The sequence below is a fragment of the Mesorhizobium carmichaelinearum genome, from assembly GCF_900199455.1.
GTDB classification, from domain to species: domain Bacteria; phylum Pseudomonadota; class Alphaproteobacteria; order Rhizobiales; family Rhizobiaceae; genus Mesorhizobium; species Mesorhizobium carmichaelinearum.
The window spans coordinates 112,925-168,011 of record NZ_FZQR01000004.1 but is presented as its reverse complement, the minus strand read 5'-3'; the positions used below and the strand labels follow the sequence as shown (position 1 = coordinate 168,011).

The window sequence follows — 55,087 nt, the reverse complement described above, 5'->3', positions numbered from 1 at the left end:
GTCGCTTCCGTCTGCGCCATTATGCCGTCGATTGCGTCGATGAGAGCCTTTGCCGCCGCTTCCTTGCCAAAGCGGCAGGCGTTGGAGGCAATACTGTGAACCGTTTCGAAGCTGGGCAGGATGCACGAGTCAGCAGCGTGGACAAAATGCGCGTAGCCCTCGAATCGGCTGGCGTCGAGTTCATTCCCGAAAATGGCGGCGGCGCTGGGGTGAGGCTTAGGAAGGCTTAGGCTCAGGAGATGGCACCTTCGGGTGTGTGCAATCAGGGTTTCCAGCACACGGAGAGGGCCGATCGCCCAAACCGCCATAACGTTCCACGAGTTTTGCGAATCCGTAAGCGAAGGCGAAAATAAGTGCCAGGACAACCGCCATTCGAACGGCCATGGGGGATTGTAGCAGGATCCCGCGTCCTTAGATGCTTGGAAACAACAAGACGTAGGCGGGTTTCGGAGTTATATCGATTTACGCAATCCTCAGTTGCTAGACTCGCGCGACACCCCGGCAGTTAATTTTACCTCAGGCGGAGAGGGAAAAGGTCGCGAACTGGGAGGAATTCAATCTATGGATTACGATTTCGACGCCGGCAATCAACCAGAAAATCAGCCTTACGAAGTCGCCTCATTCGCCAGAAAGCATGGTTTGACAATACCAGCCGCGGACGCAGTCCTTTTCGCAAAGGGGCCATCACGGGAGGCATGCGATGCCGCCGCATTGGCCTTCCTCTGCGCTATCGCCGCACAGGCCAAGAAACAGTCGGCGCGCTAGCCTTTCCGCAACGTACGCAAGGCCCGATGACTGCTGGCCCTGTCCTTGGTGGTGAGGATGGTGCGCCAATGCGGTTTCTCGAACACGCTTACGACGTAGGTTGTGGCCGGCTTGTCGGTCATCTGCTGACCTTTGCCTTTGGTTCCTTCATTCGCATGCTTCTTATATATTAGCATTGGCACATATATTCGCCAGCCGGCGCCCGCCCCTCGAAGCCTCGCCGGTTAGGCCCGGTGCGCTACTGCCCAACAAGTGCGCGCCGGGCCGCTGCAATCGCGCGTCCCTGTTGCCTTCATCACAATGAACGGCGACACGCATGACCCTCCGTGGGACATCTTCTCGCATGGAAAGAGCAGTAGGCCTTTACCGATGCCCAGGAAGTCCGCCCTTTGCCTGCATCCTGGAGAGCGGCAAATGCAGCTATATCGGCCAGGACGCCTACCGGTCCGGCAACCACAAGCCGGACTTTGACGCATTGCCGTGGGAAGCCGAATACAGGGCCACAAAACAAAAGGCCTAAGAGAAAACCCGCCGGGCGAAGACCCCAACCACCTCAAGCCCGGCGAGCCTACTACCTGATCAGGTACGCGATCAGGGCCGGGATTAGCCGGCACCTTCTCCTAAGCAAGAGCGATGCCAGCACCCTAGTCCCTGAAATGGGACAGGAGGCAAAATGACCCACCCCTCCATTCACTGCAGGATCTAGCGATTCTTGGGCTTGATCTCCTCGATCTTAGCGCCCTCGCCGACCCCGTAGACTGACACCCCGACTAGGCGCATAGTTCCCTCATGTCGCTGCCTCAACGCACCGATCTAGCGAACGACAATGGCAAACCTGAAGACCATCTGGCGGCGGCTACTGCTGCCCTTCACGCCGCCGTCAAGGGGCTAGACGCGTCCTTTGAATTGCTGGCCAGCAAAATCAAGCGCCTGGAGAAAGGAGCGTCGCAGCTGTGGCCTACACGGTGACATGGTACGGGAAAAAAGGGCATCGTGGAGAAGACGCCCTTCGATACCGAGAAAGCGGCACGGGACCACGCGCTATTGACCTTTCCAGATCGAAAGTCCGGTATCGTGGCGGTGGAAGTTCGCAAAGACGATGGCACGGTTGTATTCAGTCGAGCTGGAGGCAGTTAAGTCGTTGGGCATTTTGCGTTTTGAGGGATGCCGGCGATCACCTGAATGCGTCGGGTCCGCTGCCGGGGAGACAGCGGACTCAAACTAGGGCCAAGAGGGGGCAAGGCCCTTTATGATCCCTATGCGGGGACCATGGTGATAACACCGGGGCGGCTACAAACGTTCCGCCGGCTGAAAGATATATCCGGCTGCCTGCGTTGGCTACCCAGCCGTAGAGGGCCGCACCGGCCCCGTGGTGTTCCACTGAATGAACTCGACTTCCTTCCCGGTCAGTTCCCGCACGGCCTTCAACAGCACCTCATGCAGGGTCCGCGTTGCCCGGTAGTGGTCGCAATGTGGCGATATAAACGGCTTGATAATGCTCGTGTGCAGCGCCAAATGGCCAGATCAAAACCGTCAAAGCAGTTATCGCCGGCAGAAATCGAGAGCTTTCTGGTGGCAGCGGAAGTGACTCCGTTTTGAGGGGTTCGCCGCAACGGGAGGATTATATTCCTCGCCTCGATCTAGATGGCAAGGCCTATTCGGGCAGACCGGGGTCGTAATGCACAATCGCGTCGAGGATCGTTCGATAGAGGCTGTCCACCTCCTCGTCGATTTCGCCGCGCTTGATCCAGCAGCGAAGCGTGGCGTGGGTCTTCATCGTTGACACATCTCGACGGCGGGAATGCGATTAATCGGAATAATTCGGGCGGAGGCTTCGTTAATTCCTCAGACGGTGCCGGGTTAAGGCAAAGTAGGAACATACTTCATTGAAGCCGCCAGACAGGCTGCGGCTTGCTCTGGCTCAACTCGAAGGACCCCAGAGATGAAAACGGCTGTTTCGACCTCTTTCACAAGACGAAGTGTCGTCGCAGGGCTGGCGGTAGCCGCCGCGTCGACGGCCGTATTGGCTACAGACAACGCGCAAGCGCAGGCCAAGCAAACCACGCCTGAGAAAAGTCTTTACGAGCGGCTGGGAGGCGTGTTCGCCATCGCAGCGGTGGTGGACCACTTTAGCGATGCAGTCGTGAAAAACCCCATAGTCGGCCAGAAGTCCAAGAACCCACAGCTGCGGAAATGGCACACCAAGAACCTTCGCAGGCTGCCCGGCCTCAAGTTCATGCGTACACTGTGGGTCTGCGACGTTTCTGGTGGCCCCTTCAAGTTCGTCGCCACCAAGCCCGGCACGACGCCGCTCGGTCTTGAAGAGGCCCACCGGGACTTGCGGATCTCTCCCGCCGAGTTCGATGAGGTCGCAGCGGAACTCGGGCGGACGCTGGACCACTTCAAGGTTCCGAAGCCCGAGAAGGCAGAGGTCCTGGCAGCCTTCGCCGCCCACAAGGATGAGGTTACCGCCGGCTACAAACGGGGCTGAAGCCGCCGGTGCATGCGGCGATCCCGAGTCATGCCGGCTCGCGATCTGTGGCGCGGTAGGTTCCGTAGCAAACCTTGATGAGCAGCCCCTCACCACACATGCGGGCCAGATAGCAGCGGGGAATTCCGATCTCAGTCAAGTCGCGCGTCCGCACTTCACCCTTTTCGCGGGCAAATGCGACAGCGCGCTCGGCCCGCCGGCCAATCGGACGCGCTCAGCTCGCTCGCGGTCGCGTTTGCGAATCTCGATGGAAGGTTCTGGCGTAGTATCGAGGGGGATCGGCAGCTCGTAGTTCGCGGTTTCATTCGACCCGGGAGCCAATATTTCCAACGGTTTCAGAATTTTCGTGATCGGTCGCAAAACGGCTGATCGACAGCATATCTACACAACTCGACTTCGCTAGGCGCTGATCTACACGCGAAGGAGAGAATGACCATGGACCACGTTTTTGATGATCTGATCAGGCTGCAGCGAGCCCGACCAAGGGGGAATTGGCGCGCTTTTGCTGCAGCATCGGCGATTCGCTTAGCCGCAAACCTGACGACCGGTTTGGCTATCGGCATAGGGATAGCAATTGGCCGCACCCTCGCAGGCTGATTGCGGCACTATGCCTTTCCTGCGACTATCGGCTGGTCCATGCATGCGATTATGGACATGGGGAGAGAGCTTGTGGGGAAAAGTCGATGGTCGGCCCTGGCGCTGTTGATTGCGTCGGTAATTCCGGCGCAGGCCGGCTTCTTCAGCGGTAACCAACTGCACGACTTATGCACTTCCTCGCCTCGGTTTGCGCAGGGCTACGTCATCGGCTGACTTAACCGATCTGAATGTGGGTGTGATTGATCAAGCGACGGGACAGCCTGTCGTGCCGAAGAAATTCATTTGCATCCCCGATGGCGTGGTAGCTCAACAAGCCACGGACATCGCTTGTAAGTACCTTGAGGATCACCCTGAAACGAGGCAGTCGCCAGCACCGATTCTCGTCTATCAAGCCTGCTCGCAGCATGGCGGTACCCCCAGCCGTAAGAAGCCCGCCACCGAAGCAGCGGGCGCACAGCTAGTACGGTTAGGGTGCCGATGTTAGGGTCGCGGCCATTCGCAGGACGTGTAAAATGCACGGGGACGAGCGACGGCAACTTGTTCGCAATTTTCTGGCTAGGCATAAACTCGGGGCTATCAGCACCGTAAATCCGGATGGGTCTCCAGAGGCAGCCGTCATACAGGTGACGTTGGGCGAGGATCTCAACATCGTGTTCGACAGTTTTCCTGGAAGTCGGAAGCTGGCAAATATCGAACGAGACAGCCGGATCGCCATGGTGATCGGTTGGGACGAAAACGTCACCGTTCAAATTGAAGGCCGGGCCCGGCCTGCCAAGGCTGACGAAGAACAGCGGTTGAGGGATGTTCACATAGCTAACTGTCCGCTTGAAGCGGAGTTTCTGAAGCAAGGGGCACAACTATTCACGATTCTGCCCCGTTGGATTCGCTACTCTGATTTCCGGGGCGAACCAATCGTGTTTGAGCTTACCGGCGGCGACTTGCAGGTTTGGGGAATGATCCGGCTACAGTCAGAAAGCCCGCCACCGTGAGGCAGCAGCCTAGCGGTCACGTCTTGTCGCCGTTAGGATTTGGTACCGGCGCCTCTCGCACGTCTCGCGGTGGCGGATCGATATGCTTAGGCTCCGGGGCTGCTTCGTCATCGACAGGCGTCTTGTTCGGGTCGGGCGCCGGCCGTGGCTCTTTGGCTTGATTTGGCATCGGTTCCTCCGTCACCTGAAACCAAATAGCCGTTCTCTTTGTTCCGATGTCCCCAACTTAAAGGCCCGCCACCGAAGCAGCAGGGCCCCCGGAAGCGATTCTCGGGATGAATGGTGGTCCGAAAAGCGTTTGTACTTCATGCCGGGTGCTCGCAAATCCGAGCGCCCTCCTGAAACGCATGCTCTAGGAGAAAACCATGAAACGTCTTCTCGCGCTGATGGCGGCTACCTTGTTCGCAGCATCCGCCGGCACGGCCTTGGCCGGCAATGTCCACACCGTAACAGGCGCGCCGGGTCAGCCCAGCCAAACGATCGGAACCGCTGACACAGGAAACGCCACGCCTGGCCATGCCAGCTCTGCTCCAGGCTCAGCCTTCAACCCGGGTGGAGTTGCTGACGGAAAATACGCAGGCACCCAGCCGCAGAATTCAAACAATCCAAAGAGCGTTTCTCAATACGACGTGGCCGGATTCCAGCAGTCCCACAACCATTAGAAGTGACGGCCCGCCACCGTGAGGCGGCGGGCCATATTCGTCACGGGTGACGAATTTCAGATGCCAGATATCACAAGCACTTCCTGCGATGCCATGTCGTCGAGCCACATGACGCGTTCGCCGTAGATATCCGGGCACGGCTCGGCATCCCCGCCGTCCTCGTCATCGCAGTTATCGAGCTCCAGATCGCACGAGTCGCCGGGCGGGAGGTTGGGAGCGGTGGCGGACAGGAATGACTGCCCGCCGCGGTGTCCCCAGCCCAGCGAAGGCTCATCGTCGGCCGGATCCTCGAGATCGCACCGACCTCCATCATGTCCAGCGCCGTGATGAGCGACATGGCGCGGTCCAGAAGGTCGTTCAGGCGCTTCTCGACCGACTGGCGCCACTCGCGCGGATTCATCCCCTTCGGCATCCCGAGCGGCTTCAGCTTCCTGACTGGGCCGTCATAGGCGCACCCCTTTCGGCTCACAGCGACCATGAACCGTTGCGGGTTGTCCCCCACGCCATTGCCAATCCAGCAATCCGTTGCTAGCGGGTCGAGGTCGCGAGCGGCGCGGGCGAATTCGCGAGCCTGAAAGTCCAGCCGTTCGCGCGGGCTGCCGATGTTCTCAAACTCTATCGGGTGAGGTCTGGAGCCGGCGGCATAGATGTGCGCTTTCCATGCGTCGCCGATATCTGCATTCCATTCGTTCATGGCAGCGGAAAGCTCCCTGGCAAGGCGCCTGACACGTAGCGGTGCGTGTTCCGGCGGTTCAGTAGCGGGAAGGATCGAAACTGCTCCCGCCGCCCCGGTTGCGGCTCCTATGGCCGGCAGAGAGGCGAAGGCGCCAGTGCGGTTTCTCGAACACGCTGACGATGTAGCTCGTGGCCGGTTTGTCAGTCATCAGCGATGCCATTCGTTCGCATGTTTCGCCTATATTAGCAGTAGCTCATATCTTTGCACGCGGCGCCTAGAGCGGAGTCCCAAATGGGCGGCTATAAGGCCTGGCATGATGCTATTCACGACCATGAGGTCGAATGTTTTGCTTCGGAGAACGGTTTGACAGCGGACCTGGTCTGGGAGTTGATCCTGAAACACGGCAACAGCCGCAAGGCAGTGATCAAAGCTGCGCAGGGTTTAAAACGTGATGGCAGGCAACACGGCCGATCAGCACCCTACCCCCCCTGTGGAGCCGACGCCGCCTGTGACGATGAGCGTGGGCCGACGAAAGCAATAGCCGGCTTGCCCCGAAGGAACCCCCAAGTCGACTAGGCCCGGCGTCCTATTCACATCCCAATCTGTAGGTGCCGGGCCGCTCTCACTGCTGAGAATGGAAACCCGCCGGGCGAAGACCCCAACCACCTCAAGCCCGGCGAGCCTACTACCTGATCAGGTACGCGATCAGGACCGGGATCAACCGGCACACTGTCCGACGCAAGAGCAATGCCAGAATGCCCGTCCCAAAATGGGACGATACCGGGGGAAAACGCCCGCGCGGGGTTATGATGCAGACCTGCTAATATTACGGTCGCGCTGGTCGGCTCGCCGCGGATGAGTCGGCCAGGCCCGGCGGCCAGTCAATACAACACCCCAACGACGACTGCCGGGCCGCTTCGTTATCTGTAGTCGACGAAATATCGCCTTTGCGCTAAATTGGTTGCAACCAGGGGTGGGGTCATGACCAAGAAGCAGCCAAGGCGTGAAGTTGTCGATGTTCATGAGGCGCCGGTATTTGCATTTGAAAACGGCATCACACTCGACCAGTTGAGGGATCTGATCAGAACACTTGGCAATGATCGCGAGACATTGGTCAGCGCGGTCAGGGTACTTGGGTCTCAGCGCTAGCCGAGAGCTTCAACTAGGAACGCACGGGAAACGATTGCGCGCTGGGGAAAATGTTGGGGGAGGATCTTCAAAAGATGAAACGGCTCGACTTTCGCAATGCGACTGTGTTTGTGGGTGCTGCTCTTTTTTTTCCTCTTTTGGTGGGCAGACCGTTCTTCCCTGCTTGGTTCAAACCCTATGCGCTCCCCTTAGCCTTCCTCATCGCCATAGGAATGTTTGGGATAGTAGCAATTTGGAACAAAGTCTTCACCGGCCAAGCACTTCCTGGGCCGAAAAATGTGACTATAAAGAGATCTCACATTGTCGTGCTAATACTGATATTTGTCATTCCCGCATCAAATTTCCTGCTTCATTTCATTCATGGATAGACCGACGTAGAGCCCCGCCAGCGCGCTTGCCGGCTCACTACAGCGCGCTGGCGCTGCGCCTTGCAACTTGGCTCGCTGCTTCGTGACAGCGCGGCCATTGCGGAGTTGCATCCCAGGATGCGAATCTGCCGATCCGATGTTTCGCGAGGATGCCGCCATGCCTATACGCAAGATTGCGCTCTGCGCTGCAGCGATGACGATTGCTGCTACCAGCTTCGCCAGCGCTCGGCCGGACACGCGCAAGATGACCTGCGCGCAGACCCAGGCGCTGATCCAGAGCCAGCATGCAGCGGTGATGAGCACCGGGCCGAATACCTATGATCGCTACGTCCGCCAATTCGGCAATGAGTGCGACGCGCCTTCCGTGCCGATGGTTGCCTATGTTCCAACCAGTGGCGGTCAATGCATGGTCTATCGATGCGATGAGCCCTCACCCCAAGTTCCGAACTGATCGGCGGATTCGCGACGGGACCTCGCACAGAGCGTCCGCCAGCCTTCAGCAGAGAGACTGAAAGTATCTGCCAGCACCTCTTGGAGTGCTTGCGCGCGCACCGCCGTCGCGCGATAGATGCGTCCGTTCAGGGAGGAATCATGCGCAAAATCCTGGTATCAGCGCTGCTGGCCGCGGCTGCACTTTATGCAAACTGCGCTCTGGCACTCGACAGCAGCAGCACGCCTGTCGTCGTCACCCCGCTGGCATCGCGCACGACCACCGCGTCCGGCCAGCCGATCACGCTGCCACAGAAGAACGTGCAGGTGCTGGTGTCGACCTACGACATCGCGGTGGGCGCGACCTTGCCGGTGCACCGCCACCCCTTCCCGCGCTACGCCTATGTCGAGGCCGGAACGCTGAAGGTCACCAATGTCGAGACCGGCAACAGCAACATCTACAAGACAGGCGATTTCATCATCGAAATGATCGGGCAATGGCATCAGGCCACCAATACCGGCGATGGCCCGGTCAAGCTCCTGGTCATCGACCAGGTCGAGGAAGGCGCCAAGAACACCGAATTGCGCCAGTAGCCAATTGGGCGACACTCGCGCCTAGGAGGCGGGAGGCCGTGTGTCGCCCCCGCCTTCGCGTTCGAGCAATCGCCCTGCCCCAAAACGCAAAACCCAGCGCTCAGCCCCAGGCGCCGACCATCTGCCGCGTCGTCGCGTTCAGCCGGTTGAAGGCGTTGATCACGGCGATCTGGATGACCAAAGCGGCAAGCGCCTTTTCGTCATAGTGCCGGGCGGCTTCGTCCCAGACATCGTCCGGCACGGCGTCGGGACGGTCGGCGAGCCTGGTGCCGGCCTCGGCCAAAGCCAGGGCAGCCCGCTCGGCATCGGTGAAGTACGGCGTCTCGCGCCATGCGGCGAGAGCGACGATGCGCTCGTCCTTCTCGCCGGCCTTCTTCAGTTCGCGCGCGTGCATGTCGACGCAGAGGCTGCAGGCATTGATCTGGCTCGCCCGCAGATGGATCAGCTTGCGCGTCACATAGGGCACATCAGCCGCCTCCGTCGACTTGTCCAGCGCCAGCAGCGCCTGCAGGGCGCCTGGGATGAGCATCACCGGGTTCTTGATTCTAGCTTGCATGATCTTTTCTCCTTTTGAGACGTGTTTAGCCGAGCCCGGACGCAGCGCATCCAGGTTTGGTTCGATGGAATTTTCGGCTGCCGTCGCGTCGCCAACGGCCAATATATAACCAATAGGCTATGGGTTAACTCATAACTCTGTGGTTATAAGACTGTCAAGCCGGGAAATGTCGTCTGGTCCAAATGGCGGTGCGCCGTTCACGCTTTCGCGCCAGCCGCCCCGGTGCTAGGGCTTTGCGCAACATCATGGACTGGATGACCCCTTGACCACACAAACCCGCCCGCCGCTGATCGAAATCTGTGTCGAAGGCATCGATGGCCTGCTCGCCGCGCAGGCCGCCGGCGCCGACCGGGTCGAACTATGCGCCAGCCTGGTCGAAGGCGGCATCACGCCGAGCCTCGGCACAGTGCGCGCTGCGCTCGACCAGGCGACCGTGCCGTTTCATGTCATGGTGCGGCCGCGCGGCGGCGATTTTCTCTACAGCGAGACCGAGTACCGCTCGATGCTTGCCGATGTCGCAGCACTCCGCGAGTTCGGCGTGCCCGGCGTCGTGTTCGGCTGCCTGAGCGCCGACGGCACGATCGACGAAAAGCGCATGGGCGAACTGACTGAGGCCGCCGGCCCCCTGAATGTCACCTGCCACCGCGCCTTCGACATGACGCGCGATCCGGCCGAGGCGCTGGAAGCGCTGATCCGCTGCAAGGTCGGCCGCGTGCTGACCAGCGGCCAGCGCGACACCGCGGTCGAAGGCCTGCCATTGCTGGAGGATCTGGTGCGGCAGGCCGGCGACCGCATCGTCATCCTCGGTTGCGGCGGGCTCGATCTCGGCAACATCGCCGAGGTGCGCCAAAAGACCGGGCTGGCCGAAATGCATTTCGCAGCGCTGAAGGACGTGCCGAGCGCCATGCGCTATCGCAATCCCAAGGTCGGCATGGGCGGCTCCGACCTCGACCGCGAATACCGCAACACATTGACCGACACACCGCTTGTGGCGGCAACGATCGCGGCGGCCAAGACATGACCTCTGAGATAGACCGCATAGCGCAGACCGACGAAGCGGACATACTGGCGCTCAACAACGAACATGCCGCCGAACTGTCCTGGCTTGAAGCCGAGCGGCTGTCGTTCCTGCTCGGTGAGGCTTTTTACGCGCGGCGCATTGGCGATCTCGAAGCCTTCATCATGACCTTCGACCAGGAGGCCAACTACGACAGCCCGAATTTCCTTTGGTTTTGCGAACGCTACGAACGCTTCATCTATGTCGACCGCGTCGTCGTGGCAGCGCACGCAAGGGGCCGCGGCCATGCGCGCCGGCTCTATCAGGACCTGTTCGAACATGCAGAGCGCGCCGGCCACACGCTGGTCACCTGCGAGGTCAACGCCGATCCGCCCAACCTCGCCTCGGATGCCTTCCACGCCGCGCTGGGCTTCACTGAGGTCGGCGACGCGGTGATCCACGGCGGCAAGAAAGCGGTGCGCTATTACGTCAAGCAGATCGTCGCCTGATTGCTGGCCACACAAAGAAGACACTCCTAATATAAGCGTTCCACCAAATGGAGGAACCGCGATGCCAAGCAACGTCTTCCGCTTCGACGAAAGCTGGGACATTCCCGAGGGCACGCCTCGGCAAGTGTGGGATGTGCTCTCCGATGCCGAATTGCTGCCGCTGTGGTGGGGTGATGTCTACAAGGAAGTGGTGCCGATCAATGGCAAGGGCAAGCGATCGGTCGGCTCACGGGCAAGGGCACGGGCGCGCGGCGCCCTGCCCTATGAACTGAACTTCATCATCGAGGCCGCCGAACTCGAGCCTGGCCGGCTGGTCGTCGTGAAAACCTTTGGCGACTTCGACGGGCTGTGGCGGGCCGAACTGTCGCCGTCGGGCAGCGGCACCCATGTCCAACTGACCTGGCAGGTCACGGTCGAGCGGCCGATCCTCAAATTCCTGGCACCACTGCTGCGGCCGGCCTTCGCCTGGAACCATCGCTGGACAACGCCGCGCGGCGAAGCCGGCCTGCGGCGCTATCTCAGGCTCGCAACAACAGTGTCTCGGCGCGATGAGGCCTGAATCACCAGTTGCGGTTCAACCATTCACGCGCCGGCCGCTCGATGAGGTAGTAGCTGCACAGCGCGCAGGCAAACACCGCGGCCAGCATCGGCCATGGGCTGATGCCTTGCTCATAGACGAATTTGTAGAACGGCTGCTGCCACAGATAGAGCGAGTATGACCACAGGCCCAACGTCGCCATTGGCCAGGACGACAGCAGATTGGAAAAGATTGGCATGCTGAAATCGAGCGCGTTGACGGCCAGCGCCAGCAGCGGCACTGCCAGAAGATAGTGGATCGGCGTCGGCACCGGGTCGATGAACAACAGAACCGCAACCGCGGCCGCCGCCAGGGCGACATAGGGGCCCTTCAACACCGCCGGCAGCCGGCCTTCGGCCTTGAGCAGACAGATCGAGGCTGACAGCAGGATCGAGGCGATGTGCACATCGGTGCGCCAATAGGTGGCCTCGTAGTCCAGCTTGAACACCCAGTATGAGATCGCGCCATTGGCCATGGCGAGCAAGGCCAGCGTTAGCAGCAAAGGGATGACGCGGTTGCGGCTGGAGACGAGCGCGCTGATCAACGCCAGGATGATGTAGGCATGCTCCTCGACGCAGAGCGACCAGATATGGTCGAGCGCACCGGCGCGGGTGACGAGAATTCCGGCATAGTTGTAGGTGAATGTCAGTGCCGTGAGCGCCGCCTTCCATTTGAAGGCGATGAACGTGCCGGAGAGCGCAATCATGGCAATGACGACGAACACCAGAAGCGCCGGATAGATGCGCGAGAAGCGGCGTTTGAAGAACTTCTTCAGCGGATAGCGTTCGATGAACAGGATTTCGCCCATCAGCCGGCCGCTGAGCACGAAGAAGAATTCGACGCCGAGCACGCCGAGATTGATTCCGGGCACCGGGAAAAAATGGCCGATCAGCACCAGGGCGATTGACAGGCCGCGCCAGCCGTCGAGATAGGCCAACCTTGTCCGGGCCGATCTGTCGACGACGGATCGGGACGGAACCATCTGGGTCGCGGAAATTTCGGACATGCCGATCCCTTCGCATTGGCATGCGAACGGGCACGGCGGTACGCAGTCCGAACCCGGCTCGCATTCCCGCCCCAACCCATACTGCAGTGCAATATAGGTTTGTGCAAGTGCGAGATTGCCACTGATGCAGTTCCCGAGTGAGTACGGGCCGGAATTGCTTCAGGCAAACGGGATGGTGCGCTGCGCCGATTCCATAGGGAATTGGGCGGCTACCGGCCGCCACAGACGAAAAAGGGCCCGCGAAGGCCCCTTTCCTTGTCCACAACTGCTAACAGGCGTCAGGCGTTGGCTGCCGCCACCGCGCGCTTGGCCATCACCGCGATCAGATTGGCGCGGTAGTCGGCGGAAGCGTGGATGTCGCTCATCAGGTTCTTCGCCGGCACTTTCACGCCATTGAGCGAGCCAGCGTCGAAATTCTTGGCAAGCGCTGCCTCGATCTCCTTCGAGCGGAAGACACCGTCATCGCCGGCGCCGGTGACGGCGACGCTGACGCCATCCTTGCCCTTGGCCACGAACACGCCGACGATCGCGTAGCGCGAGGCCGGGTTGCGGAATTTTTCGTAGGCCGCCTTTGCCGGCGCCGTGAAGGTAATCGCCGTGATGATCTCGCCATCCTTCAATGCCGTTTCGAACAGCCCCTTGAAAAACTTGTCGGCCGATATCTCGCGCTTGTTGGTGACGATGGTGGCGCCCAGTGCCAGAAGTGCGGCCGGATAGTCCGCCGCCGGATCGTTGTTGGCGATCGAGCCGCCGATCGTGCCCTTGTGGCGCACCGCCGGATCACCGATCAGCGACGCCAGATGGGCAAGCGCCGGACAGGCTTTGCGCAGCTTCTCGTCATTGGAGACGTCGAAATGGGTGGTGGCCGCGCCGATGGTGACAGTCTTTCCCGACACCTTGATGCCCTGCAGATCCTTGATGCGTGACAAATCGACGAGATCGGAAGGGGCCGCCAGGCGCGTCTTCATGGCGGGGATGAGCGTCATGCCGCCGGAGAGCAGCTTGGCGTCGCCGCTCTTCACGAGTTTGGCGGCGTCAGCGACCGAGGCGGCACGGTGGTAGTTGACTGCGTACATGGGATCCTCCCCTGAAGTGGTTAGGCAGTAGTCAGTAGTGAGTAGTGAATGGGCGTTGGCCGGAAGTGACACTGTTCCCTATTCGCTACTCACTACCCCCTACTCACTCATTTCGTCGCGGCGCGGATTGCCGCCCAGACGGTGGACGGCGAAGCCGGCATGGCGATATCAGCGACGCCGATGGCGTCGGTGATGGCGTTGATGACGGCCGGCGGCGAACCGATGGCGCCGGCCTCGCCGCAGCCCTTGATCCCCAACGGATTGCCAGGACATGGCGTGTTCGAGGTCGAGACCTGGAACGACGGCAGGTCGCCGGCGCGCGGCATGGTGTAATCCATGTAGCTCGCCGTCAGCAGCTGTCCGCTTGCGTCGTAATGGGCGCCTTCCAGCAGCGCCTGGCCGATCCCTTGCGCGATGCCGCCATGCACCTGGCCTTCGACGATCATCGGGTTGATGATGTTGCCGAAATCGTCGGCCGCCACGAACTGGACGATCTCGGTCGTGCCGGTCTCCGGATCGATCTCGACCTCGCAGATGTAGCAGCCCGCCGGGAAGGTGAAGTTCGACGGATCGTAAAAGGCCGTTTCCTTCAGCCCGGGTTCCATCCCTGCCGGCAGATTGTGGGCGGTATAGGCGGCCAGCGCCACCTGGAACCACGGCACGTTCTTGTCGGTACCGGCGACCTTCAGCGCGCCGTTCTCGATGACGATGTCGCCCTCGTCGGCTTCGAGCAGGTGGGCCGCGATCTTCTTGGCCTTGGCTTCGACCTTGTCGAGCGCCTTTGATATCGCCGACATGCCGACCGCGCCCGAGCGCGAACCGTAAGTGCCCATGCCCATCTGCACCTTGTCGGTGTCGCCATGGACGATCGAAACCGAATCGATCGGCACCCCGAAACGCTCATTGACCAGCTGCGCAAAGGTCGTCTCGTGACCCTGGCCATGGCTGTGCGAGCCTGTCAGCACCTCGATCGTGCCGACGGCGTTGACCCGCACTTCCGCCGATTCCCACAAGCCGACGCCGGCGCCGAGCGAGCCGACCGCCGCCGACGGCGCGATGCCACAGGCCTCGATGTAGCAGCTCATGCCGATGCCGCGCAGCAAGCCCTTCTTGGCGGCTGCCGCCTTGCGCTTGGCAAAGCCGGCATAGTCCGATGTCTTCATGGCCGCGTCGAGCGAGGCGCCATAGTCGCCGGCGTCATAGTTCATGATCACCGGGGTCTGGTGCGGGAAGGAGGTGATGAAGTTCTTGCGCCGCAATTCGGCCGGCGAGACACCGAGCTCCCGTGCCGCTGCTTCCATCGTGCGTTCCAGGAGGTAGGTGGCTTCCGGCCGCCCTGCCCCGCGATAGGCATCGACGGGGGCCGTGTTGGTGTAGACGGTGCGGACATTGGCGTGGATGGCCGCAATGTCATACTGGCCCGACAAAAGCGTCGCGTAGAGATAGGTCGGCACGCAGGACGAGAACAGCGACATATAGGCGCCGAGATTGGCGATCGTGTCGACCTTCAGCCCGGTGATCCTGTTGTTCTTGTCGAAGGCCATTTCCACCGTCGAGACATGATCGCGACCATGCGCGTCGGACAGAAAACTTTCGGTGCGGTCGGCGACCCATTTGACCGGCACGCCGGTTTTCTTCGACGCCCACAGGCAGACGATCTCTTCCGGGTAGATATAGATCTTGGACCCGAAGCCGCCGCCGACATCCGGCGCGATGACGCGCAATTTGTTTTCCGGGGCGACATTGTAGAAGGCGCTCATCACCAGCCGCGCGACATGCGGGTTCTGCGATGTCGTCCAGCAGGTGTAATGGTCCTCGGCCTTGTCGTAGTGACCGAGCGCCGCGCGCGGCTCCATGGCGTTCGGCACCAGCCGGTTGTTGACGATCTTCATGCGAGTGACATGCACCGCCGCCTTGATCGCCGCGTCGGTCGCCTTGGCATCGCCGATCTCCCAGTCGAAGATCAGATTGTTCTCGGCCTCGGGATGGATCTGCGGCGCGCCCTTTTCGAGCGCCTTGGTCGCGTCGACAACGGCCTTCAATTCCTTGTAGGTGATCTCGACCGCTTCGGCCGCATCGCGCGCCTGCCCCTTGGTCTCGGCCACGACGATAACGACGGCGTCGCCGACATAGCGCACCTTGTCGAAGGCCAGCGGCGACCATGCGCCCATCTTCATCGGCGAACCGTCCTTGGAATGGATCATCCAGCCGCAGATAAGGTTGCCGATGCCGTCCGCCTTGAGCTCCTTGCCGGTCAGCACGCCGATGACGCCGGGCATGGCTTGAGCCTTCTTGACGTCGATCTTCTTGATCTGCGCATGCGCGTGCGGGCTGCGCACGAAGGCCGCATGCTTCATGCCGGGAACCACCATGTCGTCGACATAGCGGCCGGCGCCGGTGATGAACCTTTTGTCTTCCTTGCGCGCGACCCGAGCGCCAACACCTTCAATGCCCATCAGAAATTCCTCCCGAATTGCCGAAATAGTGAGTAGGAAAGCAGTGAGTAGTGAAAGGAGAACGGCAAATTCAGACCGAACTACTCACTACTGACTACTCACTCATTCACGCAGCTTGTTTCGCCTTGGCCCTGGCGGCCCCCTTCGCCATCGTCTTCGATGCGGCGAGGATCGCCTTGACGATGTTGTGGTAGCCGGTGCAGCGGCAGATATTGCCTTCCAGTTCGGCCCGCACCGTCGCCTCGTCGAGGCCTTCGGGATGGCGGTTGATCATGTCGGTTGCCGTCATGATCATGCCAGGCGTGCAGAAGCCGCATTGCAGGCCGTGATGTTCCTTGAAGGCGGCCTGCACGGGATGCAGGTCGGCGCCATTGGCGAGACCTTCGATGGTCACGACGGTCGACCCTGAGGCCTGGACCGCGAGCATCGAGCAGGACTTGACCGCCTTGCCGTCGACGTGGACGACGCAGGCCCCGCATTGCGAGGTGTCGCAGCCGACATGCGTGCCGGTCAGGCCGAGATTCTCGCGCAGGAAGTGAACCAGCAGCGTTCGATCCTCGGCGGCACCACTGACCCGCCTTCCGTTCACCATCAACGAAACGTCCGACATGAATCCTCCCTGGGTATCAACCTTGGTCATCACGCTGCCGACGCGCCGCTGGCACTTCGGCCATGCGTTATTCGTACACCGCACAACGCGCAAAAAACAGCGCGACGGAAAAGACGGATCATTGTACTTTCGGTCATGGCCCAGGGCCAAAGGTGCAGTCCCCTCGCCCCATTGCCAAAACGCCTATTGGAAGCAACAATATCCTTCGACGCCCGCGCGCCAGAAGCCTTTTAAAAACAGCGCATAAAAACAGCGTCGGAGGAAACGCGGGAGAACGCCGCTGACCAGTTCACGGACGCGCTACGCCTGCGGCTTGTCGGCGCTGACCACGGACGAGCCCGACCCGGATGTTTTCGCACGCGCGGTGGCCAGCGAGGCTGCGGCAATCAATGCCGGCTTTGCCCTCGTCTTCTTTTCCCAGAGCCTTGTCGAGGCCGGCGCCCTGTCGCGGGCGCTCACGGCCTACGCGCCGGGGCTGCACCATGCCGGCTGCTCCACCGCCGGCGAGATCACGCCGCAAGGGCTCGAGGAAGGCCATATGCTGGCGATGCTGCTCCCGTCGGCCGCCTTTACCGCGGTCAGCGCCATGGTCGACAATTTGTCCTCGTCGGGCATGGACAGGATCACCGGCGAGGTCGAGGCCTTGCGGCGCACACTGCGCGGCCGGCTCGGCTGCGAGCAGACCAGCAATACCTTCGCGCTCTGCTTCATCGATGGGCTGTCCTATGCCGAGGAAGCGGTCAGTTCAGCTATCCACTGGGGGCTTGACGACATACCATTGCTCGGCGGCTCGGCCGGCGACGATTTGAAATTCGAGACGACGCGCCTGATCTCGAATGGCAGGGTCAGCTCGGACAGCGCCATCATCGTGCTGATCGCCACGGAAATTCCGTTCCACGTCTTCAAGACCGACAATTTCGTTCCGACCGACGAAAAGCTGGTGGTGACGGCGTCCGACGCCGATCACCGCATCGTGCGCGAGTTCAACGCCACCAATGCGGCGGAGGAATATGCCGCCTCCGTCGGCATATTGCCGCAGACGCTGACGCCGCTGAGCTTCGCCTCGCATCCGGTGGTGGTGAAGGTGGGTGGCGAATATTACTGCCGCTCGATCCAGAGGATGCACGCGGATGGCTCGCTGTCGTTCTTCTGCGCCATCGACGACGGTGTCGTGCTGTCGATCGCCCAGCCCAAGGACATGGTGGAATCGACGCGCGCGGCCCTGCGCGAGGTCGAGGAGCGCCTCGGCGGCATCGACCTGATCCTTGGCTTCGACTGCGTGCTGCGCCGGCTCGATGCGCGCAACCGGCAGGTCTTTCGTGACATTTCGGAACTCTACCGGGTCAACAATGTCGTCGGCTTCGGCACCTATGGCGAGCAGTACCGGTCGATGCATTTGAACCAGACCTTCACCGGCATTGCCTTTGGCGAACGGCAAGCGGCGGAATAAGGGGGCCGCGGAATAACAAGATGCCGCTCAAGGACATAAACGATCTCGAAAAACTCAAGAAGATCAACGCCGCCCTGGTCAGCCGCGTCGAGCGGTCGATGGACCAGCAAGGCAATGCCTTCTCGCTGTTCCAGACCGCGATCTCGCTGGAGAACCGCGTGCGCACGCGTACCGAGGAGTTGCATTCGACGCTGCGCCGGCTGGAGCAGTCGAACATCGATCTCAGCGCCGCCAAAGAAAATGCCGAGCTGGCGAACCTCTCCAAGACACGGTTCCTGGCGGCCGCCAGCCATGACGTGCTGCAGCCGCTGAACGCGGCCCACCTCTCCGTCTCGGCGCTCGCCGAGGTGCAGACCAGCGACGAAGGCAGGAAGCTGGTGCGGCAAGTCGAGCGCTCGCTGGAAACGATGGAGGACCTGCTGCGCACGCTGCTCGACATTTCCAAGCTCGACGCCGGCGTGGTGCAGCCCGACATTGGTGACGTCAGCCTGGAGGCGTTGTTCTCATCACTGCGCTCGGATTTCCAGCCGGTCGCGGAAATGAAGCGCCTGTCGCTGAAATTCCGTCCGGTCAATGCCGTGGTCCGCTCCGACCGCACGCTGCTGCGTCGCATCCTGCAGAACATCCTGTCCAACGCGCTCGGCTATACACGCTCGGGTGGCGTGCTTGTCGGCACCAGGCATCGCGGCGACACGATCCGCATCGATGTCGCCGATACAGGCTGCGGCATTCCCGAGGACCAGCGCGAGGCGGTGTTCGAAGAGTTCCATCGCGGCACCTCACCGGCCAGTTCGGAACGTGACGGCAACGGTCTCGGGCTCGGGCTTGCCATCGTGCGCCGCATGGCCGGCGCGCTCGGCCATCCCGTGACCTTCTCGTCGAAGGTCGGGCGCGGTACGATCTTCCACATCGATGTCCCCGTCGGTATCGGCGCGCCCGCCGACGCCATCGCCAGCGCCACCAGCCTCGAGCGGTCGCGCGGCTACGGCCTGTTCGGCACCAAGGTGCTGCTGGTCGAGAACGACATCGAGGTGCTGGAGGCCATGACCTTCCTGCTCGAGCGCTGGCAGTGCCTGGTGCGGTCCGCGACCTCGACCGACGATGCAATGGACCTGCTCGGCGACACCGACTGGGTGCCGGACATCGTCATCGCCGACCAGCATCTCGACGGCGGCGATCTCGGCACCGCCACCATCGCCGAAGTCCGTGACTATCTCGGCCGCGCCGTGCCGGCGCTGATCGTCACCGCCGACAGTTCTGAAGCCGTCGCCAAGGCCGCCCGCGCCGGCGGCATCGAACTGATGCGCAAACCGCTGAAGCCGGCGCAGCTAAGGGCGCTGCTGGCGCATTTGCTGGCTTGATGCTTCCTTCTCCCCGTCGCTATACGGGGAGAAGGTGGCGGCAGCCGGATGAGCGGCGGCGCTGGCGTTTGCTATCCTTCCTCGGCGGAGGGAAAAGAAAATGGTGCACTGTCACCGTAATTCGGTAATTCATATGAAGCAGATCCATTTCTTCGCCCTAAAAGATGATCTTCTCCCTATACTGGAAACTGTGGAGCGTGACATTCCGATAAAATACATCCTTATGGGTCAGTTTCCAAAGATGGAATTTGAAACTTTTAGTAATCGAATGCAAATTCCCGGCCTTGGACGATCAGCCACTGAATCTGCTTCCAGCGGCCGGTCATTTCTTGTCACAGGACAGGATGTTCCGATCGAGGTGAGGCCGATAAAAACGACCTCAGGCATCCGATATGCACTGGATCAGCTTAGCAATCCGGACACGGTAACGCTTTCCCCGGGCGGGCGTTGGGGTGAAGATGTAGTCTTGAATGGTCGCGTGGCAACAGCCTCCGATACGCCGCCCGCGCAAGAGTTAATGAAAATCTTTAACAGAGCATTCAGAAAGCAATTTAGCAGTATTAAAGCATTCTACGTTGGACCCCGGGGCCGCCACTCTATTAGACGCAGGAAAGCGACTAACTGCTGCGGAGCAGTCGCCGCGCGAGTTTGACTTAACGAGAGGGATGCCCGTTCCTTAGTATGCGTTTACGGTGACAGTGCACTTTTTGCGTTCTCCGGCTTGCCATACCTACCGGTCGACATTGCCGCGTCGCCTGGGTCAGCATTGGGGTCCCTCAAAACCCCGCCTGATCCCGAAACAGTTCCGCATTGTCCAGCTTCGAAACCTCGATCACCGCTTGCGTGCGGCTGTACACGTTAAGCTTGCGCAGGATCTCCGAGACATGCGCCTTTACCGTGGTCTCGCCGACCTGCAGCTCGTAGGCGATCTGCTTGTTGAGCAGGCCCTGGCGCAGCATTTGCAGCACGCGCAATTGCTGCGGCGTCAGCTTGGACAGCCGCTGGACCATGTCGGCGCGGTCGATGCTGTCGGCGTCGGCCGGCTGGCCCTCGTAGGTTTCCGGCACATAGATCGCGCCGTCCATCACCGAGCGGATGGCGGCGGCCAGATCGCTCTTGCGTGCCGATTTCGGGATGAAGCCGGCGGCACCATAGGACAGGGCCTCGGAAATGATCCGCGGCTCCTCATAGCCCGACACGATCACCACCGGCAGGCGCGGATAGCGGGTCCTGAGCTGCAGCAGCCCGTCAAAGCCATGAACGTCGGGCATGTTGAGATCGAGCAGCGCCAAATCGAACGGCTTTATCCCGGCCAGCAGATCGAGCGCCTCGGCGATCGAGCGCGCCTCGACCGTATCGACCTCCGGATAGGCCATCTGCACGGCGCTGTGCAGCGCCTCGCGAAACAGCGGATGGTCGTCGATGATCAGGAACCGGGCGCGATCGTTGGATGCTGTCATGTGGCTCGTTCCGGTTTACCGGCCACACCATAGCCCCGCGACCATGGCCGGATTATTGGCAAATAGTCTATCGCCAGTGATAGGCCGCTGCAAAAGTGATGGGAACCCTGAATTCCTTATACAGCCTCGGCAAAGCCCGTGCTTTATGAAATGCGACGCCTTGCCCGGTCCCCGAAATCGGTCGAAGGTGCCGCCAGCAACCCGACATGCAACGCAGAGACCGCCATGACCGCCTTCGTCCTCCCCGTGCCGCCAACGCCTTCCGTCGCCATCAGCGGCTCGGCCGAGCGCTTTGCCGTGCGGCGCATTTTTTGCGTCGGCCGCAACTATGCGGCGCATGCGCGCGAACTGGGCAATGACGAGCGCGATCCGCCCTTCTTCTTCACCAAGCCGGCCGACGCGGTGGTCGATTCCGGCACAGTGATCCCCTACCCGCCGCTGACGGCCAATCTGCACCATGAAATCGAACTGGTTGCCGCGATCGGCAGACCGGGCTTCCGCATTGCGCGTGAGCGGGCGCTGGAGCACGTCTGGGGTTATGGCGTCGGCATCGACCTCACCCGGCGCGATCTCCAGGATGAGGCCAAGAAGGCGGCGCGGCCCTGGGACTGGTCGAAGGCCTTCGACCGTTCCGCCCCGTGCGGCCCGCTGGTCCCGGCACAAAAGACCGGCCACCCGACGAAGGGGCGCATCTGGCTCGCCGTCAACGGCGCGGTGAAACAGGATGCCGACCTCACCGAACTGATCTGGCCGATCGCCGACATCGTCTCGATCTGCAGCGAAGCAGTTGAACTGCAACCGGGCGACCTGATCTTCACCGGCACGCCGGCCGGTGTCGGCGCCGTGAAGTCGGGTGAGACGATGACCGGCGGCGTCGACGGCATCGGCACGATCGAAGTGACGATCGGCCAGCCGCAGCCGTGAACGACATAGCCATGAGCGAACTCATCCTGCACAACTACTATCGCTCCTCCACCTCCTATCGGGCGCGGATCGCGCTGGAGATGAAGGGGCTGAGCTACGACTATGTCCCGCATCATCTGCGCCATGGCGAGCATCTGGAACCGGCCTATCTCGCGGTCAATCCGCAAGGGCTGGTGCCGGCCTTGGTGCTCGACGACGGCACGCTTTTGACGCAGTCGCTGGCGATCATCGAATATCTCGACGAGATCCAGCCGGAACCGCCGCTGCTGCCGAAGGACGCGCTTGGCCGGGCGCGCGTGCGAATGCTGGCGCAGATGATCGCCTGCGACATCCACCCGGTGAACAATCTGCGCGTGCTGACCTCGCTGCGCACCCTGTTCGGCGCCGGCGACCAGGACATCACCAACTGGTTCCGCCACTGGGTGAACGAAGGTTTTCAGCCGCTTGAAAAGATACTCGCGTCCTCGCCTCAGACTGGAACATTCTGCCACGGCGAGGCGCCGGGGCTGGCCGACATCTGCCTGGCGGCGCAAATCACCAGCAACGCCCGCTTCGGCGTCGACCTGACGCCCTACCCGACGATCACGCGCATCAACGCCGCCTGCATGGCGCTGCCGGCGTTCCAGAAAGCAGCGCCGCAGAACCAGATCGATGCGGAGTAAGGCCTATCGGCCAACGCGCAGCGTCAGTGCCCAGACCAGCAACGCCAGCAGGCCGATGGCCGCCCCGAGTATACAGACGCCGTTCCAACCCATGGCGCCATAGGTCATGGTCGAAGCGATCGAGCCAAGTGCGCTGCCGAGCGAATAGAAGATCATGTAGCCGCCAACCAGCCGGCTGCGCGCACCCGGCCGGCGCGAGAAAATCAGGCTCTGGTTGGTGACGTGGACGGCCTGGATCGCCAGATCCAGCATGACGATGCCGACGACAAGCAGCCACAGCGACAGGCCCATGAAGGCGATCGGCAGCCAGGCCGTAATCATCAAAAGCAGGCTAAGGCCGGTGACCAGTTGCCCGCGCCCGCGATCGACAAGGCCGCCCGTCCAGCGTGCGCCGAGAGCGCCGGCGACGCCGGCAAGGCCGAACAGCCCGATCTCGGTGTGCGAGAGGGAGAATGGCGCAGCACTCAGCGGCAGCACCAGTGGCGCCCACAGCACGTTGAAGGTGGCGAAGATCAGCATGGCGAGCACGGCGCGCACGCGCAGCAGCGGCTCCTGCACGAACAGCAGCACCACCGAACCCAGCAGGCGCGGATAGGATGTGCGTGGCCGCTCCGCCTCGTGGCGCGGCAGGATGAGGGTGAGAACCATCGCCATTGAGCGTCAGCGCCGCCGAGACAAGATAGACCCAGCGCCAGCCGGCGAAGTCGGCCACGACACCGGCGACGAAGCGGGCAAGCAGAATGCCAAGGATAACGCCGCTGGTGACGGTGCCGATCGCCCGCCCCCGCTCGGACGGCACGGCGAGGTCGGCGGCGTAGGCCACCAGCACCTGCACCACCACGGCAAGCAGCCCGACGACAGCGAGGCTTGCCAGCAGCGCCGCAGCGTTCGGCGCGATCCCGACCGCGATCAGCGCCACGGCGGAAAGGACTGCTTGCCCGGCGATCAGCTTGCGCCGGTCGAACAGGTCGCCAAGCGGGACGATGAAGAACAGGCCGAGCGCGTAACCGATCTGCGTGACCGTCACCACGATGCCGACCGAGGCCGGCGAGATGGCGAAATCATGCGCCATGGCGTCGAGCAGCGGATGGGCGAAATAGACATTGGCGACGCTCAGGCCGCAGGCAATGGCGAAGACCAGCGCCGTCATTCCCGACAATCCCGGTGGTGACGCTGCCTGAGGCGGCCTATCGGACCGCTCCGCTCCTGTTGCCACGCCGTTCACCACCTGCAGATTCATGTCGCTCTCCACAATAGGTTTCAAATTGAAACCACTTGCTGGATAGACAGAACAGTTTTATCTTGCAACCGAGATGATTGATCTGGACCAACGATTGCCATGGTGAAACGAACGAGCCACCACGAAGCGGACTGCCTGATCGCGCGACCGCTGGACGCGATCGGCGACTGGTGGTCGCTGCTCATTGTGCGCGACGCATTCGACGGCTTGCGCCGCTTCGGCGAGTTCCAGAAGAGCCTCGGCGTCGCCAAGAACATCCTGTCGGCACGGCTGCGCAATCTGGTCGCGCACGGCATACTGGAAACGGTTCCCGCCCCCGACGGAAGCGCACACCATGAATATGTGCTGACGCAAAAGGGGCGCGGCCTGTTCTATGTCCTGGTTGCCTTACGGCAGTGGGGCGAGACTTATTTCTCCGGGCCGGGCGAGCCCTACACTTTCATGGTCGATATCGAGAGCGGCCGGCCGATCAGACGCCTGGAAGTGCATGCCGAGGACGGACGGCTTCTGGCGCCCGGCGACACCCGACTCGCCGATTTCCGCAATCGGGAAAACAGCTGACCGCCCTGGCCGGTTCGGCGGACTGGTCAGCCTGGCGGAATCGATTTCCGCTTGACCGGCCGGGGAATCGGCTATCGTTTCGGGTAGCACATGCTGTCCTAGGGTGGAGTTAAAGATGAAAGCCGTCGTCTTCGAGAAATTCGGCGAAGCGCCGACGATCCAGACCGTCCCCGATCCGAAGCCGGCTGCCGATGGCGTCGTCATCAAGGTCGAGGCGACGGGGCTGTGTCGCAGCGACTGGCATGGCTGGATGGGGCATGATGACGGCATCACCTTGCCGCACGTCCCAGGACATGAGCTGGCCGGCGTCGTCGTCGCCGCCGGCAAGCAGGTCAGCCGCTGGAAGGCCGGCGAGCGGGTCACCGTGCCGTTTGCCGTCGGCTGCGGCCGCTGCTTCGAATGCACCTCGGGCAACCACCAGGTCTGCGAGCACCAGACGCAGCCGGGCTTCACCGGCTGGGGGTCCTTCGCGGAATATGTCGGCATCGAGCACGCCGACACCAATCTGGTGCGCCTGCCGGAAGAAATGGAATTCGCCACCGCCGCCAGCCTCGGCTGCCGCTTCGTCACCTCGTTTCGCGCCATCGTCGACCAGGGGCGCGTCAAGCCCGGCGAATGGGTGGCGGTGCATGGCTGCGGCGGCGTCGGCCTGTCGGCAATCATGATCGCCAGTTCGATGGGCGCCAATGTGATCGCCATCGACCTCACCGACGAGAAGCTGGAATTCGCCAAAAAAATCGGCGCCGTGGCCACCATCAATGCGTCGACAACGCCGAATGTGGTCAAGGCGGTCAAGCAGATCACCAATGGCGGCGCGCATATGTCGATGGACGCGCTCGGCCATCCGACCACCTCGTTCAACTCGATCGCCAATCTGCGCCGGCGCGGCCGCCATGTGCAGGTCGGCCTGATGCTGGGCGAACACGCTCGCCCGCAAGTGCCAATGGACAAGGTGATCGCCTTCGAGCTCGAAATCCTCGGCAGCCACGGCATGCAGGCCTATCGCTACCAGGCGATGATGGACATGATCCGCAACGGCAAGCTCAAGCCCGAACTGCTGGTTGGCAAGAAGATCAGCCTCGAGGAAGCGCCCGCCGCACTGATGGCGATGGGCGGCTTCGAGGGCATTGGTATTGGGGTGGTGACGAAGTTCTAGGCGCGGCGGTCGCTTCCCGAACTAGTGCGCAAACTTCTTCGCGCCGAACACGCAGGCCACGACGCCGAGCGTAACCACGACCATCAGCGGGCTGACCTGCTCGTGCAGCAGTGTCGCCGCGAGCGCCAGGCCAAAGAAGGGCTGCAGCAATTGCAGCTGGCCGACCGCGGCAATGCCGCCTTGCGCCAGGCCGCGGTACCAGAAGACGAAGCCGATCAGCATGCTGAACAGCGAGACATAGGCGAGCCCAATCCAGGCGTGAGAGCCGACGGCGGCGAAGGATGGCGGCAGGGTCGCGAAAGTCAGCACCAGCATGATCGGCAGCGACAGCGTCAGCGCCCAGCAGATCACTTGCCAGCCGCCGAGCCTGCGCGACAGCGCGGCGCCCTCGGCATAGCCCAGGCCGCAGACGACGACGGCTGCGAGCATCAGGCCATCGCCGACCGGCGAGGCCGTCATACCTTGCATCAGCGCAAAGCCAGCGACGAGTGCACTGCCCACGCACGAAAACAGCCAGAATGCCGGACGAGGACGGTCGCCGCCACGCAGCACGCCGAAGATCGCCGTCGCCAACGGCAACAGGCCGATGAAGATGATCGAGTGGGCCGAGGTGATGTGCTTGAGCGCAAGCGCAGTCAGCAAGGGAAAGCCGACCACCACACCCAGCGCCACGATCGCCAGCGACAGCAGATCGCCCCGCTCCGGGCGCTTCTGCCGGAACAAGAGCAGCATCGCCAGGCCAAGCAGTCCGGCAATCGCGGCGCGGGCCGACGTCACGAATGTCGGATCGAAGTCCATCACAGCCACGCGCGTCGCTGGCAGCGAGCCGCTGAAGATCAGCACGCCGATAAATCCGTTCAGCCAGCCGCTCGCGGTCTTGTCCATTGCAGGCTCCATTGCTTTCGCCCTCTATCGGGCAGATGCCATGGCGCAGCCAGAGACAATGGGGTACAATTCAGCGAAACTGTAATGGGCGATTGAGCAGTACAGATGACGAACTTCGCTTTCGAAAACGACGATGCGCGCGCACTCATCACGACCACTCTGGTCGAGACTGTCATGGCGACCATCCGCCAGCGCATCGCCGCGCGCAGCCTGACACCGGGAGCGCGATTGCCCTCCATCCGCGCCTTCGCTCAATCCATGCAGGTGTCGAAATCGACCGTGGTCGAAGCCTATGAGCGGCTCGCCGCCGAAGGCACGATCCGCTCCCGGCCGGGTTCCGGTTTCTATGCCGCCGGCTCGCTGGCGCCGCTGTCGCTGGCCGAGATCGGTCCTCGGCTCGACCGTGCCGTCGATCCGCTCTGGGTTTCGCGCCAGTCGCTGGATGCCGGCGATGAGGTCCTGAAACCCGGCTGTGGCTGGCTGCCGGCTTCCTGGATGCCGCAGGCCGGCCTGCGCCGCGCGCTACGCACGGTGGCGCGCGCCGATGATGTCACGCTGGCCGATTACGGCACGCCGCTTGGCCTGCCGCCGCTGCGGCAACTCTTGGCACGGCGCATGGCCGGGCATGGCATCGAAGTCTCGCCTGAACAGATCATGCTGACGGAATCGGGCACGCAGGCCATCGACCTGTTGTGCCGGTTCCTGATCGAACCCGGCGACACGGTGCTGGTAGACGACCCTTGTTATTTCAATTTCCACGCTTTGCTGCGCGCCCATCGCGCCAACGTCGTCAGCGTGCCCTACACGCCGTCGGGGCCTGACATCGAGCTGTTCGCGCAGGCGCTCGCCGAGCACCGGCCGCGCCTCTACATCACCAATTCCGCCATCCACAACCCGACCGGCGCGATCCTATCGCCGGTCACCGCGCATCGTTTGCTGAAGCTCGCCGACCAGTCGGACCTGACTATCGTCGAGGACGACATCTTCGCCGACTTCGAGCACACCCCTGCCCCGAGGCTGGCGGCCTTCGATGGTCTCAGCCGGGTCGTCCAGATCGGCAGCTTCTCCAAGACGCTGTCGGCGTCGGTGCGCTGCGGTTTCATCGCCGCGCCGCGCGACTGGATCGAGGGCCTGACCGACCTCAAGATCGCCACCACCTTCGGCGGCGGGCGGCTGGCGGCCGAGCTGGTGCTGACGCTGCTGAAGGACGGTAGCTACCGCAAGCATATGGATCTGCTGCGCGCAAGGCTGGCGCGCGCCATGGCCGAGACCGGCGCCCGGCTGAAGGCGATCGGCATCACGCCGTGGATCGACCAGCCGGCCGGCCTGTTCCTGTGGTGCAGCCTGCCCGATGGCGTTGACGCGGCCGAAGTCGCACGTCGGGCGCTTACCGACAATATCGTGCTGGCGCCCGGCAATGCGTTCAGCCTGTCGCAGACGGCCAGCCGTTTCCTGCGCTTCAACGTTGCCCAGTGCGAAGACCGGCGGATCTTCAAGGTGCTCGAGGGGGCGATGGCGCGCTGATCTCAGCGCCCCGCACAGACCTCCCGCACACAGTCGCGCAACCAGTGTTGCGCCGGGTCGGCATCGAGGCGCGGATGCCAAAGCATGGAAATGGTCACTTCCACCGTCGTGACCGGCAGCGGAAAACTGTGCATGCCGGCGCGCGCGCCGGTCGTGTGCCGCTCGGGCACGCTGGCGATCAGTTCCGAGGCGCGCGCCATGGCGAGCGCGGCCGAGAAACCCGAGACCATGCACACGACCATCCGCTGCAAGCCAAGCGCGCTCAGCGCCTCGTCGATCGGCCCTCGCTCGCGGCCACGCCGCGAAACACTGATGTGCCGGCAAGCCGCATAGCGCTCGGGCGTCACCGTGCCTTCGCTCAGCGGATGGCCCGCTCGTACGGCTCCAATGAAACGGTCGCGAAACAGCGCCTGGATGCGCACTTCGGGTCCGGTTTCGCCGACGACGCCGATTTCCAGATCGATCGCCGCTTCGCGCAACGACATCACATCCTTATCTGACTTCGGCGCGAAACGCAGCCGCACCCCTGGCGCATCGGCCTCGATGCGGGCGACCAGACGAGGCCCGAACTCCTCGACGAAGCCCTCATTGGTGCGCATCGTGAAGACCCTGTCCAGGCTTGAGGGATCAAGCAAATCGGCATGGCGCAGCAGCGCCTCCGCGTCCTGGACGACAGGGCCGACCTGCCGGCGCAATTCCTCCGCGCGCGGCGTCGCCACCAGGCCGCGTCCGGCGCGGACCAGCAGGGGATCGCCCGTTGCCTCGCGCAGCCGCGCCAGCGTCCGGCTCATCGCCGAGGGACTGAGCCGCAAACGGCGCGCGGCGCGGGCCACGCTGCCTTCCGCCAGCAGCACGTCGAGAGCGAACAGCAGATTGAGATCGGGCGTTGTCATCTGCGGATCGTAACATGATGTGGCGTCTCATGCACTGATATGATGCAAATGCTGCGCCTTCCGCCATATCAACCGCAAGACTAGATCTCCGACAGCTCCAGTTCTGGAGCGAACGGAAAGGAGATCGCCATGGCAGTCGCCGTGCAAAATCGGGACGGGATATCAGCCCCGCAACAGAATCAATCGGTCGGCTGGGCGCTTGCAAGCCTGTCGCTCGCCACGCTGCTGTCGTCGCTCGGAACCAGCATCGCCAGCGTTGGGCTGCCCGCGCTGATGCAGACGTTCGCCGCATCGTTCCAGGCCGTGCAATGGGTGGTTCTGGCCTATCTCCTCGCCATCACCACGTTGATCGTCAGCGCCGGGCGGCTGGCCGACATGTTCGGGCGCCGGCCGCTGCTGCTTGGCGGCATCGCGCTGTTCACATCGGCATCGGTGCTGTGCGGCGTGGCGCCGACGCTGTGGCTGCTGATCGCCGCGCGTGCCGTGCAAGGGCTCGGCGCGGCGCTGATGATGGCGTTGACGCTGGCCTTTGTCGCGGAGACGGTGAGCAAGGAGCGAACCGGCAGCGCCATGGGCCTGCTCGGCGCCATGTCGGCGATCGGCACGACGCTCGGCCCTTCGCTCGGTGGCTTGCTGATCGCCGGCCTCGGCTGGCGCGCGATCTTCCTGGTCAATGTGCCGCTAGGCCTGCTGACCTTCGCCCTCGCCTGGCGTGCCTTGCCCGCTCGCAGCAAGACAGCGCAGGCTGCTCAAGGCAAGTTCGACGCGATTGGCACTGTGCTGCTCGCCCTGACGCTGGCCGCCTATGCGCTGGCCATGACGCTTGGCCGGGGCCATTTCGGTGCGCTCAACATCGGCCTGCTGGCCGCGACCGCTCTCGGCGTCATTCTGTTCGCCATCGCCCAGAAGAGGGTGCAGACCCCGCTGGTCCAACTCGCCAGTTTCCGGGATCCGCGGCTCAGCGCCAGCCTGGTCATGAGCCTGATCGTCGCCACCGTGATGATGGCGACCCTTGTGGTCGCTCCATTCTATCTGTCGCGGGGGCTGGGACTCGATGCCGCGATGGTCGGCGTGGTGCTTTCGACCGGGCCGCTTGTCTCGACCCTGTCGGCGCTGCTGGCCGGACGGCTTTCCGATCGCTTCGGAGCCCGAAGGATGATGGTCGCCGGCCTCGCCAGCCTGGCCACGGGCACATTCCTTCTGTCGCTTGCCCTGACCAGGCTCGGCATTGCCAGCTATGTCGTGCCTATCACCATCACCTGTTTCGGCTACGCCCTGTTCCAGACCGCCAACAATGCGGCCGTCATGGGCGGTGTCGGCACCGGCGAACGTGGCGTCATATCGGGCCTGCTCAACCTGTCGCGCAATCTCGGCCTCATCACCGGCGCATCCCTGATGGGCGCGATCTTTGCGGTTGCGTCGGCCGGAGAGCAACAAGGGGTTGGTCAGCAGCTTCTGAGTTCCGAGGCGGCTGCCCGTGGAATGCAGGTCACCTTTCAGACAGCAACGGCGCTGGCGCTGGTCGCGCTGGTCCTTGCGCTGCTCTCGGCCCGTGCCGTGAGCAGTCGTCAGGGATTCGAGGAACCATCACGAAATTCCTGACATTGCGACTGCCGGAGGACGTGGCGAACGCTCAGGCCCCTGCCCGTTTGCGCCGCTCATAGAGCATGACCAGCGTTTCGGCCGTCAGTGCCGGCTTTTCCTCGCCTTCGATCTCGACGGTGTTGGCTGCCTTCATCAGGTATTGGCCGGGGCCTCTGTCTTCCATGGAAAGCAGCACCGTGCGCAGCCTGATGCGCGCGCCGACCTTGACCGGCGCAAGGAAACGCACCTTGTCGAAGCCATAGTTGAAGGCGGCCTGGGTGTTTTCCGGCACAATGCCCATGCCGAGCGCCAGCGCGCCGATGATCGACAGCGTCAAATACCCATGCGCGATCGTCGTGCGGAACGGGCTTTGCCGCCGCGCGCGCTCGGGGTCGACATGGATCCATTGATGGTCGCCGGTGCATTCGGCGAACTGGTTGATACGGTTCTGATCGACCGTGGTCCATTCCGAGACGCCAAGCTCCTGCCCGGACATCGTCCTCAACTGCTCGTAGGTCGGCGGCGTTTTAGGCCGTATTTCGGTCATTCCTGCTTTCCCGATCGCTTGCAGCGCCTCCGGACCACGAACGGACGGCCCCTGTCAATTCGCTTTGCGCGAATCCGTTCCGTCGAATTCCGGCCGAATCGTGCCATGCCTTGCCGTGCAATGGCAGGGCGAATTCAGATTTTCGAACCTTCCGAGGTTGCCGGCGGCTTATAGCGTGGCGCGGATGCAACTATGCGCAAGGTTGCGGAATTGCAAACCCCATGTCCTGCCGAAGACGAAAAGACGGGCTGCAAGAGCCTATTTTTGCCCGTAGCCGGCGCGGATTTCCTCCATCGCTTCCTTGATGCGCGCGCGCAGGATTTCGATCGATTCGGTTCCGGATTTGCGAGCCAGTTCAGCCACTTCACCAGCATTCTTGAGCGCGACCTCGAAGGATTTCCTGGCGAACTCCGTCTGTTTGGCCATCAGCTCCTGTGGGTTACCCGGCGCCCGATAGCTCTGCGCCATGTCGGCAATTTCGCGCAGCGTGTCCTGCAGCATTTCGCGCTGCCTCGATAACAGCGAGGTCGCGCCGGCGGCGCCGGCTCGCGCCGATTTCTCCAAGGCTTCGAGGTTCTTGCGGTGATGGGCAAGGATCGCCTCGACATCGACATTGGGCACCTTCAGGTCGCGGCCGAATCTGCCGAACATGTCCATGAAGGAATCGGATTCCGTTTGTTTTGCCATGCTGTCTTCTCCCCTTTGCCGCGGATGCGGGCGCCCTCGCAGGGAGCATAGCACTCGGCTGCCGCCTGTCCATTTCGAACACAGGCCCGGCGCTCGATGCGCATCAATTGACCGGGAGCAGCAGCTCGATCGTATAGAGCACGATACCCGCCAGCCCGCCGATGATCATGCCGTTGAAGCGGATGTATTGCAGGTCCCGGCCGATGTTCATCTCGATCAGCCGCGTCAGTTGCGCCAGGTCCCAGCGCTTGACCTGGTCGGCGATGAATTTCGACACGCCGCTCTTCTGGCTCTCGACGAAGGAGGTGAGCGCCACGACGAACCCCCGGTTCATATCGGCCCGGATTTGTGGGTCGCCGGCGAGATGACGGCCGACCTCGACGAACATGCTGGCGAGATGCGCGCGGATCACCGAATTCGGCGCCTTGGCGTCCTGCTCGATGAATAGGCCGAGGCTCTCCCATATGTCGCCCGCCAATGCCTTGACTTCGGGTCGGGCGAGGAAATCACGCTTCATCTTCTCGGCGCGCTTGGCATATTGCTTGGACGTCCGCAGCCGCTCGACGAAGCCTTGCGCGAAACGGTCGAACTCGGCCCGCATCGGATGGTCGGGATCGGCCCGCACCTCGTCGAGCAAGGAGCCCGCCGAGGCGACGATCTTCTTCAGGAGATAGGCGTCGGCGCGGAACAGGTTGAACAGCGAAGGCAGTTCCTCGCGGATTTTTTCGCGCATCGTCGCCAGCGCCTGTTCGTCGTTGAGGAAGCGGCCGACCACCTTGATGAACTCATCGAACAATTTCTGATGGCGGCGGTCGTCAGTAAGCGCCGACAAGAGTTCAGCCGCCAGCGGCGCCAGCGGCACCTTTTCGATCTGCTCGAGCATACGGCTGGTGACGAAGCCGCGCAGGCCGGATTGCTCGACCGCGGCCAGCGTCTGCGGCACCAGCCGCACGACGAAACGCGACAGGCCGGCGGCACGCTCGGCATCAGTCAGCCAGTCGGCGACGAGTGCCGCAAAATCGACCTCGGCGAGTTTTTCCCGCACTGGCTCCGGCGCCAGGAAATTGGCCTCGATGAAGCGGCCGAGATTGTCGGCGATGCGGTTCTGGTTTTCCGGGATGATGGCGGTGTGCGGGATCGGCAGCCCGAGCGGCCGCCTGAACAGCGCCACCACCGCGTACCAGTCGGCAAGACCGCCAATGGTCGCCGCCTCGGCGAAGGCCGCGACGAACCCCAGCCATGGATGGGTGCTTTGGAACGACTTGGCCAAGGCGAACACCAGCACGCAGAGCGCCAGCGCCGCCGTGGCGATGAACTTGGTGCGGCGCAGCGCCGAGAGCTTGGCGGTCGCGTCGGCATCGAAACGGACAGGCGCCAGGGACGGAGCCGATTGGGACATGGATGAACTGCTCCTCGTCGATCTCTGGTCGATCTCGGGGGTCGATCTCGGGTCTATCTAGGGATTCGGCCACCGAAATGCCCGTGACGACAGGTTTTCCCGGCGTTTTGCCGGGTTGCGCACATAAAGTTGACGAGAATATTCATCTATCCTGCGAGGCTAGTCTGGAATTGTTCCAAGGTATAGGCCATATTCGGTCGAGGCCAGTGCGGCGAATCCGAAAGCCCGGATCAGAGCCGCGCCAGCAAAGTTCAGGAATCTGGCGTGGTTGCACCGCGCCGGCGCCTAGTGAGGATAAAATGCGGCTTACACGCCAGACCAATTATGCCATGCGCATCCTGATGTATTGTGCCGCCAACAATGACCGGTTGAGCCGCATTCCCGAAATCGCGACCGCCTATTCGGTATCGGAACTGTTCCTGTTCAAGATCCTGCAGCCTTTGGTCGAGCATGGCCTGGTGGAGACGGTGCGCGGCAGGAATGGCGGCGTCCGGCTTGGCCGCGCAGCCGAAGCGATTAGCCTCTTCGACGTCGTGCGCGTTACCGAGGAAAGCTTCGCCATGGCCGAATGCTTCGAGAACGACGCCGCTGAATGTCCGCTGGTCGACAGCTGCGCCCTGAATTCGGCGCTGCGCGAGGCGCTCAACGCCTTCTTCGCCGTGCTTGCCCGCTACACAGTCGCCGATATGGTGGCGGCGAGGCCGAATGTGCGCAACCTGCTCGGCATCGACATGCTAGAGCGCCGCGCCCCGGCCGCCTGAGCTTCTTTCTCCCCGTTCAACGGGGAGTTGAGGAATGGTCCGCGCAGCGGGACGAAAAGCCAACTGCTTGGCTTTTCGAACAACGAACGCCCGGCAGGGCAATGAAGGGCAGCGCCGCCTTCGACAATTAGTGCAGGAACCCTGTTGGCAGGCTGACCCCACCTGAATGTCAACACACCTAGGCCGCAGATTGCGGCAGCACGAACGGCATATTGCCGGCCGGCAGCACGCCGACCCTGAGCCGGCAGTCGAAAACCTTATCGATCAGCTCATCGCTCAGCACGTCCTGCGGCGAACCGGTCGCGGCCAGCCGGCCGCGATGCATGACGAAGATCCGGTCGGCATACATGGAAGTCAGATTGAGGTCGTGCAGGATGGCGACCACGCCGCCGCCCCTTCTGGCGAAGTCGCGGGCGATGTTCATGATGATCAGCTGGTGCTTGATGTCGAGGCTGGAGACCGGCTCGTCGAGGAACAGATAGCGCGGCTTGCCGTCGAGTACCGGCGCCCAGACCTGGCACAGCACGCGCGCAAGCTGGACGCGTTGCTGCTCGCCGCCCGAAAGCTCCTGGTAGAAACGCCCGGCAAAACCGTCGAGGTCGACGCGCGCCAGCGCCCGCTCCGGCAGTCGCGCATCCTCGCCGGGCAAGGCACCCGAGCGGCCGCCGACAAGGCCAAGCTTGACGACTTCGCGAACCGTGAACGGAAACGACAGCGTCGTCGCCTGCGGCAGCACCGCACGATGGACCGCAGTCTCGACCGGCTTCATCGCCGAGAGATCACGGCCGTTGAGGATGACACGCCCGGTATAGGCGAGTTCGCCCGACAACGCCTTCAGGAAGGTCGTCTTGCCCGAACCATTGGGGCCGACGATAGCCGCCACTTCGCCGGGCCGTGCCTCGAAATCGACCCCGCCGACGATACGCTTGCCGGCGATATTAACGGAAATATCCCTTGCCTCGATCATCAAAGCCTCACAGATCGACCACGCCGCGCTTGCGCAGTAGTATCCACAGGAAGAACGGCGCGCCCGCAATCGCGGTGACGATGCCGATCGGCAATTCCGCCGGCGCCACGATGGTGCGCGCAACGGCATCGGCCAACAGCAGCAGCGAGGCGCCGAGCAGCGCCGAAGCCGGCAGCAGGTAGCGATTGTCCGGACCGATCAGCAGCCGCAGCAGATGCGGCACGACGATGCCGACGAAGCCGATGCCGCCGCTGACGGCGACGGATGCACCGACCGCTGCCGAGACGCCGATGATTGCCGTATATTTCAGCCGCTGGACGGGTATGCCGAGATGGCCGGCGGTCGCCTCGCCCAAAGCCAGCGCGTTGAGGCCGCGCGCCAGGAAAGGCATCGCCGCCAGCGCCAGTATGATGATCGGCCCGACGGAACCGATCTTCGCCCATGTCGCGCCACCGAGCGATCCAAGTGACCAGAATGTCAGGTCGCGCAGCTGGCGATCGTCCGCCATGAAGATCAGGATACCGGTCAGCGCCATGGCAAGGGCCGCCAGCGCTATGCCGGCGAGCAGCATGGCGGCGACCGAGGTTTGCCCGCGTCGCGTCGCAACCTGATAGAGCACAAGTGTCGTGGCGAGACCACCGAAGAAGGCGGCAAGCGGCAGCGCGAGCGTGCCGAACAAGGCCGTCACCGGCGCCAGCACCGTGGTGCCAAGCACAATGACGGCCACCGCGCCGAGGCTCGAACCGGCGGAAACGCCGATCAGGCCGGGATCGGCCAGCGGATTGCGGAACAGCCCCTGCATGACAGCGCCGGACACCGCGAGCGCCGCGCCAACCAGCATGCCGAGGATGATGCGCGGCAAGCGGATGTCGTAGACGATCAGGCTGTCACGGGCGCTCAGCGCCGCATCATTCGGGACGGCTCCAAGCAGCCAGTCGCTGAGGACGTTGACGGCCGAAGCATCCGATGCCCCTGATGTAAGCGACAAAAGCGCGGCGGCCACGAGGCCGAGGCACAGCAGCAGGATGACGATGCGCGCGCGGCCCGAGCGGTCGCCTTCGGATGCATTCGCCATCACCTTCACCGGGCCGGCGATCGATTGATCGACCATGATATGCCCGCTCAGTCCGTGACTTCAGCGCCATAGAGCGAGACGGCGAGGTCGTGAATGGCTTCAGCCGTGCGTGGCCCGAAGCCGAGCAGATAGCCGCCATCGATGCGGATCAGCTTGCGCGCGGTTCCGGCCGGCGTCGAGGCAACAGACGGAACGCCGAACAATGCGTCGTCCGACACCGGCGGCCCGGCATTGCTCATCATCAAGATCACGTCAGGCCTGGCAGTGATGATCGCTTCGTCGGACATCTGCCTGTAGCCGGAGAAGCCCTCGACCGCGTTGACCCCGCCCGCCAGCTTGACCATGCCGTCGGCCGCGGTTTCGCTGCCGGCGGCCAGGATCTTGCCACCCTGTATCGACAGCACGAACAGGATGCGCTTGCGTTCCTTGATCGAGGCTGTCTGCTTCTCGGCAGCCATCAGCTTGGCATCGAGCTCCTTGGCCAGCAGCTCGGCCTTGGCGTCGACGCCCAGCGCCTTCCCGACGATGCGGACCTTCTCGAGGATGCCTTCGTGGCTAAAATGCTCAGGCACTTCGATGAAGGGTATGCTGGTCTTCTTCAGCACGTCGACGGCTTCCTTGGGACCGCTGCCCTGCAGCGCCAGGATGCCGGACGGATTGACCGACAGCACACCTTCCGGCGACAGCGCACGCATGTAGCCAACATCGGGCAGGTCGAACGCCGCCTTCGGATAGCGGCTGGTGGAATCGCGTGCCACCAGATGCTTCTCCTCGCCAAGCGCATAGACGATTTCAGTGATCGAACCGCCTATGGCCGCGATCTTCGACGGATCAGGGAAAACGGAAACGGCTTCTGTGGCGCCAGCCGGCTGCAGCGCAGTGAAAGCCAAAGCGAGGCCAACCATCGGGCCGGCGACGATCCTGGAAAAACAGCCCATTGTCGTTCTCCTCAGGCTGTCGTCGGGCTTGGGACGCGCGGCAGGTTCTCGGCCAGGAATCGCCAGTCGTCGCGCTCGCTCTCGCCCTCATGGCGCTTGCCGAAGAACTGGATGATCATCTCGCCATTGGCGGCGTAGACCTCGAGCGAGGTGACATGGCCGTCCTTGGTCGGCTTGCGCACCGCCCAGACCTCATGGATGTGATCCATCCGCAGGTGCAGATGAAAGGTCTCGTCCAGCACATTGATCCACGGCCCCATCGGCTTGATCGATTTGACCGGGCCGGAATGGATCTGTATGCAGCCGCGGTTGCCGACGAAGCACATGATCGGCATCTCGCCTTCGGAGGCGTGATGGAACATGGCGCGGACCGCGTCGTTGTCGAGCAGCCAGGCATAGTCCGTTCCGACCATGCGCACCGCCTGGCGGCGGCTGAGCTTGAGCGTTTTCAGCATGCCGAAGAACTGGTGCACGTCGGTCAGCCGGCTCCAGCGGTCGCGCAGATCGTCGAGGCTGGCGGTCGTCGCCGTCGCCTCGCCCTCGTCGTCGGAGGCTTGCCCGGAGATGGCGACCGTCGGTTCCTGGTTGGACGATTCCAGCGAAGCGACCAGCTTCTGGTAGGCATAGAGGCTGGAGGCCGGCCGCAGATGCACCTTGTGCACCGCCTCGCCCGCCGCATCGAAGAACTGCAGGCTGCGGCGGATCTCGTCGCCGTCGCGCTTCTCCACGGCAAAGCCGTGCGCCCAGACTTTCGGGAAGATGCGCAGGTCGATGTTCTCGCCAAGCACCATGGCATTGTGGTTGCCGGTGACGACCTTGTCGTAGACGCCGATCTTTTCGTGCACCGCGCTTTCGTTGCGGGTCAGCGCCATCACCTCGCCGACGGCCTCGAGACCGGTCAGGAGGTCGTTGACGCGCGGTTCGATGCGCACGACGCCGTCGCCGCAATGCGCTGCGACCAACTCGGCTTCCGAAATGCCGAGCTGGGCGGCCAGGTCACGCTCGCGCGTTTTCGGATTTTCTGTCCATGCCCGCCGGATTTCATGCGGGGCGGGTTTTACGCGCTGGTCCATGTCTCGTCCCTACTGCCTTGCCTTACTTGTTGAGGATGAGCTTGCCCTGCCGGGTGATCTTCAGCCGGTAGAGCGCGCCATGATGCTCGATGCCGATCTCGTGCTCGCCTTGGAACAGCGTGTTGCTCGAGAGGGTTCGCACCGCCAGCGGGATCCGATCGAAACGAGTGGAGGCATCGTCGGAACGGCGGACGCGATAGCGAAAATCATTGGGATTGTGCGTGTTCATCTGGGTCGATCCCTTTCCTGTGCCGGGCACCTGGCTAGGCGTTGCGAAATTGCCGATTCATTTCTTGACTTGAATAATCATGTTTATTAGTCAGTGCAATACCGGAGTAAACGAGTCAACATTTAAGACGCCGGACACGATGAAAAATGCCAGCGAGCCACGGGCCAGCCAGCACGAAACCTGGTATCTGGAGTTGGGCCATGGGGTTGGTGAACTGGGAATGGCGCGGCCGGTCGGCGGCGCACGGTGTGGCGGCTTTGTTGGCAAGCGTGGCGGCGATCGCCCTGTCCGCGCCATCGGCCCACGCCCAACAGGCAACGCAGCCGGCGGGCGAGCAGACGGATCAATCGAAGAAGGCTGACCCGGAGAAAGCCGCCCCCGCGGGCGCGACGCTGCTCGACAAGATCCTGGTGCTCAGCCGCACCGGCGAGACGGCGATCGAATCATTGGCCTCGGCCAGCCATCTCGATCAGGAACAGCTCGACCGCCGCATGGCGACGACGCCGAACGAGATGCTGTTCGGCGTGCCCGGCATCGCCGCGCAAGCCGACGCCAGGCGCGTCAGCACCAGCATCAACATACGCGGCCTGCAGGATTTCGGCCGCGTCGCGGTCATCGTCGACGGCGCGCGCCAGGATTTCCAGCGGTCCGACCACGGCACGCAGTCGACCTTCTACATCGATCCGGAGCTCGTCAAATCCGTCGATGTGATCCGTGGTCCAGTCGCCAACACCTATGGCTCGGGCGCCATCGGCGGCGTCGTCTTCTTCGACACCAAGGACGCCGCGGACTTCCTCAAGCCGGAAGAAACATGGGGCGCTTCGGTAACCGGACGCTATGAGAGCAACGGCAAGGGCTGGACCACCAGCGCCACCGGCGCCTACCGTTTCAACGAGAACTGGGACGCGCTCGGCAACATCGTCTACCGCAACCACGACAACTACAAGGATGGCGGCGGCGACACCGTCAACGGCACCGGCTTCGACGTGCTGAGCGGCCTGCTCAAGACCACCATCCGGCCGACGGAGAACAGCGAGTTGAAGCTGGGCTGGGTCGGCTCAAGCGACGGCTGGGACGAAACCAGCGGCGGTGTGCCGGTCAACGATGTCGACCTGAAGTCGAACACCTTCACAGCCCGTTACAACATCACGGACGAGGACAAGAGCTGGCTCGATCTCCACATCAACGCCTCCTACAACAAGACCAATCTCGACCTGACCAGCCTCGTTCCGCAAAACCGCTTCGATCCGGTCACAGGTCTTCCGGTGGTGCTGCCGGCAGGCTCGACATCGACTTTCGATGTCGGCACGGCCGCAATCGACATCTGGAACACCTCACGATTCGAGACCGGTGGCGTTGCGCACGAATTGACCTATGGCGGCGACTGGGTGAATGACGACGTCAAGACTGGCGGCACCGCCGGTGGCGACAGTTTCTACACGCCGTCGGGCAAGCGGAATGTGTCCGGCGCCTATGTCCAGGATAAACTCACCTGGGATTGGCTCGAGGTGATCGCCGGGCTGCGTTACGACAGCTACAGCCTCAAGGATGACACCCATGATACATCGGGCGACCGGTTGTCGCCGCGCATCACAGTCGGCGTCTCGCCCTTCGACAACGCCAGCCTTGCCGGCTTGCAATTCTATGGCACTTACGCAGAGGGCTACCGTTCGCCCTCCCTCACGGAGACGCTGATCAGCGGCAACCATCCGGCAGGTGTCACCTTCCCATTCCTGCCCAATCCGAACCTGCGACCTGAGATCGGCAAGACGACCGAATTCGGCATCAATTACAAGCAAAACGATATATTGGAGGCTGGCGACGCACTCCGCGTCAAGGCGGCATATTTCAACAATGACGTCGACGACTATATCGAAGGCGTGACATTGTCGCCGTTCGCTCCTGGCAGCGGTTGCCCGTTCGGCCCAGGCATTCCGATCTGCTATCAGTACCAGAATTTCGCCAAGGCCAAGATCCACGGCTTTGAGTTTGAAAGCGTCTACGACGCCGGATGGGGCTATGCCGGGCTTTCGGCATCGATCACCAATGGCCACACCATTTCCTACAAGGGTGTGGAAGCCGATCTCGCCACAATCCCCTCTTCGCAGGTCACCGCCCAACTCGGCCTGCGCTTCCTCGAGGACAAGCTGACCGTCGGCGGCGAGGTGCAATACAACGGCAAGCCGAAGGGCAATGCGGTGGCCGAGGACTACACGTTGGTCAATGCCTTCGCTAGCTATCAGGCGACTGACAATCTGAAGGTCGATTTCCGCGCCGACAATCTGTTCGACGTCAAATACGCCAATCCGCTGAACGGCAGCACGACAGTCGCGGTCTATGAGCCGGGCATAACGTTGAAGCTGGCGGCAACAATGCGATTTGGAGGCTGATAACATGAGCTTGACGACATCCCTTCGTCTGCTGACCTCGGCGATGTCGCTGGCGATGGTTCCGGCGTGGGCTGAAGGGTCCGCGCCGGTCCCCGCGCTGACCCTCGAACTCAATGCCGCGCAGCCTTCCGACAAGGGCTGCCGGCTGACCTTCCTGGTCAACAACAATCTCGGCGCCGACCTCTCCAAGGCGGCGTTCGAGATCGCGCTGTTCAACACCGCCGGCGTCGTCGACCGGCTCACCGTGCTCGACTTCAAGGACCTGCCGGCAGGCAAGACCAAGGTGACGCGCTTTGATCTCGCCGGCACCGACTGCACCAAGGTCAGCCGTGTGCTGATCAACAGCGCGACCGAATGCGCCGGCACCGGCGTCGAACCGAACGCCTGCATGCGCAAGCTGAAGACGGACACCAAGACCGGCATCGCTTTCGGCGTCTGAGACCAGCGTTGGGACTGCATTCCGCATTCACAGGAAATACCGTGGCCTGGCCTCTGGCCGGCCTCGGCCCGACGATACCAGGGGCAACCGATCTTGATTTGACTTTTGCCCGCTGGTCGCTGCAATTTCCGGCCCGCGAGATGCAGGAAATCAGCCCCCTCCCCGACGCTGGCAGCGAGTTGGCGATAGCGCCGGCCGAGCCGCTTGCAGTCGCACGGCCAACGGCCCGCAACGGCAAATGGCCCGCTGCCATCGTCGTTTCCGGCCTGCTCCATGGCGCCGCGGCGGCATTCTTTCTGATCTCGCCTTCCAGCACGCTCAATTCCAGGGACGCGGTGCAATCGGAAGGCAGCGATCAAACCGGAGACAAGGTGGCTGGCAGCGCGCTGGACAAGGATCCGGCGGCGATCAATGTCACGCTGGAGCCAAAACCGCGGCCACCGACAAAACCTTCACAGTCTGAGCGGCAAGCTGTGAAGCAAGCTGCAGAGCCCACCCAGGAAGCGGCCAAGCCTTTGCCGGAAGCTGTCAAACAGCCAGCGGCAACGCCGGACATACTGGTGGCGGCAACCCCGCGCCCTGATAACCAGAGCGTGGCTGCCAACGTCGAAACACCGGCACAGCCGAGTGTCCAGGCTGAGAGCGCCCAGATGCCTGTCGCCATTCCCGAGCAACCGCCGATCCCCAGTGCAAGGCCAACTCCGACAGCCGCCCCGGCAACTGCAAGCGAAGCGTATGAGGAGCGCGGCACAGCGGACGGCAACGAAACCAAGGCGGCAATTGCGAGCAAGGGCCGAAAGCAAGGCGATACCGGGAACGCGGCGGCGTCCCGCTATAGCGGCGAGGTAGCCAGCAAGTTGGCTCGCGCCAATCGCCACGTATCGAAATCTGCGCAGACGACAGCCCGCAACAACGCATTGGTGGCATTTGTCGTGCTGGCCAATGGAAATATCGTCGACCTGCAGCTTGCCAAAAGCTCAGGCTCGCCCGAGCTCGATCAATTCGCTTTGGAGTTGGTGCGAAAACAGGCACCGTTCCCGCCAATTCCTCCCGAGACCGGACTGATGAGCTGGCGGTTCAAAGCGCCAATCGGCCCCTTCTCGCCTTGACCGCTCAAGCAACCACCCAACACCAACGCTCGCGAATAGCCGAAAGGAACCCCATGTACATCGCCATGAACCGCTTCAAGGTGCAGACCGGCTCGGAAGCCGATTTCGAGGCCGTGTGGAAGAACCGCGATTCCGGCCTTGCCGAGATGAAAGGCTTCCGCGAATTCCACCTGCTGCGCGGCCCGGTCAACGAGACCGAAGGCTACACGCTGTTTGCATCACACACGGTGTGGGCGAGCCAGGATGATTTCGTCGCCTGGACCAGGTCGGAGAATTTCCGGGCCGCGCACAGGAATGTCGGCACGACGAAAGTCCACTATCTCGGCCACCCGCAATTCGAGGGTTTTTCCGCCGTCGAAGGCGCCTGACGTGGCTTTGCCCGAGCAAATGCGAGGACCTCAGGCACCCTTGTCATGATCGCGTGGAACCGCGCCCACCCAGCTGACGCAGCCAGTGGCCAACATGCATGCGCAGCCACTGCCAGGGCCGCCCCCGGGTCAGGTATCGCATCAGCCGCGGATCATCGGCCAGCTCCCTGAACTGACGCACATGCTGCGTCAGGAATGCGGGTATGAAATTGCGCCCGTTGACATCACTGAGCCAGGCTGAATTCTCCAGCACATAGTCGACGACATCCGCCGCCAATGTGCTCTTGTGGGCTCGGTGGGCAGGCGTTTGCGGTACATGGCCGCCGGCAAAGGCAATGCCGGTGGAGGACATGTTCGACCCGTGCAGGCGATAGAGGCTGAGTCCTTCGGACAGGATGAGGCTGCCGCCGGCCAGATGCGCACATGTGACCGTCAGATAATCCGCCCCCATCTTGGCCTTGAAAGGGAAGGACAAGACCTGTTCCAGCGCGCCACGCCGGTACATGATCGCCGAGCACGGTGACCATAGCCAGCCGGTTGTCGCGGGCGCGAAATAGGTCACTGGATGCTCCGATGCGTAGGCAATCCCGGACGCTATGCCGGCAAGCTGGCCACCAGGCGCGATGGCGACGCCATTGCCGTCGGGCCCGGAGCGCGGTTTGCGCAAGGGAAGGAAAGTGCCGCTCAGCAAGGTGCCGCTGCCGTCGACCAGGAACACATCGGAGCTCGACAGCGCGGCCGAATATGTTGCGTTGAGGTGGGCGGACAGATGCGCCAGGAGAAAGTCCGGCAGCCACGCATCGTCGGCATCGAGAAATGCCACGAAAGGCGCGTCGGTCGCGGCAAAGCCATCGCGGAATCCCGTGATCTGCCCGCCATTTTGTGAGCGCGCCAGCAGGCGCAGGCGCGGATCGTCTATGGCTGCCAGAAGCTGGCGGATATGGTCGGCCGAGCCGTCGGTAGAGGCGTCGTCGACAATGACGCAGTCCCAGTTCCGGTAGGTCTGGGCCAACACCGAGCGGATCGCCTGTTCGACGTAGGGCCGGTAATTGTAGCAGGTGATGACCACCGCCACGCGCGGCAGCTCAAACGGTGGGGACTTGTCTTCCATCGGATCGGTCGCCCCGCTCGAATTGCCGCCCATGCTTATCCCCGGCAACTCGACACAAGGCAAGCGAGGTGTGAATAGTCTTTATGCCGCAGCGAGCAGGCTGGCATTGCCGCCCGCGGCGGTCGTGTCGACGCAGACGGCCCGCTCATGCACATAGGCGGCCGGGTTGAGCACCTCGCTGACCAGCGGCACGATCGGTCCAGTCCTCTCGGCGATGACCTTGCGCACGATGCGCGCAGCTTCCGGCGTGCCCGAAAAAGCAACGACATCGACGCGCAGCGAGCGGGCCTCGACCGGATCGGGGCGTCCATCGATCGCGGCCAAAGGCAGTCCCTTGCCGGTCAGCGCCGACAAGGCGGCCGGTGCACCCGGTGCCACGGCCAGCACCGCATTGCCGGCGGCGAGCGCCTGGATCGCCTGGGCAAGCAGCGTGTCGCCATCCGGCCCCAAGCACAGCACGCGGCCGCGCGGCGACAGCGACAGCGTGTTGGCCTCGCCGGTTGGTCCGGGCAGGTCCACCTGGCCGAAATCGATGGCAGCGGCGGCGCCGATTGCCGCCGCACCCTTGCCGCGCAGATGCTTCCTCAGGATGGCGATCCGATCAGGGCGCGTCGACCAGCCGCCCAGCGTGGGATCCGGCAGATTGTCGGCCAGTTCGGTCGCCGTCACCTTGTGGCCCTCGCCAACTTCCGTGCCCGCTTCCGGCCCCTTGCGGAATCGGCGCAGATAATGCGGGCCGCCGGCCTTTGGACCGGTGCCCGACAGCCCCTCGCCGCCAAAGGGCTGCGAGCCGACAACGGCGCCGATCTGGTTGCGGTTGACGTAGATGTTGCCGGCATGGATGCCGTCGACGAAATGCTGCACGCGGCCTTCGATGCGGGTGTGCAGGCCGAAGGTCAGGCCATAGCCCTTGCGGTTGATGGCGGCGATGACAGCATCGATCTCATCGGCGTCGAAGGTGGCGACATGCAGCACCGGCCCGAACACTTCGCGCTCCATCTCCTCGATGCCTTTGACCCTGAAGACATGCGGCGCGACGAAGCGGCCGTCCTTCGGCGCCTCGAGCTTGGCGATCAGCCGGCCCTCGAGACCCTTCTTCGTGCAATAATCGCGGATCGAGGTCTGCGCGTCGTCGTCGATGACCGGACCGACATCGGTCGAAATCCGCCAGGGATCGCCGATGTTGAGTGCCTCCATGGCGCCCTTCAGCATCTCCAGCATCTTCTTCTCGACGTCCTTCTGCACATAGAGCACGCGCAGCGCCGAGCAGCGCTGGCCGGCACTCTGGAAGGCCGAGGCCAGGATGTCGCGCACCGCCTGTTCGGGCAGCGCGGTGGAATCGACGATCATCGCATTGAGGCCGCCGGTCTCGGCGATCAGCATGGCGTCGGGTGCCGCGGTCTCGGCCAGTTGCTTTTCGATCAGCTTGGCGACTTCGGTCGAGCCGGTGAAGCAGACGCCGGCAATGCGCGGGTCAGCGGTCAGCGGCGCGCCGACCGATGGGCCGTCGCCGGGCAGAAGCTGGATGATGTCTTCCGGCACGCCGGCCTCGCGCAGCAGTTCGACGGCGCGGAAAGCGATCAGCGGCGTCTGTTCGGCCGGCTTGGCGATGACCGAATTGCCGGTGACGAGTGCCGCCGCGATCTGGCCGGTGAAGATGGCCAGCGGAAAGTTCCACGGCGAAATGCAGACGATAGCGCCGCGCGCTTGCGTGCTCGCCTCGGCGTTGGCCGCTTCGGCAGCGTAGTAGCGCAGGAAGTCGACGGCTTCGCGCACTTCCGCCACGCCGTCGGCCAGCGACTTGCCGGCCTCGCGGGTGGCGAGCGCGAAGAACTCGACCGCATTGGTCTCATAGAGGTCGGCGGCGCGGTTGAGGATGGCGGCCCGCTCGGCAACGGGACGCTTTGCCCAGGCCGGTTGCGCTTCCACCGCGATGCGCACGGCGATCGCGACCTGCTTGGCGGACGCCTCGTGAACCGTGCCGACCACTTCATCGGGCTTGGCCGGATTGACGATCGGGCGCTGCTTGCCGTAGCCGGCGGCCCGCGTAATCGGCTTGGCGTGCCAGCGATCCGGTCCGGCAAAGGCCGCCCTAGCCTTGTCGATCGCCGCCAGCGTCACCGTGTCGGTGATGTCAAATCCTTTCGAATTGCGGCGGCCGCCGCCGAAAATCTGGGACGGCCGGGCAATCGCCGGATTGGCGGCAGGGCCCTGGCTCTCCACCGTTTCGAGCGGATCACGCGCAATGTCCTCCGGCTCGACATCCTCGTCGGTCAATTGGTGCACGAACGAGGAATTGGCGCCGTTTTCCAGCAGCCGGCGGACCAGATAGGCCAAGAGGTCCGAATGCGCGCCGACCGGCGCATAGATGCGGCAACGCGTGCCTTCGGCCTGGCGCACGGTCTCGTGCAGCGCCTCGCCCATGCCATGCAGGCGCTGGAACTCGAAGGAGTCGCGATTTTCCGCCATCGACAGGATGGCGGCGACGGTGTGCGCGTTGTGGGTGGCGAACTGCGGATAGATGCGGTCGGTCATGCCAAGCAGTTTTTTCGCGCAAGCCATGTAGGAGACGTCGGTGTTGGCCTTGCGGGTGAAGACGGGATAACCGGTAAGCCCGAGCGTCTGCGCCCGCTTGATCTCGGTGTCCCAATAGGCGCCCTTGACCAGCCGCACCATGATGGTGCGGTCGTATTTCTTGGCCAGCGCGTAGAGCCAGTCGATGGCGAAGGCCGCGCGTGGCCCATACGCCTGCACCACCACGCCAAAGCCGTTCCAGCCGGCAAGCTCCGGCTCGGCCAGCACCCGCTCGATGACGTCGAGCGACAGATCGAGGCGATCGGCCTCTTCGGCATCGATGTTGAGACCCATGCGCGAATGGCGAGCCGCGAGCGCCAGCGACAACAGCCGCTCGGCCATCACAGGCAGCATCTCTTCCTTCTGCGCCACTTCGTAGCGCGGATGCAGCGCCGAAAGCTTGACCGAAATGCCGTGGTTCTGCCTGATGTCAGGTCCGTTGGAGCCGGCGTCAAGCGAGGAGATCGCATCGGCATAGGCTTTGAGATAGCGCAGCGCATCGGCCTCGGTGCGGGCCGCCTCGCCCAGCATGTCAAAGGAATAGAGATAGCCCTTCTGCGTCACCGGCCGGCCGCGCTTGACGGCTTCCGCAATGGTGCGGCCAAGCACGAATTGTTCGCCCATTTCGCGCATGGCGGCGGCCACCGCCTTGCGGATGACCGGTTCACCCAGCCTGCGCACCATCGAGCGCAGCGTGCCTTCGATGCCGCCCTCGCCCTCGTCGAGGACACGGCCGGTCAGCATCAGCGCCCAGGTCGAAGCGTTGACGAAGATCGAGCTCGAGCCGCCGGAATGGGCGGACCAGTCATGCGGCGCGATCTTGTCGGCGATCAGATCGTCCATCGTCTCGGTGTCGGGCACGCGCAGCAGCGCCTCGGCCAGGCACATCAGCGCCACGCCCTCCTTGGTGGAAAGACCGTAGGCGGAGAGGAAGACCTCCATCAACCGGGGATCGGACGAGCCACGCACCGCCCGCACCAGATCAGCGGCTCGGGCCGAGATCGCATCGCGATCTTCTGTCGAAAGCCCTGTTGCTTCGGCTAGCCGCTTCACCGCCTCGTCTTCGTCGGGCAAATAGTTGGCGCGGATCTGCTGGCGGATGGTGTCGAGCGGCATGGCGGGTCCTGTGGAGCGAGCATCAGCGAGCGGGCCGGCGGTCACCGGACCGAATGGCGCAAGCTAACACAGGCGTGAATTTCAGTCGGTCCAAAGAAATCGACAAGATAGCCCAATCGATCTATCATTTCGCCAATTTTCACGACTCTGGACTGTGATTTCGATGACAGAAGACCAATTGGACCGCATCGACCGTAACATCCTGTCGGCACTGGCAAGCAACGGCCGGCTTTCGATGTCGGACCTGGCGGCAAAGGTGGGGCTTTCCAAGACGCCGGTGCAGGCGCGGGTGAAGCGGTTGGAAAAGGATGGCTACATCAGAGGCTACCAGGCGATCATCGACCGCGAGCGCATGGGCGAAGGCCATGTCGCCTTCGTCCAGGTGAAACTGTCCGACACCCGTTCCGCCGCGCTCGACGCTTTCAACCGGTCCGTGCAGGCCGTGCCGGAGATCGAGCAGTGCCACATGATGGCGTCGAGCTTCGACTATTTGCTCAAGGTCCGCACCCGGGACATTGCCGCCTACCGCCGCGTACTCGGCGAGCGCATCTCGGCCCTGCCCCATGTCGCCCAGACCTCGACCTTCGTGGCGATGGAGACAGTGAAGGACCGGTAGAGCTCAATGACCGGTGCGTGACTTCGGCTTCCCATGCTCAAAGCTGATGCGAAGCTTCGAGCCAGTCGCCTTGGCGAAACGCTGTAAAGTTCGGGTCGAAGGCATGTTTCGACCACTCTCCAAGCGAGCAATCACGGCCTGCGTCGTCCCCATGGCGGTGGCGACCTCTTCCTGCGTCATGTCGGCTTCGCCTCGGGCCTTGATCAAAGCTTCGGCGATCGCAAATTCCTCCTCCAAGGCCTCGTATTCGGCAACGAATTCCGGATCCTTGAGCCATTCCTTGGCGGCGTCCTCAACTGGGATTGTTTTCCGGCTCATAGAACTTCCTTTGCTCGCTTAAGAGCCAACTCTATCTCGCTTCGTGGCGTCTTCTGGGTCTTCTTGGCGAACACGCGTACGACAACCACACGGTGCTCAGTCGCAGTCACATAGATCGCACGAGCAATGCCATCCCGGCCCTTCATGCGCATCTCCCAAAGCTTGCCTTCCAGATGCTTCACATACGGCTCGTGGACCTTCTGCAGCCCGTGCGCTTCGATCAAACGCGATATCCGCAGAAGCTGGCCAAGATATCTTTCGGTTGAGCCTCAAGCTCTCGCCTCACCTCGATATTGAGAAATACGACCGACCAGCTCATCGAATTTCAATATACCTTTTTTGCAATATTTTTCAAATACAAATGCCGGAACCAACCTCACTCCGCTAGCGTCTTCAAAAACGCCACCAGTGCTGCGCGTTCGCGATCCGATAGCTGCAACGGGTGGATTTCGGATACCCCCTCCACGCTCGGTGCAGCCTTGGCGTAGTGCGCCACCACCTCGTCGAGCGATGAAAACTGTCCGGCATGCATGTAGGGCGGCCGCGTGGCCGCGCCGCGCAGCGACGGCGTCTTGTAGGCGCGGATCAGTTGCGGCGCATCCTTGACCATGAAGCGCAGTTCGCCGCAGGCGACGACGTCGCCATCGCGATAGGCGCCGAAACAGTTGAACGGATCGGCTTGGACCTGTGCCACCGCATCGATGCGGCCGCGATCCGGCGGCAGGTCGGCGACAGGCGGCACGCCGGTGTTGTGAAAACTGCTGTCGGTGAAGCGCGGGCCGTTGTGGCAGGTCACGCAATTGGCCTTGCCGATGAACAGTTTCAGCCCACGGATTTCTTCCGGTGTAAAGACAGCGTCACCCTTCGGCTCGGCACCGGTGGCAAGGTCCAGGGCAAAGCGGTCGAAGCGCGATTGCGACGGCTCGATCGAGCGTTCGAAGGCCGCGATCGCCTTGCCGATATTGGCAAAGACCCGGTTGATGGCGTCGCGCTGCGCATCGTTCATCGTATTCCAGGCAGCCTTCTCGGCCTCGTTTCCGAGCGGACTGGCATTCAACGGCACGCCGGAAAAATCGGGCAACGGCCCGAAAATGCGCTCATAGCGCTCGCCGAAGCGCGCCTTGATGTAGTGCGCGTAGGTGGCGCGGTTTCCCGCTTGTTCCAGCGGGTTTTCCAGCGGTGTCAGCGCTTGCGCCCACAGGCTGTCGCGGCGGCCGTCCCAGAAGAACCAGGGGTCGCGCGCCACGCCGGCCAGCGGCATGGTGCGCCGGTTGGTGCGGCCGACACCCACCGCTTGCGGCAGGTCGTCCTGGAACTGGCGGTCGATCTTGTGGCAGGTCGAGCACGACACCGTGCCGTCGCGGCTCATGCCGAGATCGAAGAACAGCGTCGAGCCAAGCGCCGCCGCGGCCGGCACATCGGCGAAGCGGTTTGTGGTGTCGGGCTTCAGCAACGGCAATGTGTTCAGGGCCAGCGAAGCGATGGTCTTCTTCTCGGCATCGGAAAAATCCGGCTTGCCGCAGCCGCCAAGAATGACGGCGACCATCAGCGCCAGAAAGCAGAAAGGGCGCTTCATCGATCGCTCACAGCACCACGTTGAACAGCACCGTATCGGAGCCGGCGCCGGACGAGATGGCGAACCGAAGTTGCCACCAGCCGCTCATGGTGAATTTCAGCCCCTCGATGCGGTAGCGGCCCTCGCCCAGGTAGTCGGTCACCTGCGGGCTGGTCGGCAGGCCGTGATTGTGTTGCGGCATGCCGCCAGAAATGGCGATCGCGGCGCGCTCCACCGAAGCCCCTGTCTTTGTTTTCAGCGTCAGCAGCCAGGATTCCAGTTCGCCCTGCCGCACCACGCCCCGTTCCGGTACGAAGCTCGCCATGTACAGCCCGTTGTCGGTTTTCTTCGTGCGCGAGACATCCGGGCCAGCAAGCTGCGCGCTTTGCGGCGCGGTCAGATAGACGACCGCGAGAACGCCAACCAGCAGCGCAGCCAGACCAAGACCCGCCAAGAGATAACGCCATATCGATGCCAAACCGGTTCCTCTTCTGCGGATAACGCTCTGCCGGGTGGATCGCGTCCCGCCAGCCTGTGGGAAAACGCTGTGGCTGAAAAAACCCGTCTTGCCAACCATGGCGCTGCCGCCGGCAAAAAGCTACAGCACCGAAATCATTGGAGGATTGCAGATGGCGGGAAACGGCGTCGCCTCGATCGGCGAATGCATGCTCGAACTGTCGGGCCAGACCGGCCCGAACTGGCGCATGGGTTTTGCCGGCGACACGTTCAACACGCTGTGGGCGCTGCACGCGTTGAGCGGAGACCGGCCGGCGACCTATGTCTCGGCCTTCGGCGACGATCCCTTCTCGCAAGGCCAGATCGGCTTCTTCGCTGAAAACGGCATCGGCATCGGTTCCAGTCCGGTGATAGCGGGCGCGCGGCCCGGCCTCTATGCGATCACGCTGACCGGCGCCGAGCGCTCCTTCACCTATTGGCGCGGTGACGCCGCGGCCCGGCAGCTCGCCTCGGATCCCGCCGCACTGTCGAAAAACCTTGAAAATCAGTCACTTGTGTACTTTTCCGGAATCACTTTGGCAATTCTGGACGATGCCGCGCGCAAAACACTGCTGGCTGCCGTGGCCAAGGCCCGCGCGGCGGGCTCGCTGATCGCCTTCGATCCCAATTATCGGCCACGGCTTTGGCGCAGCCGCGAGGGCGCGCAAGCAGCCATCGTCGAAGCACTTGGTGTCACTGACATCGCGCTGCCGACCTTTCCCGACGAGCAGATGCTGTTTGGGGATGAGACGCCGCAGGCAACAGCTGACCGCCTTGGGCAAGTGGTCAAAGAAGTCGTCGTGAAGAATGGCGAACAACCGGCGCTGATTGCCGAGAGCGGAACATTGCACGACGTGCCGGCGATCCATGTCGCGGCCCCCGTCGACACCACCGGCGCCGGCGATTCCTTCAATGGCGGCTACCTCGCGGCGCGTCTTGCCGGCCATGACCCGCGGGAAGCGGCAAGCCGAGCCCATCGCGTTGCCGCCGCCGTGGTGCAGGTTCGCGGCGCGCTGGCGCCGTTCGAGACGCTACGGGCGGCGTTCGAAAACTAGCCGCCTGGAAAACTATGGGAGGCGGAAACGATATTCCGTCACATGGTGATAGATCGCGCCCGGCCACAGCGTCGCCTGCGGGAAATACGGCCGGTTCGGTGCATCCGGCCATATTTGCGGCTCGAGGCAAAAGCCGGAAAACGCCTTGTAGTTCCGGCCTTCCAGCCCCTTGCGCGGCGTCACATATTGTCCGGTATAGAGCTGGACGCCGGGCTCCGTGGTCCAGACCTCCATCTCGACGCCGGAGCTTGCCCCTTGCGTCCATGCTGCTTGCCGGAGCGGCCCGCGTGTCGAAGCAAGGCAGAAATTCTGGTCATAGGGCAGTTGCTCGCCCTCGGTCTCCATGCGCAGCGGTCGCGCCTGGCGGAAATCGAAGGGCGTGCCGTCGACCGGCTTGACCACGCCGGTCGGGATCATGTCGCTGTCGACCGGCAGATAGGCGCCCGCATTCAGCATCATCCTGTGGTCGAGGATGTCGCCGGCGCCGCCATCATCGAGGTTGAAATAGGAATGCTGGCTGAGATTGCACAGCGTCGGCTCCTCGCAGGTCGCCGTCAGTTCGACGCTGAGCGTGCCGGGGATTTTCAGCCGGTAGGTGCAGGTGACGTCGAGCGCGCCGGGAAAGCCCATCGCGCCGTCGGGATCGTGCAGCGTCAGCGTGACGAAGTCCCTGCCATGCAGCGAAACCGTCCACGGCCGGTGCGAATAGCCCTGCGAGCCGCCATGCAGCGTGTGCTTTTTGAGGAAGTTTTGTTCGGTCTGGTAGCGATTGCCGGCGATGGTAAAACGGCCATCATGGATGCGGTTGGCGTAGCGACCGACGACCGCGCCAAAGAACGTGTTATTGGTCTCATAGGCTTCCAGATTGTCATAGCCGAGCACCAGCGGCGCATCGTGCCCGGTCAGGCGCAAATCCTGGATGACAGCACCGAGCCCGATGATGTTGGCAGTGATACCGCCGCCCCTGATGGTGAAGCGGCGCACCGCCTCGCCTGCCTGCGTCGTGCCGAAAACCTCGCCGTCCTTCATCGCCATGCCCGCAAACGCCAGTTAATTCAGAGGATTTCGGCTGGTTTTCTCGACCCAGGGTGGCGGGCTAGGCCCGCCGACCACAGGAATAAGGTATCAGAGGCCGAGGCCACCGATACAGACATATTTGGTATCGAGGTAATCCTCGATGCCCTGATGTCCGCCTTCCTTGCCGAGGCCGGATTCCTTGACGCCGCCGAACGGCGCTTCCGGCGTGGTGATGAGGCCTTCATTGACGCCGACCATGCCATATTTCAGGCCTTCCATAACGCGGAAGGCACGGCCGAGATCGCCGGTGTAGAAATAGCAGGCGAGGCCGAATTCGGTGTCGTTGGCGAGCGCGATTGCTTCCGCTTCGGTCTCGAACTTGAACACCGGTGCGACCGGGCCAAAGATCTCTTCCTTCATGAAGCGCATCTTGGGCGTCGCGTCGGCGATGACCGTTGGCTGGAAGAACGAACCGCCCAGCGCATGGCGCTTGCCGCCGGCGACGATCTTGCCGCCCTTCGAGGTGGCGTCGGCAATCAGTTCCTCGACCTTCTCGACCGCCTTCTCATCGATCAGCGGTCCCTGCTGCACGCCTTCCTCGAGGCCGGAACCGACCTTAAGCCCGTTGCTGGCGGCGGCGAGCTTCTCGACGAACTTGTCGTAGACGCCGGCCTGAACCAGGAAGCGGTTGGTGCAGACGCAGGTCTGGCCGGAGTTGCGGTACTTGGCGGTGATCGCGCCGGCGACGGCACGCTCGATATCGGCGTCGTCGAAGACGATGAACGGCGCGTTGCCGCCGAGTTCCATCGACACTTTCTTGACGGTGACCGACGACTTCTGGATGAGCAGCTTGCCGACCTCGGTCGATCCGGTGAAAGTGATCTTCGACACCAGCGGGTTGGCGCAGATCTCGTCGCCGATCTCGCTGGCCGAACCGGTCAGGATGTTAACGACGCCCTTGGGGAAGCCGACTTCCTCGGCCAGCGCACCCCAGGCAAGACCCGAGTACGGCGTCTGCGAGGCCGGCTTGACCACGGCGGTGCAACCGGCGGCGAGTGCCGGGCCGAGCTTGCGGGCCAGCATCGAGGACGGGAAATTCCACGGCGTGATGGCGGCGATGACGCCGACCGGTTCCTTGGTCACCAGGATGCGGCGGTCCGCCCACGGCGAGGGCACGACGTCGCCATAGGTGCGGCGGCCCTCCTCGGCAAACCACAGGATGTAGGCCGCGGCCGAGCCGATCTCGCCCTTCGATTCAAACAGCGACTTGCCCTGCTCGATGGTCAAGAGCTCGGCCAGCACGTCCTGATTGTCCATCATCGCGTCATGCAGCTTGCGCAGCAGCTTCGAGCGCTCGAGCGCGGTCGTCTTGCGCCAGGTCTTGAAGGCGGCGTCCGCGGCTTCGATGGCGCGGCGGGTCTCCGCCTTGCCCGACTTCGGCACGGTGCCGATCTTCAGGCCGGTAGCGGGGTTGTTGACGTCGACCGTCAGGCCGCTGTCGGCCTGCACCCATTCGCCGTTAATGAGATTGGCCTGCCGCATGAAATGGCTGGTTTTCTGAAGCATGGTCTATCCTCCGTTCGGCGCACTGACGGGCCGGTCTGTGAAATCTTCGGTGAGCGTGCGCCATGATTGAAGCCGGCACGCCGGAGCCACTGCTCTTTACCTAGGGCAAGGCCCGCAAGCAATCGCAAGATGGCATATAGGGTTTGGGCCAGCCAAAGGCCAGTCCTTCACATGTGAATTAGTTTAAAAAGCCGAGACCTGACCAAAGACATGAACCACCACCGTCAGCCAGAAGGCCGTGGTGACGGCGGCGCAGGCGGTGGCGATGGTCATCTGGTTCGATGCCAGTGCCTGGCCGGTGCTGAACTGCACGGCGATCAGGTAGGAATTGATGCCGGACGGCAGCGCCGCGACCACGACCGCCACCTTGGCGGTCATCGGCGGCAGGCCGAGCAGCCAGACGAAGGCGAGAACCAGCGCCGGCATCAGGAACAGTTTCAGCGCCGAAAGCGCCAGCGCCGGGCGGACATTGCCGGAAACGCCGAAGCGGCGCAGGCTGAGCCCCATGGCAAACAGCGCCACCGGCCCTGCCGTGTCGGCCAACGCATCGACCAGCCGCATGACGAGGCCGGGCAGCGGCACGCCGCTCAGCCGCCATGCCAGCCCGAGCAGAATGCCGATGATCAGCGGGTTGATGAGCAGCCGCCGCAGGAAACTGCGCAGCACCCGCAACGGATGGACATGTTCGCCACCGCCCCGGCCGAACATCTCGAACAGAACGATCGAGGCCATCATCATCACAGGCAGGTGCACGGAAACCAGCAGCGACAGCACTTCGAAGCCGCTCGGGCCGAATATACCAAGAATGAAGGGAGCGCCGAGCAGCACCACATTGGAATAGGCCGACGACACGCCGCCAACGACACCGGCACGCGCGTCGCGCCCGAAGATCCGCGTGGTGACGACATGACCGGCGGCCCAGGTGATCGCCACCGCCGTGAAATAGGCTCCCCACAACGGCCACGGCGCGACGCCGTGGAAATCGGCATTCACCATGGTCTGGAACAGAAGCAGCGGCATCGCTACCGAGACCGCGAAGTCCGATATCCCCTCGCCGCTCGCCGGCCTGAGATAGCCTGTAAACCCGGCGAGATAGCCGAGCGCAACCAGGCTGAAGACGAATAGGACGGTTTCTGTAAGCGGAGACATTTTTCAGGGATAGGCGAGCCACGCGCGCGGCGCAATCACGCCCGAATTTGATCATGCTATGCTGGCAGCGTTATAGAGGGTTTGGAGTATCAGGGCGGAACACCAACGACAAATGACCTTTGTCGAAACCTCAAGACGCAATTTTCTAGCGCGGATGTGGCTGACGGCCTTCGTCGCCGCGCTGCTTTGTCTTGCCGCGACGGCGCTTGCATTTGCCGAGACGAAAAGCCTCAAGGGCGTGGCGCTGATCATCGGCCAGTCGAATTACCTGCACATCGCCGCCCTGCCCAACCCGGCCAATGACGCCCGCGATATGGCCAAGATGC

Annotated in this window: 58 protein-coding genes and 2 pseudogenes (2 of these 60 cut by a window edge); 30 read left to right on the top strand and 30 right to left on the bottom strand. The window is 62.9% G+C overall.

The genetic code is table 11. The annotated features are described in order from the left end of the window. Nucleotides 1–278 carry the 5' portion of a hypothetical protein gene (locus CKW40_RS45570; protein ID WP_179297913.1) on the bottom strand. 142 nt of this gene lie to the left of the window's left edge, so the window shows 278 of its 420 coding nt (coding positions 1–278); the start codon lies at nt 276–278; its stop codon lies off the left edge, out of view. Nucleotides 279–561: 283 nt separating this feature from the next. Here CKW40_RS45570 and CKW40_RS10665 point away from each other — a divergent pair, with 283 nt between their 5' ends. Both CKW40_RS10665 and CKW40_RS44405 read left to right on the top strand, forming a co-directional pair. Then, complete coding sequence (locus CKW40_RS10665) at nt 562–765, top strand: hypothetical protein (protein ID WP_095199884.1); 204 nt, start codon at nt 562–564, stop codon at nt 763–765. Between the two features lie 789 nt (nt 766–1,554). Continuing rightward, the gene (locus CKW40_RS44405; RefSeq protein WP_095199882.1) at nt 1,555–1,734 is read left to right on the top strand and encodes a hypothetical protein; all 180 of its coding nucleotides are present in this window, start codon (nt 1,555–1,557) and stop codon (nt 1,732–1,734) included. A 685-nt stretch (nt 1,735–2,419) separates the two neighbouring features. Here CKW40_RS44405 and CKW40_RS45345 read toward each other — a convergent pair. After that, nucleotides 2,420–2,512, bottom strand: a pseudogene (locus tag CKW40_RS45345) (DUF768 domain-containing protein); the annotation flags it as partial. A 195-nt stretch (nt 2,513–2,707) separates the two neighbouring features. Between CKW40_RS45345 and CKW40_RS10640 the strand changes: the two are divergent. Beyond that, nucleotides 2,708–3,256 (top strand): group I truncated hemoglobin, encoded by a 549-nt coding sequence (locus tag CKW40_RS10640; RefSeq protein ID WP_095199881.1) that lies wholly within the window; start codon nt 2,708–2,710, stop codon nt 3,254–3,256. Between the two features lie 28 nt (nt 3,257–3,284). Here CKW40_RS10640 and CKW40_RS44580 read toward each other — a convergent pair whose 3' ends face one another. Then, nucleotides 3,285–3,410, bottom strand: coding sequence for a type IV toxin-antitoxin system AbiEi family antitoxin domain-containing protein (locus CKW40_RS44580; RefSeq protein WP_244571155.1), 126 nt, complete (start codon nt 3,408–3,410; stop codon nt 3,285–3,287). 672 nt (nt 3,411–4,082) lie between these two features. On the opposite strand from CKW40_RS44580, the gene CKW40_RS45750 reads away from it, so the two are divergent. The 3 genes from CKW40_RS45750 (at nt 4,083) to CKW40_RS10620 (ending at nt 5,504) form a co-directional block, all read left to right on the top strand. Next, nucleotides 4,083–4,337 (top strand): Rap1a/Tai family immunity protein, encoded by a 255-nt coding sequence (locus CKW40_RS45750; RefSeq protein WP_369333055.1) that lies wholly within the window; start codon nt 4,083–4,085, stop codon nt 4,335–4,337. A 28-nt stretch (nt 4,338–4,365) separates the two neighbouring features. After that, complete coding sequence (locus tag CKW40_RS10625) at nt 4,366–4,842, top strand: pyridoxamine 5'-phosphate oxidase family protein (protein ID WP_095199879.1); 477 nt, start codon at nt 4,366–4,368, stop codon at nt 4,840–4,842. A gap of 365 nt (nt 4,843–5,207) precedes the next feature. Further along, the gene (locus tag CKW40_RS10620; protein WP_095199878.1) at nt 5,208–5,504 is read left to right on the top strand and encodes an adenylate cyclase; all 297 of its coding nucleotides are present in this window, start codon (nt 5,208–5,210) and stop codon (nt 5,502–5,504) included. 70 nt (nt 5,505–5,574) lie between these two features. Here the strand turns inward: CKW40_RS10620 and CKW40_RS10615 are convergent, their stop codons facing one another. Further along, nucleotides 5,575–6,198 (bottom strand): hypothetical protein, encoded by a 624-nt coding sequence (locus tag CKW40_RS10615; RefSeq protein WP_095199877.1) that lies wholly within the window; start codon nt 6,196–6,198, stop codon nt 5,575–5,577. A 963-nt stretch (nt 6,199–7,161) separates the two neighbouring features. Between CKW40_RS10615 and CKW40_RS43705 the strand changes: the two genes are divergently transcribed. The 4 genes from CKW40_RS43705 (at nt 7,162) to CKW40_RS10600 (ending at nt 8,720) form a co-directional block, all read left to right on the top strand. Then, the gene (locus CKW40_RS43705) at nt 7,162–7,329 is read left to right on the top strand and encodes a hypothetical protein (RefSeq protein ID WP_179297912.1); all 168 of its coding nucleotides are present in this window, start codon (nt 7,162–7,164) and stop codon (nt 7,327–7,329) included. A 74-nt stretch (nt 7,330–7,403) separates the two neighbouring features. Further along, complete coding sequence (locus tag CKW40_RS10610) at nt 7,404–7,697, top strand: hypothetical protein (protein WP_143748269.1); 294 nt, start codon at nt 7,404–7,406, stop codon at nt 7,695–7,697. A gap of 157 nt (nt 7,698–7,854) precedes the next feature. After that, nucleotides 7,855–8,148, top strand: a complete 294-nt coding sequence (locus tag CKW40_RS10605; protein WP_095200271.1) for a hypothetical protein — start codon at nt 7,855–7,857, stop codon at nt 8,146–8,148. A gap of 140 nt (nt 8,149–8,288) precedes the next feature. Next, the gene (locus tag CKW40_RS10600) at nt 8,289–8,720 is read left to right on the top strand and encodes a cupin domain-containing protein (RefSeq protein ID WP_095199875.1); all 432 of its coding nucleotides are present in this window, start codon (nt 8,289–8,291) and stop codon (nt 8,718–8,720) included. Nucleotides 8,721–8,820: 100 nt separating this feature from the next. Here CKW40_RS10600 and CKW40_RS10595 read toward each other — a convergent pair whose 3' ends face one another. Next, entirely contained in the window at nt 8,821–9,276 is a 456-nt protein-coding gene (locus tag CKW40_RS10595) for a carboxymuconolactone decarboxylase family protein (RefSeq protein ID WP_095200270.1), read from the bottom strand. 262 nt (nt 9,277–9,538) lie between these two features. On the opposite strand from CKW40_RS10595, the gene CKW40_RS10590 reads away from it, so the two are divergent. The 3 genes from CKW40_RS10590 (at nt 9,539) to CKW40_RS10580 (ending at nt 11,341) form a co-directional block, all read left to right on the top strand. After that, nucleotides 9,539–10,297: a copper homeostasis protein CutC gene (locus CKW40_RS10590; protein WP_439330975.1), complete on the top strand. Its 759-nt coding sequence runs from the start codon at nt 9,539–9,541 to the stop codon at nt 10,295–10,297. After that, complete coding sequence (locus CKW40_RS10585; protein ID WP_095199873.1) at nt 10,294–10,782, top strand: GNAT family N-acetyltransferase; 489 nt, start codon at nt 10,294–10,296, stop codon at nt 10,780–10,782. Before CKW40_RS10590 ends, CKW40_RS10585 begins: the two co-directional genes overlap by 4 nt. 61 nt (nt 10,783–10,843) lie before the next feature. After that, nucleotides 10,844–11,341 (top strand): SRPBCC family protein, encoded by a 498-nt coding sequence (locus tag CKW40_RS10580; RefSeq protein WP_095199872.1) that lies wholly within the window; start codon nt 10,844–10,846, stop codon nt 11,339–11,341. Between the two features lies 1 nt (nt 11,342). On the opposite strand, the gene CKW40_RS10575 is transcribed toward CKW40_RS10580, so the two are convergent. The 4 genes from CKW40_RS10575 to CKW40_RS10560 form a co-directional block, all read right to left on the bottom strand. Beyond that, nucleotides 11,343–12,365, bottom strand: a complete 1,023-nt coding sequence (locus CKW40_RS10575) for an acyltransferase family protein (RefSeq protein ID WP_095199871.1) — start codon at nt 12,363–12,365, stop codon at nt 11,343–11,345. A 278-nt stretch (nt 12,366–12,643) separates the two neighbouring features. After that, on the bottom strand, nt 12,644–13,441 hold the full coding sequence (locus tag CKW40_RS10570) for an FAD binding domain-containing protein (protein ID WP_095199870.1): 798 nt from the start codon (nt 13,439–13,441) through the stop codon (nt 12,644–12,646). Nucleotides 13,442–13,548: 107 nt separating this feature from the next. Then, nucleotides 13,549–15,897, bottom strand: a complete 2,349-nt coding sequence (locus CKW40_RS10565) for a xanthine dehydrogenase family protein molybdopterin-binding subunit (protein WP_095199869.1) — start codon at nt 15,895–15,897, stop codon at nt 13,549–13,551. 106 nt (nt 15,898–16,003) lie between these two features. After that, on the bottom strand, nt 16,004–16,507 hold the full coding sequence (locus tag CKW40_RS10560; protein WP_095200269.1) for a (2Fe-2S)-binding protein: 504 nt from the start codon (nt 16,505–16,507) through the stop codon (nt 16,004–16,006). 313 nt (nt 16,508–16,820) lie between these two features. On the opposite strand from CKW40_RS10560, the gene CKW40_RS10555 reads away from it, so the two are divergent. The 3 genes from CKW40_RS10555 to CKW40_RS42845 all read left to right on the top strand — a co-directional run bounded on the left by CKW40_RS10555 (nt 16,821) and on the right by CKW40_RS42845 (nt 19,970). Next, nucleotides 16,821–17,957: an FIST signal transduction protein gene (locus CKW40_RS10555; RefSeq protein WP_095199868.1), complete on the top strand. Its 1,137-nt coding sequence runs from the start codon at nt 16,821–16,823 to the stop codon at nt 17,955–17,957. Nucleotides 17,958–17,977: 20 nt separating this feature from the next. After that, nucleotides 17,978–19,318 (top strand): hybrid sensor histidine kinase/response regulator, encoded by a 1,341-nt coding sequence (locus tag CKW40_RS10550; protein WP_095199867.1) that lies wholly within the window; start codon nt 17,978–17,980, stop codon nt 19,316–19,318. Nucleotides 19,319–19,451: 133 nt separating this feature from the next. Beyond that, entirely contained in the window at nt 19,452–19,970 is a 519-nt protein-coding gene (locus tag CKW40_RS42845; protein WP_143748268.1) for a hypothetical protein, read from the top strand. Between the two features lie 124 nt (nt 19,971–20,094). On the opposite strand, the gene CKW40_RS10545 is transcribed toward CKW40_RS42845, so the two are convergent. Further along, nucleotides 20,095–20,778, bottom strand: a complete 684-nt coding sequence (locus tag CKW40_RS10545) for a response regulator (protein ID WP_095199866.1) — start codon at nt 20,776–20,778, stop codon at nt 20,095–20,097. A gap of 225 nt (nt 20,779–21,003) precedes the next feature. On the opposite strand from CKW40_RS10545, the gene CKW40_RS10540 reads away from it, so the two are divergent. After that, nucleotides 21,004–21,702, top strand: a complete 699-nt coding sequence (locus CKW40_RS10540) for a fumarylacetoacetate hydrolase family protein (protein WP_095200268.1) — start codon at nt 21,004–21,006, stop codon at nt 21,700–21,702. Nucleotides 21,703–21,713: 11 nt separating this feature from the next. After that, a complete protein-coding gene (gene maiA / locus CKW40_RS10535; protein WP_095199865.1) occupies nt 21,714–22,364 on the top strand; it encodes a maleylacetoacetate isomerase in 651 nt (216 codons plus the stop codon). A gap of 3 nt (nt 22,365–22,367) precedes the next feature. On the opposite strand, the pseudogene CKW40_RS10530 reads toward maiA, so the two are convergent. Further along, a pseudogene (locus CKW40_RS10530) lies at nt 22,368–23,604 on the bottom strand (MFS transporter). A 99-nt stretch (nt 23,605–23,703) separates the two neighbouring features. Here CKW40_RS10530 and CKW40_RS10525 point away from each other — a divergent pair. Both CKW40_RS10525 and CKW40_RS10520 read left to right on the top strand, forming a co-directional pair. Next, nucleotides 23,704–24,165, top strand: a complete 462-nt coding sequence (locus CKW40_RS10525) for a winged helix-turn-helix transcriptional regulator (protein ID WP_095199864.1) — start codon at nt 23,704–23,706, stop codon at nt 24,163–24,165. A 115-nt stretch (nt 24,166–24,280) separates the two neighbouring features. After that, nucleotides 24,281–25,321, top strand: coding sequence for a zinc-dependent alcohol dehydrogenase family protein (locus CKW40_RS10520; RefSeq protein WP_095199863.1), 1,041 nt, complete (start codon nt 24,281–24,283; stop codon nt 25,319–25,321). A 21-nt stretch (nt 25,322–25,342) separates the two neighbouring features. Here the strand turns inward: CKW40_RS10520 and CKW40_RS10515 are convergent, their stop codons facing one another. Next, complete coding sequence (locus CKW40_RS10515; RefSeq protein WP_095199862.1) at nt 25,343–26,206, bottom strand: DMT family transporter; 864 nt, start codon at nt 26,204–26,206, stop codon at nt 25,343–25,345. Nucleotides 26,207–26,311: 105 nt separating this feature from the next. Here CKW40_RS10515 and CKW40_RS10510 point away from each other — a divergent pair, with 105 nt between their 5' ends. Next, nucleotides 26,312–27,730 carry an aminotransferase-like domain-containing protein gene (locus CKW40_RS10510; RefSeq protein WP_095199861.1) on the top strand — a complete coding sequence of 473 codons (1,419 nt, stop codon included), beginning with the start codon at nt 26,312–26,314 and terminating at the stop codon, nt 27,728–27,730. Nucleotides 27,731–27,732: 2 nt separating this feature from the next. On the opposite strand, the gene CKW40_RS10505 is transcribed toward CKW40_RS10510, so the two are convergent. Continuing rightward, the gene (locus CKW40_RS10505; protein ID WP_095199860.1) at nt 27,733–28,623 is read right to left on the bottom strand and encodes a LysR family transcriptional regulator; all 891 of its coding nucleotides are present in this window, start codon (nt 28,621–28,623) and stop codon (nt 27,733–27,735) included. A 129-nt stretch (nt 28,624–28,752) separates the two neighbouring features. Here CKW40_RS10505 and CKW40_RS10500 point away from each other — a divergent pair, with 129 nt between their 5' ends. Continuing rightward, on the top strand, nt 28,753–30,225 hold the full coding sequence (locus tag CKW40_RS10500; protein WP_095199859.1) for an MFS transporter: 1,473 nt from the start codon (nt 28,753–28,755) through the stop codon (nt 30,223–30,225). 31 nt (nt 30,226–30,256) lie between these two features. Here CKW40_RS10500 and CKW40_RS10495 read toward each other — a convergent pair whose 3' ends face one another. The 3 genes from CKW40_RS10495 to CKW40_RS10485 form a co-directional block, all read right to left on the bottom strand. Next, complete coding sequence (locus tag CKW40_RS10495) at nt 30,257–30,754, bottom strand: MaoC family dehydratase (protein ID WP_095199858.1); 498 nt, start codon at nt 30,752–30,754, stop codon at nt 30,257–30,259. Between the two features lie 258 nt (nt 30,755–31,012). Further along, the gene (locus tag CKW40_RS10490) at nt 31,013–31,441 is read right to left on the bottom strand and encodes a phasin family protein (RefSeq protein ID WP_095199857.1); all 429 of its coding nucleotides are present in this window, start codon (nt 31,439–31,441) and stop codon (nt 31,013–31,015) included. 103 nt (nt 31,442–31,544) lie between these two features. Next, nucleotides 31,545–32,840, bottom strand: coding sequence for a DUF445 domain-containing protein (locus tag CKW40_RS10485; RefSeq protein ID WP_095199856.1), 1,296 nt, complete (start codon nt 32,838–32,840; stop codon nt 31,545–31,547). 299 nt (nt 32,841–33,139) lie between these two features. On the opposite strand from CKW40_RS10485, the gene rirA reads away from it, so the two are divergent. Next, nucleotides 33,140–33,601 (top strand): iron-responsive transcriptional regulator RirA, encoded by a 462-nt coding sequence (rirA, locus tag CKW40_RS10480; protein ID WP_095199855.1) that lies wholly within the window; start codon nt 33,140–33,142, stop codon nt 33,599–33,601. A gap of 178 nt (nt 33,602–33,779) precedes the next feature. On the opposite strand, the gene CKW40_RS10475 is transcribed toward rirA, so the two are convergent. The 5 genes from CKW40_RS10475 to hemP are packed head-to-tail and all read right to left on the bottom strand — an operon-like array spanning nt 33,780 to nt 37,883. Then, nucleotides 33,780–34,568 carry a heme ABC transporter ATP-binding protein gene (locus tag CKW40_RS10475; RefSeq protein WP_095199854.1) on the bottom strand — a complete coding sequence of 263 codons (789 nt, stop codon included), beginning with the start codon at nt 34,566–34,568 and terminating at the stop codon, nt 33,780–33,782. Between the two features lie 7 nt (nt 34,569–34,575). After that, a complete protein-coding gene (locus CKW40_RS10470; protein WP_095199853.1) occupies nt 34,576–35,679 on the bottom strand; it encodes a FecCD family ABC transporter permease in 1,104 nt (367 codons plus the stop codon). Nucleotides 35,680–35,690: 11 nt separating this feature from the next. Beyond that, complete coding sequence (locus tag CKW40_RS10465) at nt 35,691–36,581, bottom strand: heme/hemin ABC transporter substrate-binding protein (protein WP_095199852.1); 891 nt, start codon at nt 36,579–36,581, stop codon at nt 35,691–35,693. Between the two features lie 11 nt (nt 36,582–36,592). Continuing rightward, nucleotides 36,593–37,654 carry a hemin-degrading factor gene (locus CKW40_RS10460; RefSeq protein WP_095199851.1) on the bottom strand — a complete coding sequence of 354 codons (1,062 nt, stop codon included), beginning with the start codon at nt 37,652–37,654 and terminating at the stop codon, nt 36,593–36,595. A gap of 22 nt (nt 37,655–37,676) precedes the next feature. Further along, the gene (hemP, locus tag CKW40_RS10455; RefSeq protein ID WP_010909946.1) at nt 37,677–37,883 is read right to left on the bottom strand and encodes a hemin uptake protein HemP; all 207 of its coding nucleotides are present in this window, start codon (nt 37,881–37,883) and stop codon (nt 37,677–37,679) included. Between the two features lie 200 nt (nt 37,884–38,083). Here hemP and CKW40_RS10450 point away from each other — a divergent pair, with 200 nt between their 5' ends. From CKW40_RS10450 to hmuQ, 4 genes are all read left to right on the top strand, one after another. After that, nucleotides 38,084–40,273 carry a TonB-dependent hemoglobin/transferrin/lactoferrin family receptor gene (locus CKW40_RS10450; RefSeq protein WP_095199850.1) on the top strand — a complete coding sequence of 730 codons (2,190 nt, stop codon included), beginning with the start codon at nt 38,084–38,086 and terminating at the stop codon, nt 40,271–40,273. Nucleotides 40,274–40,277: 4 nt separating this feature from the next. Continuing rightward, nucleotides 40,278–40,712, top strand: a complete 435-nt coding sequence (locus CKW40_RS10445; protein ID WP_095199849.1) for a hypothetical protein — start codon at nt 40,278–40,280, stop codon at nt 40,710–40,712. 371 nt (nt 40,713–41,083) lie between these two features. Beyond that, nucleotides 41,084–41,821, top strand: coding sequence for an energy transducer TonB family protein (locus CKW40_RS10440; protein ID WP_244571154.1), 738 nt, complete (start codon nt 41,084–41,086; stop codon nt 41,819–41,821). 53 nt (nt 41,822–41,874) lie between these two features. Beyond that, on the top strand, nt 41,875–42,189 hold the full coding sequence (hmuQ, locus tag CKW40_RS10435) for a heme-degrading protein HmuQ (protein WP_095199848.1): 315 nt from the start codon (nt 41,875–41,877) through the stop codon (nt 42,187–42,189). A gap of 43 nt (nt 42,190–42,232) precedes the next feature. Here hmuQ and CKW40_RS10430 read toward each other — a convergent pair whose 3' ends face one another. Together CKW40_RS10430 and putA are read right to left on the bottom strand one after the other, a co-directional pair. Next, a complete protein-coding gene (locus CKW40_RS10430) occupies nt 42,233–43,333 on the bottom strand; it encodes a glycosyltransferase (protein ID WP_244571153.1) in 1,101 nt (366 codons plus the stop codon). Nucleotides 43,334–43,381: 48 nt separating this feature from the next. Next, entirely contained in the window at nt 43,382–46,990 is a 3,609-nt protein-coding gene (gene putA, locus CKW40_RS10425) for a bifunctional proline dehydrogenase/L-glutamate gamma-semialdehyde dehydrogenase PutA (protein WP_095199847.1), read from the bottom strand. A 163-nt stretch (nt 46,991–47,153) separates the two neighbouring features. On the opposite strand from putA, the gene CKW40_RS10420 reads away from it, so the two are divergent. After that, on the top strand, nt 47,154–47,606 hold the full coding sequence (locus CKW40_RS10420; protein ID WP_095199846.1) for an Lrp/AsnC family transcriptional regulator: 453 nt from the start codon (nt 47,154–47,156) through the stop codon (nt 47,604–47,606). Nucleotides 47,607–47,609: 3 nt separating this feature from the next. Here the strand turns inward: CKW40_RS10420 and CKW40_RS10415 are convergent, their stop codons facing one another. The 4 genes from CKW40_RS10415 to CKW40_RS10400 form a co-directional block, all read right to left on the bottom strand. Then, complete coding sequence (locus CKW40_RS10415; protein WP_095199845.1) at nt 47,610–47,924, bottom strand: helix-turn-helix domain-containing protein; 315 nt, start codon at nt 47,922–47,924, stop codon at nt 47,610–47,612. Beyond that, nucleotides 47,921–48,148, bottom strand: a complete 228-nt coding sequence (locus tag CKW40_RS10410) for a type II toxin-antitoxin system RelE/ParE family toxin (RefSeq protein ID WP_244571152.1) — start codon at nt 48,146–48,148, stop codon at nt 47,921–47,923. Before CKW40_RS10410 ends, CKW40_RS10415 begins: the two co-directional genes overlap by 4 nt. A gap of 152 nt (nt 48,149–48,300) precedes the next feature. Next, on the bottom strand, nt 48,301–49,500 hold the full coding sequence (locus tag CKW40_RS10405; RefSeq protein ID WP_095199844.1) for a cytochrome-c peroxidase: 1,200 nt from the start codon (nt 49,498–49,500) through the stop codon (nt 48,301–48,303). A gap of 7 nt (nt 49,501–49,507) precedes the next feature. Continuing rightward, complete coding sequence (locus CKW40_RS10400; protein WP_095200265.1) at nt 49,508–49,957, bottom strand: FixH family protein; 450 nt, start codon at nt 49,955–49,957, stop codon at nt 49,508–49,510. 151 nt (nt 49,958–50,108) lie between these two features. On the opposite strand from CKW40_RS10400, the gene CKW40_RS10395 reads away from it, so the two are divergent. Continuing rightward, nucleotides 50,109–51,029 (top strand): sugar kinase, encoded by a 921-nt coding sequence (locus CKW40_RS10395; RefSeq protein ID WP_095200264.1) that lies wholly within the window; start codon nt 50,109–50,111, stop codon nt 51,027–51,029. Between the two features lie 12 nt (nt 51,030–51,041). On the opposite strand, the gene CKW40_RS10390 is transcribed toward CKW40_RS10395, so the two are convergent. The 3 genes from CKW40_RS10390 to CKW40_RS10380 form a co-directional block, all read right to left on the bottom strand. Next, complete coding sequence (locus CKW40_RS10390) at nt 51,042–52,064, bottom strand: aldose epimerase family protein (RefSeq protein WP_095199843.1); 1,023 nt, start codon at nt 52,062–52,064, stop codon at nt 51,042–51,044. A 90-nt stretch (nt 52,065–52,154) separates the two neighbouring features. Then, complete coding sequence (locus CKW40_RS10385; protein WP_095199842.1) at nt 52,155–53,612, bottom strand: NAD-dependent succinate-semialdehyde dehydrogenase; 1,458 nt, start codon at nt 53,610–53,612, stop codon at nt 52,155–52,157. A 183-nt stretch (nt 53,613–53,795) separates the two neighbouring features. Continuing rightward, the gene (locus tag CKW40_RS10380) at nt 53,796–54,761 is read right to left on the bottom strand and encodes an AEC family transporter (RefSeq protein ID WP_095199841.1); all 966 of its coding nucleotides are present in this window, start codon (nt 54,759–54,761) and stop codon (nt 53,796–53,798) included. 112 nt (nt 54,762–54,873) lie between these two features. On the opposite strand from CKW40_RS10380, the gene CKW40_RS10375 reads away from it, so the two are divergent. Then, nucleotides 54,874–55,087 carry the 5' end (the start) of a caspase family protein gene (locus tag CKW40_RS10375; protein ID WP_095199840.1) on the top strand. It continues 2,807 nt past the right edge of the window, so 214 of the gene's 3,021 nt are visible here — the first part of the coding sequence; it begins with the start codon at nt 54,874–54,876; the stop codon falls past the right edge of the window.

Bases quoted from the DNA above. Each gene is read 5' to 3' on its own strand.
- CKW40_RS10605 (WP_095200271.1), top strand. From the start codon at position 7,855: ATGCCTATACGCAAGATTGCGCTCTGCGCTGCAGCGATGACGATTGCT.
- CKW40_RS44405 (WP_095199882.1), top strand. From the start codon at position 1,555: ATGTCGCTGCCTCAACGCACCGATCTAGCGAACGACAATGGCAAACCT.
- CKW40_RS10550 (WP_095199867.1), top strand. From the start codon at position 17,978: ATGCCGCTCAAGGACATAAACGATCTCGAAAAACTCAAGAAGATCAAC.
- CKW40_RS10420 (WP_095199846.1), top strand. From the start codon at position 47,154: ATGACAGAAGACCAATTGGACCGCATCGACCGTAACATCCTGTCGGCA.
- CKW40_RS10520 (WP_095199863.1), top strand. From the start codon at position 24,281: ATGAAAGCCGTCGTCTTCGAGAAATTCGGCGAAGCGCCGACGATCCAG.
- CKW40_RS10540 (WP_095200268.1), top strand. From the start codon at position 21,004: ATGACCGCCTTCGTCCTCCCCGTGCCGCCAACGCCTTCCGTCGCCATC.
- CKW40_RS10430 (WP_244571153.1), bottom strand. From the start codon at position 43,333: ATGGGCGGCAATTCGAGCGGGGCGACCGATCCGATGGAAGACAAGTCC.
- hemP (WP_010909946.1), bottom strand. From the start codon at position 37,883: ATGAACACGCACAATCCCAATGATTTTCGCTATCGCGTCCGCCGTTCC.
- CKW40_RS10625 (WP_095199879.1), top strand. From the start codon at position 4,366: ATGCACGGGGACGAGCGACGGCAACTTGTTCGCAATTTTCTGGCTAGG.
- CKW40_RS10620 (WP_095199878.1), top strand. From the start codon at position 5,208: ATGAAACGTCTTCTCGCGCTGATGGCGGCTACCTTGTTCGCAGCATCC.
- CKW40_RS10460 (WP_095199851.1), bottom strand. From the start codon at position 37,654: ATGGACCAGCGCGTAAAACCCGCCCCGCATGAAATCCGGCGGGCATGG.
- hmuQ (WP_095199848.1), top strand. From the start codon at position 41,875: ATGTACATCGCCATGAACCGCTTCAAGGTGCAGACCGGCTCGGAAGCC.
- CKW40_RS10490 (WP_095199857.1), bottom strand. From the start codon at position 31,441: ATGGCAAAACAAACGGAATCCGATTCCTTCATGGACATGTTCGGCAGA.
- CKW40_RS10510 (WP_095199861.1), top strand. From the start codon at position 26,312: ATGACGAACTTCGCTTTCGAAAACGACGATGCGCGCGCACTCATCACG.
- CKW40_RS10525 (WP_095199864.1), top strand. From the start codon at position 23,704: ATGGTGAAACGAACGAGCCACCACGAAGCGGACTGCCTGATCGCGCGA.
- CKW40_RS10515 (WP_095199862.1), bottom strand. From the start codon at position 26,206: ATGGACAAGACCGCGAGCGGCTGGCTGAACGGATTTATCGGCGTGCTG.
- CKW40_RS10595 (WP_095200270.1), bottom strand. From the start codon at position 9,276: ATGCAAGCTAGAATCAAGAACCCGGTGATGCTCATCCCAGGCGCCCTG.
- rirA (WP_095199855.1), top strand. From the start codon at position 33,140: ATGCGGCTTACACGCCAGACCAATTATGCCATGCGCATCCTGATGTAT.
- CKW40_RS42845 (WP_143748268.1), top strand. From the start codon at position 19,452: ATGAAGCAGATCCATTTCTTCGCCCTAAAAGATGATCTTCTCCCTATA.
- CKW40_RS10505 (WP_095199860.1), bottom strand. From the start codon at position 28,623: ATGACAACGCCCGATCTCAATCTGCTGTTCGCTCTCGACGTGCTGCTG.
- CKW40_RS10570 (WP_095199870.1), bottom strand. From the start codon at position 13,441: ATGTACGCAGTCAACTACCACCGTGCCGCCTCGGTCGCTGACGCCGCC.
- CKW40_RS10495 (WP_095199858.1), bottom strand. From the start codon at position 30,754: ATGACCGAAATACGGCCTAAAACGCCGCCGACCTACGAGCAGTTGAGG.
- maiA (WP_095199865.1), top strand. From the start codon at position 21,714: ATGAGCGAACTCATCCTGCACAACTACTATCGCTCCTCCACCTCCTAT.
- CKW40_RS10640 (WP_095199881.1), top strand. From the start codon at position 2,708: ATGAAAACGGCTGTTTCGACCTCTTTCACAAGACGAAGTGTCGTCGCA.
- CKW40_RS10450 (WP_095199850.1), top strand. From the start codon at position 38,084: ATGGGGTTGGTGAACTGGGAATGGCGCGGCCGGTCGGCGGCGCACGGT.
- putA (WP_095199847.1), bottom strand. From the start codon at position 46,990: ATGCCGCTCGACACCATCCGCCAGCAGATCCGCGCCAACTATTTGCCC.
- CKW40_RS10500 (WP_095199859.1), top strand. From the start codon at position 28,753: ATGGCAGTCGCCGTGCAAAATCGGGACGGGATATCAGCCCCGCAACAG.
- CKW40_RS10380 (WP_095199841.1), bottom strand. From the start codon at position 54,761: ATGTCTCCGCTTACAGAAACCGTCCTATTCGTCTTCAGCCTGGTTGCG.
- CKW40_RS10600 (WP_095199875.1), top strand. From the start codon at position 8,289: ATGCGCAAAATCCTGGTATCAGCGCTGCTGGCCGCGGCTGCACTTTAT.
- CKW40_RS10475 (WP_095199854.1), bottom strand. From the start codon at position 34,568: ATGATCGAGGCAAGGGATATTTCCGTTAATATCGCCGGCAAGCGTATC.
- CKW40_RS43705 (WP_179297912.1), top strand. From the start codon at position 7,162: ATGACCAAGAAGCAGCCAAGGCGTGAAGTTGTCGATGTTCATGAGGCG.
- CKW40_RS10665 (WP_095199884.1), top strand. From the start codon at position 562: ATGGATTACGATTTCGACGCCGGCAATCAACCAGAAAATCAGCCTTAC.
- CKW40_RS10615 (WP_095199877.1), bottom strand. From the start codon at position 6,198: ATGAACGAATGGAATGCAGATATCGGCGACGCATGGAAAGCGCACATC.
- CKW40_RS10610 (WP_143748269.1), top strand. From the start codon at position 7,404: ATGAAACGGCTCGACTTTCGCAATGCGACTGTGTTTGTGGGTGCTGCT.
- CKW40_RS10445 (WP_095199849.1), top strand. From the start codon at position 40,278: ATGAGCTTGACGACATCCCTTCGTCTGCTGACCTCGGCGATGTCGCTG.
- CKW40_RS10415 (WP_095199845.1), bottom strand. From the start codon at position 47,924: ATGAGCCGGAAAACAATCCCAGTTGAGGACGCCGCCAAGGAATGGCTC.
- CKW40_RS10485 (WP_095199856.1), bottom strand. From the start codon at position 32,840: ATGTCCCAATCGGCTCCGTCCCTGGCGCCTGTCCGTTTCGATGCCGAC.
- CKW40_RS10390 (WP_095199843.1), bottom strand. From the start codon at position 52,064: ATGGCGATGAAGGACGGCGAGGTTTTCGGCACGACGCAGGCAGGCGAG.
- CKW40_RS10565 (WP_095199869.1), bottom strand. From the start codon at position 15,897: ATGGGCATTGAAGGTGTTGGCGCTCGGGTCGCGCGCAAGGAAGACAAA.
- CKW40_RS10470 (WP_095199853.1), bottom strand. From the start codon at position 35,679: ATGGTCGATCAATCGATCGCCGGCCCGGTGAAGGTGATGGCGAATGCA.
- CKW40_RS10580 (WP_095199872.1), top strand. From the start codon at position 10,844: ATGCCAAGCAACGTCTTCCGCTTCGACGAAAGCTGGGACATTCCCGAG.
- CKW40_RS10395 (WP_095200264.1), top strand. From the start codon at position 50,109: ATGGCGGGAAACGGCGTCGCCTCGATCGGCGAATGCATGCTCGAACTG.
- CKW40_RS10405 (WP_095199844.1), bottom strand. From the start codon at position 49,500: ATGAAGCGCCCTTTCTGCTTTCTGGCGCTGATGGTCGCCGTCATTCTT.
- CKW40_RS10575 (WP_095199871.1), bottom strand. From the start codon at position 12,365: ATGTCCGAAATTTCCGCGACCCAGATGGTTCCGTCCCGATCCGTCGTC.
- CKW40_RS10560 (WP_095200269.1), bottom strand. From the start codon at position 16,507: ATGTCGGACGTTTCGTTGATGGTGAACGGAAGGCGGGTCAGTGGTGCC.
- CKW40_RS10545 (WP_095199866.1), bottom strand. From the start codon at position 20,778: ATGACAGCATCCAACGATCGCGCCCGGTTCCTGATCATCGACGACCAT.
- CKW40_RS10585 (WP_095199873.1), top strand. From the start codon at position 10,294: ATGACCTCTGAGATAGACCGCATAGCGCAGACCGACGAAGCGGACATA.
- CKW40_RS10385 (WP_095199842.1), bottom strand. From the start codon at position 53,612: ATGCTTCAGAAAACCAGCCATTTCATGCGGCAGGCCAATCTCATTAAC.
- CKW40_RS10465 (WP_095199852.1), bottom strand. From the start codon at position 36,581: ATGGGCTGTTTTTCCAGGATCGTCGCCGGCCCGATGGTTGGCCTCGCT.